General features: G+C 64.9%; 50 protein-coding genes and 2 pseudogenes (1 of these 52 cut by a window edge). 19 read left to right on the forward strand and 33 right to left on the reverse strand.

The window, feature by feature from the left end; translation table 11 throughout:
• Positions 1-1,156, reverse strand: partial view of a response regulator gene (locus tag ASF57_RS25270; RefSeq protein WP_162241332.1) — the beginning only. The gene continues 1,817 nt to the left of window position 1, outside the view; only the first 1,156 of its 2,973 coding nucleotides appear in the window; the start codon lies at positions 1,154-1,156; its stop codon lies off the left edge, out of view.
• A 373-nt stretch (positions 1,157-1,529) separates the two neighbouring features.
• On the opposite strand from ASF57_RS25270, the gene ASF57_RS23880 reads away from it, so the two are divergent.
• The 4 genes from ASF57_RS23880 to ASF57_RS23895 all read left to right on the forward strand — a co-directional run bounded on the left by ASF57_RS23880 (position 1,530) and on the right by ASF57_RS23895 (position 7,592).
• Complete coding sequence (locus ASF57_RS23880; RefSeq protein ID WP_156376323.1) at positions 1,530-2,000, forward strand: HAD domain-containing protein; 471 nt, start codon at positions 1,530-1,532, stop codon at positions 1,998-2,000.
• Between the two features lie 259 nt (positions 2,001-2,259).
• Entirely contained in the window at positions 2,260-2,997 is a 738-nt protein-coding gene (locus ASF57_RS23885) for a hypothetical protein (protein ID WP_056187228.1), read from the forward strand.
• Positions 2,998-3,672: 675 nt separating this feature from the next.
• A complete protein-coding gene (locus tag ASF57_RS23890) occupies positions 3,673-6,789 on the forward strand; it encodes an alkaline phosphatase (protein ID WP_056488523.1) in 3,117 nt (1,038 codons plus the stop codon).
• 575 nt (positions 6,790-7,364) lie between these two features.
• Positions 7,365-7,592: a hypothetical protein gene (locus ASF57_RS23895; protein WP_156376324.1), complete on the forward strand. Its 228-nt coding sequence runs from the start codon at positions 7,365-7,367 to the stop codon at positions 7,590-7,592.
• 31 nt (positions 7,593-7,623) lie between these two features.
• Here ASF57_RS23895 and ASF57_RS23900 read toward each other — a convergent pair whose 3' ends face one another.
• From ASF57_RS23900 to ASF57_RS26140, 5 genes are all read right to left on the reverse strand, one after another.
• Entirely contained in the window at positions 7,624-8,019 is a 396-nt protein-coding gene (locus tag ASF57_RS23900; RefSeq protein WP_056187238.1) for a DUF4149 domain-containing protein, read from the reverse strand.
• A 133-nt stretch (positions 8,020-8,152) separates the two neighbouring features.
• Positions 8,153-8,479 (reverse strand): hypothetical protein, encoded by a 327-nt coding sequence (locus ASF57_RS23905; protein WP_056488531.1) that lies wholly within the window; start codon positions 8,477-8,479, stop codon positions 8,153-8,155.
• A 515-nt stretch (positions 8,480-8,994) separates the two neighbouring features.
• Positions 8,995-10,431 (reverse strand): carotenoid oxygenase family protein, encoded by a 1,437-nt coding sequence (locus ASF57_RS23910; protein WP_056488534.1) that lies wholly within the window; start codon positions 10,429-10,431, stop codon positions 8,995-8,997.
• Between the two features lie 417 nt (positions 10,432-10,848).
• Positions 10,849-11,397 carry a PAS domain-containing protein gene (locus tag ASF57_RS23915; RefSeq protein ID WP_056488539.1) on the reverse strand — a complete coding sequence of 183 codons (549 nt, stop codon included), beginning with the start codon at positions 11,395-11,397 and terminating at the stop codon, positions 10,849-10,851.
• Entirely contained in the window at positions 11,394-11,663 is a 270-nt protein-coding gene (locus ASF57_RS26140; protein WP_156376325.1) for a hypothetical protein, read from the reverse strand. The genes ASF57_RS23915 and ASF57_RS26140 overlap by 4 nt, the downstream gene beginning before the upstream one ends.
• Positions 11,664-11,976: 313 nt before the next feature.
• Here ASF57_RS26140 and ASF57_RS23925 point away from each other — a divergent pair, with 313 nt between their 5' ends.
• The gene (locus ASF57_RS23925) at positions 11,977-14,574 is read left to right on the forward strand and encodes an EAL domain-containing protein (protein WP_162241598.1); all 2,598 of its coding nucleotides are present in this window, start codon (positions 11,977-11,979) and stop codon (positions 14,572-14,574) included.
• 343 nt (positions 14,575-14,917) lie between these two features.
• Here ASF57_RS23925 and ASF57_RS23930 read toward each other — a convergent pair whose 3' ends face one another.
• The 7 genes from ASF57_RS23930 to ASF57_RS23960 form a co-directional block, all read right to left on the reverse strand.
• Positions 14,918-15,388: a hypothetical protein gene (locus ASF57_RS23930; protein ID WP_056488548.1), complete on the reverse strand. Its 471-nt coding sequence runs from the start codon at positions 15,386-15,388 to the stop codon at positions 14,918-14,920.
• A gap of 262 nt (positions 15,389-15,650) precedes the next feature.
• The gene (locus ASF57_RS23935; protein WP_244477103.1) at positions 15,651-16,055 is read right to left on the reverse strand and encodes a c-type cytochrome; all 405 of its coding nucleotides are present in this window, start codon (positions 16,053-16,055) and stop codon (positions 15,651-15,653) included.
• A complete protein-coding gene (locus ASF57_RS23940) occupies positions 16,045-16,287 on the reverse strand; it encodes a biotin/lipoyl-containing protein (RefSeq protein WP_056488551.1) in 243 nt (80 codons plus the stop codon). The genes ASF57_RS23935 and ASF57_RS23940 overlap by 11 nt, the downstream gene beginning before the upstream one ends.
• Positions 16,288-16,380: 93 nt before the next feature.
• Complete coding sequence (locus tag ASF57_RS23945) at positions 16,381-17,997, reverse strand: HWE histidine kinase domain-containing protein (protein ID WP_348528161.1); 1,617 nt, start codon at positions 17,995-17,997, stop codon at positions 16,381-16,383.
• A complete protein-coding gene (locus ASF57_RS23950) occupies positions 17,994-18,182 on the reverse strand; it encodes a hypothetical protein (protein ID WP_056488558.1) in 189 nt (62 codons plus the stop codon). Before ASF57_RS23950 ends, ASF57_RS23945 begins: the two co-directional genes overlap by 4 nt.
• 47 nt (positions 18,183-18,229) lie before the next feature.
• Complete coding sequence (locus tag ASF57_RS23955) at positions 18,230-18,475, reverse strand: hypothetical protein (RefSeq protein WP_056488561.1); 246 nt, start codon at positions 18,473-18,475, stop codon at positions 18,230-18,232.
• A gap of 47 nt (positions 18,476-18,522) precedes the next feature.
• Positions 18,523-19,092, reverse strand: a complete 570-nt coding sequence (locus ASF57_RS23960) for a hypothetical protein (RefSeq protein ID WP_156376326.1) — start codon at positions 19,090-19,092, stop codon at positions 18,523-18,525.
• Between the two features lie 177 nt (positions 19,093-19,269).
• Here ASF57_RS23960 and ASF57_RS23965 point away from each other — a divergent pair, with 177 nt between their 5' ends.
• A complete protein-coding gene (locus tag ASF57_RS23965) occupies positions 19,270-20,085 on the forward strand; it encodes a universal stress protein (RefSeq protein WP_056488568.1) in 816 nt (271 codons plus the stop codon).
• Positions 20,086-20,158: 73 nt separating this feature from the next.
• On the opposite strand, the gene ASF57_RS23970 is transcribed toward ASF57_RS23965, so the two are convergent.
• Positions 20,159-21,085, reverse strand: a complete 927-nt coding sequence (locus tag ASF57_RS23970; RefSeq protein ID WP_056488571.1) for a LysR family transcriptional regulator — start codon at positions 21,083-21,085, stop codon at positions 20,159-20,161.
• 160 nt (positions 21,086-21,245) lie between these two features.
• Here ASF57_RS23970 and ASF57_RS23975 point away from each other — a divergent pair, with 160 nt between their 5' ends.
• Both ASF57_RS23975 and ASF57_RS23980 read left to right on the forward strand, forming a co-directional pair.
• On the forward strand, positions 21,246-21,809 hold the full coding sequence (locus ASF57_RS23975; protein ID WP_056488575.1) for an OsmC family protein: 564 nt from the start codon (positions 21,246-21,248) through the stop codon (positions 21,807-21,809).
• Between the two features lie 61 nt (positions 21,810-21,870).
• Positions 21,871-22,614: a cyclic nucleotide-binding domain-containing protein gene (locus tag ASF57_RS23980; RefSeq protein ID WP_082504473.1), complete on the forward strand. Its 744-nt coding sequence runs from the start codon at positions 21,871-21,873 to the stop codon at positions 22,612-22,614.
• Here the strand turns inward: ASF57_RS23980 and ASF57_RS26145 are convergent.
• Positions 22,574-22,843, reverse strand: coding sequence for a hypothetical protein (locus ASF57_RS26145; protein WP_156376327.1), 270 nt, complete (start codon positions 22,841-22,843; stop codon positions 22,574-22,576). The genes ASF57_RS23980 and ASF57_RS26145 overlap by 41 nt on opposite strands.
• A gap of 419 nt (positions 22,844-23,262) precedes the next feature.
• Between ASF57_RS26145 and ASF57_RS23985 the strand changes: the two genes are divergently transcribed.
• From ASF57_RS23985 to ASF57_RS24000, 4 genes are all read left to right on the forward strand, one after another.
• Entirely contained in the window at positions 23,263-24,114 is an 852-nt protein-coding gene (locus tag ASF57_RS23985; RefSeq protein WP_056488578.1) for a universal stress protein, read from the forward strand.
• Positions 24,115-24,169: 55 nt separating this feature from the next.
• Positions 24,170-24,544 (forward strand): hypothetical protein, encoded by a 375-nt coding sequence (locus ASF57_RS23990; protein WP_056488581.1) that lies wholly within the window; start codon positions 24,170-24,172, stop codon positions 24,542-24,544.
• Positions 24,545-24,591: 47 nt separating this feature from the next.
• Positions 24,592-24,795: a DUF2934 domain-containing protein gene (locus ASF57_RS23995; RefSeq protein ID WP_056488584.1), complete on the forward strand. Its 204-nt coding sequence runs from the start codon at positions 24,592-24,594 to the stop codon at positions 24,793-24,795.
• Positions 24,796-24,916: 121 nt separating this feature from the next.
• Positions 24,917-25,531: a DUF1003 domain-containing protein gene (locus ASF57_RS24000; protein WP_244477104.1), complete on the forward strand. Its 615-nt coding sequence runs from the start codon at positions 24,917-24,919 to the stop codon at positions 25,529-25,531.
• 33 nt (positions 25,532-25,564) lie between these two features.
• Here ASF57_RS24000 and ASF57_RS24005 read toward each other — a convergent pair whose 3' ends face one another.
• Both ASF57_RS24005 and ASF57_RS24010 read right to left on the reverse strand, forming a co-directional pair.
• Positions 25,565-25,888 (reverse strand): cytochrome c, encoded by a 324-nt coding sequence (locus ASF57_RS24005; protein ID WP_056488589.1) that lies wholly within the window; start codon positions 25,886-25,888, stop codon positions 25,565-25,567.
• A gap of 101 nt (positions 25,889-25,989) precedes the next feature.
• Positions 25,990-28,521, reverse strand: coding sequence for a phosphoketolase family protein (locus tag ASF57_RS24010; RefSeq protein ID WP_082504479.1), 2,532 nt, complete (start codon positions 28,519-28,521; stop codon positions 25,990-25,992).
• A gap of 138 nt (positions 28,522-28,659) precedes the next feature.
• Between ASF57_RS24010 and ASF57_RS24015 the strand changes: the two genes are divergently transcribed.
• On the forward strand, positions 28,660-29,823 hold the full coding sequence (locus tag ASF57_RS24015) for an acetate/propionate family kinase (RefSeq protein WP_244477105.1): 1,164 nt from the start codon (positions 28,660-28,662) through the stop codon (positions 29,821-29,823).
• Here ASF57_RS24015 and ASF57_RS25280 read toward each other — a convergent pair.
• The 3 genes and pseudogenes from ASF57_RS25280 to ASF57_RS24025 all read right to left on the reverse strand — a co-directional run.
• Positions 29,747-30,989, reverse strand: a pseudogene (locus tag ASF57_RS25280) (ATP-binding protein); the annotation flags it as partial. The gene ASF57_RS24015 and the pseudogene ASF57_RS25280 sit on opposite strands and share 77 nt — an antisense overlap.
• Before the next feature lie 134 nt (positions 30,990-31,123).
• Positions 31,124-31,570: a hypothetical protein gene (locus tag ASF57_RS25285; RefSeq protein WP_156376328.1), complete on the reverse strand. Its 447-nt coding sequence runs from the start codon at positions 31,568-31,570 to the stop codon at positions 31,124-31,126.
• Positions 31,571-32,038: 468 nt separating this feature from the next.
• Positions 32,039-33,271: an HWE histidine kinase domain-containing protein gene (locus ASF57_RS24025; protein WP_056488596.1), complete on the reverse strand. Its 1,233-nt coding sequence runs from the start codon at positions 33,269-33,271 to the stop codon at positions 32,039-32,041.
• A gap of 1,039 nt (positions 33,272-34,310) precedes the next feature.
• Here ASF57_RS24025 and ASF57_RS26295 point away from each other — a divergent pair.
• Positions 34,311-35,093, forward strand: a complete 783-nt coding sequence (locus ASF57_RS26295) for a BON domain-containing protein (protein WP_162241599.1) — start codon at positions 34,311-34,313, stop codon at positions 35,091-35,093.
• A gap of 539 nt (positions 35,094-35,632) precedes the next feature.
• Here ASF57_RS26295 and ASF57_RS25290 read toward each other — a convergent pair.
• Together ASF57_RS25290 and ASF57_RS24045 are read right to left on the reverse strand one after the other, a co-directional pair.
• A complete protein-coding gene (locus ASF57_RS25290; protein ID WP_082504486.1) occupies positions 35,633-35,872 on the reverse strand; it encodes a hypothetical protein in 240 nt (79 codons plus the stop codon).
• Between the two features lie 156 nt (positions 35,873-36,028).
• Positions 36,029-36,763: a Crp/Fnr family transcriptional regulator gene (locus ASF57_RS24045; RefSeq protein WP_056488607.1), complete on the reverse strand. Its 735-nt coding sequence runs from the start codon at positions 36,761-36,763 to the stop codon at positions 36,029-36,031.
• 946 nt (positions 36,764-37,709) lie between these two features.
• Here ASF57_RS24045 and ASF57_RS24050 point away from each other — a divergent pair.
• The gene (locus ASF57_RS24050) at positions 37,710-39,791 is read left to right on the forward strand and encodes a PAS domain-containing sensor histidine kinase (protein WP_056488611.1); all 2,082 of its coding nucleotides are present in this window, start codon (positions 37,710-37,712) and stop codon (positions 39,789-39,791) included.
• A 109-nt stretch (positions 39,792-39,900) separates the two neighbouring features.
• Here ASF57_RS24050 and ASF57_RS24055 read toward each other — a convergent pair whose 3' ends face one another.
• From ASF57_RS24055 to ASF57_RS27170, 4 genes are all read right to left on the reverse strand, one after another.
• Positions 39,901-40,707: an SDR family oxidoreductase gene (locus tag ASF57_RS24055; RefSeq protein ID WP_056488618.1), complete on the reverse strand. Its 807-nt coding sequence runs from the start codon at positions 40,705-40,707 to the stop codon at positions 39,901-39,903.
• Positions 40,708-40,793: 86 nt separating this feature from the next.
• Complete coding sequence (locus tag ASF57_RS24060; RefSeq protein WP_056488621.1) at positions 40,794-41,363, reverse strand: type 1 glutamine amidotransferase domain-containing protein; 570 nt, start codon at positions 41,361-41,363, stop codon at positions 40,794-40,796.
• 37 nt (positions 41,364-41,400) lie between these two features.
• The gene (locus ASF57_RS24065) at positions 41,401-42,483 is read right to left on the reverse strand and encodes a catalase family protein (protein WP_056488625.1); all 1,083 of its coding nucleotides are present in this window, start codon (positions 42,481-42,483) and stop codon (positions 41,401-41,403) included.
• A gap of 191 nt (positions 42,484-42,674) precedes the next feature.
• Positions 42,675-43,079, reverse strand: coding sequence for a hypothetical protein (locus ASF57_RS27170; protein WP_056488628.1), 405 nt, complete (start codon positions 43,077-43,079; stop codon positions 42,675-42,677).
• Positions 43,080-43,455: 376 nt separating this feature from the next.
• Between ASF57_RS27170 and ASF57_RS27345 the strand changes: the two genes are divergently transcribed.
• Positions 43,456-43,578 (forward strand): hypothetical protein, encoded by a 123-nt coding sequence (locus ASF57_RS27345; protein WP_280138779.1) that lies wholly within the window; start codon positions 43,456-43,458, stop codon positions 43,576-43,578.
• 336 nt (positions 43,579-43,914) lie between these two features.
• Here the strand turns inward: ASF57_RS27345 and ASF57_RS24075 are convergent, their stop codons facing one another.
• From ASF57_RS24075 to ASF57_RS25300, 4 genes are all read right to left on the reverse strand, one after another.
• Positions 43,915-44,874 (reverse strand): TIGR03885 family FMN-dependent LLM class oxidoreductase, encoded by a 960-nt coding sequence (locus ASF57_RS24075; protein WP_056488631.1) that lies wholly within the window; start codon positions 44,872-44,874, stop codon positions 43,915-43,917.
• Positions 44,875-44,915: 41 nt separating this feature from the next.
• Positions 44,916-46,745 carry a glycoside hydrolase family 15 protein gene (locus ASF57_RS24080; protein WP_056488634.1) on the reverse strand — a complete coding sequence of 610 codons (1,830 nt, stop codon included), beginning with the start codon at positions 46,743-46,745 and terminating at the stop codon, positions 44,916-44,918.
• A 77-nt stretch (positions 46,746-46,822) separates the two neighbouring features.
• A complete protein-coding gene (locus tag ASF57_RS24085; protein WP_156376329.1) occupies positions 46,823-47,713 on the reverse strand; it encodes an SMP-30/gluconolactonase/LRE family protein in 891 nt (296 codons plus the stop codon).
• Between the two features lie 542 nt (positions 47,714-48,255).
• Positions 48,256-48,888, reverse strand: coding sequence for a tyrosine-type recombinase/integrase (locus ASF57_RS25300; protein ID WP_082504488.1), 633 nt, complete (start codon positions 48,886-48,888; stop codon positions 48,256-48,258).
• Positions 48,889-49,124: 236 nt separating this feature from the next.
• On the opposite strand from ASF57_RS25300, the pseudogene ASF57_RS27175 reads away from it, so the two are divergent.
• Positions 49,125-49,258: pseudogene (locus ASF57_RS27175) on the forward strand (type 1 glutamine amidotransferase domain-containing protein); the annotation flags it as partial.
• 87 nt (positions 49,259-49,345) lie between these two features.
• Here ASF57_RS27175 and ASF57_RS24095 read toward each other — a convergent pair.
• Positions 49,346-49,909, reverse strand: a complete 564-nt coding sequence (locus tag ASF57_RS24095; RefSeq protein ID WP_056488741.1) for a TetR/AcrR family transcriptional regulator — start codon at positions 49,907-49,909, stop codon at positions 49,346-49,348.
• A gap of 110 nt (positions 49,910-50,019) precedes the next feature.
• Between ASF57_RS24095 and ASF57_RS24100 the strand changes: the two genes are divergently transcribed.
• Both ASF57_RS24100 and ASF57_RS24105 read left to right on the forward strand, forming a co-directional pair.
• Positions 50,020-51,426, forward strand: coding sequence for an amidase (locus ASF57_RS24100; protein WP_056488643.1), 1,407 nt, complete (start codon positions 50,020-50,022; stop codon positions 51,424-51,426).
• A 368-nt stretch (positions 51,427-51,794) separates the two neighbouring features.
• On the forward strand, positions 51,795-52,817 hold the full coding sequence (locus ASF57_RS24105) for a zinc-binding alcohol dehydrogenase family protein (RefSeq protein ID WP_056488646.1): 1,023 nt from the start codon (positions 51,795-51,797) through the stop codon (positions 52,815-52,817).
• Between the two features lie 259 nt (positions 52,818-53,076).
• On the opposite strand, the gene ASF57_RS24110 is transcribed toward ASF57_RS24105, so the two are convergent.
• Positions 53,077-55,143, reverse strand: coding sequence for a family 2A encapsulin nanocompartment cargo protein cysteine desulfurase (locus ASF57_RS24110; RefSeq protein ID WP_056488653.1), 2,067 nt, complete (start codon positions 55,141-55,143; stop codon positions 53,077-53,079).
• Positions 55,130-56,521 carry a family 2B encapsulin nanocompartment shell protein gene (locus ASF57_RS27350; RefSeq protein WP_056488657.1) on the reverse strand — a complete coding sequence of 464 codons (1,392 nt, stop codon included), beginning with the start codon at positions 56,519-56,521 and terminating at the stop codon, positions 55,130-55,132. Before ASF57_RS27350 ends, ASF57_RS24110 begins: the two co-directional genes overlap by 14 nt.
• Between the last annotated feature and the right edge of the window lie 422 nt (positions 56,522-56,943).

Genomic DNA, 56,943 nt, shown 5'->3' on the forward strand with positions numbered 1-56,943 from the left:
TCGCCACGGCACGGGCGTTATGTCCGACGATGCGACCAGAGGGCGCCTCGGCGATGAGGACACCGACGGGCAGCGTCTCCATCACCGTACGCAGCGTCGCCTCGCCCGCGCGCATGCCTCGGCGCGCCTCGGCTTCGCCCGCTTCGGCCAAGCCGGCCGGGATGGTGCCGGCGAACAGGGTGGCGACGTGCAAATCAAGGCCGGTGAAGGCATCGAGCTGACTCGACTGCAGCTTCAGGACGCCGACGGCCTCGCCCGCGCGCAGGACAGGCACGCAGACGGCAGACCGCGCGCCGAGCGCTCCCACGAGATCCCGCCGGACGCGCGGGTCGACGAGGAGATCGGGGCACAGCACCGCCTTAGCGGTCGTCAGGCAATGGCCGGAAAGGCTTCCATCGATCGGGACGCGCAGGCCGACGTGGGGGTGGAGTGCGCCACGCGCCGAGCGGTAGACAAGGTCGTCGCCCTCGCGCAGCTCGATCACCGCGCCCTCGGCCTGGGGGATCGCGGCCATCACGCCCTCGACGAGGGCGTCAAGGATGACGTCGCGATCCCCGGCCGCCTGCGTCACGGCGGCCTGGGCGGCGATGAGGGCGTTCTGCTGGTCGATCAGGGCAGTCTGGCCCGAGAGGATGCGCTCGCGCTCGGCTACCGAGCGGCGGAGCTCCATCTGGGACATGACCTGCCCGGCTAGCGCCCGCAGAGCCGCCGCCTGGATGTCGGTAAGCCCATTGAGTCGGGGCTCCATGTCGATGACGCAGAGGCTGCCCAGGCGCTCCCCGCCGACCGCCTCTAAGGGCGCGCCGGCGTAGAAGCGCAGGTAAGGTTCACCCGTAACTAGAGGGTTCTCCCTGGTGCGAGGGTCCTTCGTCAGGTCGGGGATGACCAGGAGGTCGGGCTCCCCCAGGACGTGTGCGCAGACCGATTGGTTGAGAGGGGTCTCGCAGGATGTGAACCCGGACTTCGCCTTGAACCATTGCCGATCGCCTGCGACCAGACTGACGAGGGCAACCGGGGCGGCACAGGTCAGGCGCGCCAGATCGACGATATCGTCGAACCCCTTTTCAGGCGGTGTGTCGAGGATATTGTACTCCCGGAGCGCGTCCAGGCGATTGGGGTCGGCGACCTCGGAAGGTAGCTTCGTCAGTTCTGTCACGCGGGGCTCTCCGCCGAGGTACCTTGGGGCTCGCATGCGCGAGGCCGCGGACCGACGCGATGCGGATGGCCGGGGGCTTCCAACAATGCTTGGGCATCGTCCTGGTTGCTCAGACCTTTGACCGAGCGGTCCTGCGCCTCGGAGGGGTCCAACGGTGGTTGAGAAGAGCTCGGGATCCGAGGGGCAAAATCACCGACCGCTCAATGTGGTGCCAAATTCGGTTGGCAGTCGTGTGCGACAGCAAGGCTTTCGAGCAGCGTCATCAGGGGAGCAGGTCAACGCTGGACCCTTGGAACGGCGAGTTGTAGGCGTCCGACACCGATACAGGATTGCTACGCGAGGCGAGGTTGGCCATTTGGACGAGCTTGGAAGGATGGAACCGCTGACAATCTACCTCGACGTAGACGGGGTCGTAACAACGGTCGGCTATCAACGTCAGGCCGGCAAGGACAGGCTCAACCCGGACCAGATTGCTCGCGTTGCTGCGCTGGTGCGCGAGTTCGACGCCAAGGTGGTCGTCTCGTCGACATGGCGCGTCGACGATTGTCGCCCGACCCTGGTCGAGGCTGGCCTACCTGAGAACTGCTTTCACCCGGACTGGAGGACGGCCATCCTGCCAACAAGCCGAGATGCCGAGACGGGGGCCATGCTTCCCGCCGAGCAGTCCGGGCGCGGCGACGAGATCACCGAACACGCGAACCGGAATCACATCACCCACTACCTCATCCTCGACGACGTTGAGGTCGGCCCTTCTCATGCAGGTCGGCATGTTCGTCCGATGGCGGAGTTCGGCCTGGGCGAAGCAGAGGGCGTGTTGGCCCGAAGCCTGTTGGCAGGGATGTAGGACGCTCGGTGCCTGACAGGACGTGTTGGCTCGCTCCAGCCATCCGTCGATTTACGCTTCTTTAGGGATTGAATTTTCCAGAGCCGCAGGTCATCCCATGACAGTGGAGTGACACACGCGTCACGCTGCCCCCGACATCGACAGGGTCACCTCGACCGTCGCCGGACATCCCCGTCCGGTCCCGCCTCGGCGCCGCAAAACTGTTGCTGCCGGGTGTGCGTCGCGTCGGATCGTTGATCGGCAGGAAGGAGTGGCTGCGATGTTCGGGTTCAAGACTCGGGAGAAGACGACCGGTCGCTCGCTTGCCGCCTTGGGCATTGTCGAACTGTCAGCGGCCAACACCTATGCCGCTCTCATCGCCACCGGTTGGGCCGAGATCGGTTTCGGCTACCATGGTACCGTCCATGCCCATTCGGATTACCCGGACGTCGTCGTGCGCTTCGCGCGCAAGGCCGACGGGTTCGGCGACTATGCAGCCCTGCTTCGCAAGGGCTTCGCAGGGTCGGACGGACCGCACGCGCCGCGCATTCACGACATGCATGTCAGCCGCTGTGGCTCGCTGATCACCGTTGGATCGCGGCTGACCGACCCCGTGCGGGATGTCTGGTGGCTGGCCTATGCCCACGCCGTCATCGCGGATCATCCAGGTGTCGAGATGGACCAAGGTGTCCGCGACCGGTTCAAGGCGGAGTGGCCAGCCCACGAGCCCAGGATCGATCATCCGAGCTTCGATGGCATCCGCGAGGCGTTCAGTGCCGCGTGGCCCAACTACGAGACATATGTCGCCGCCTTGCGAGCCGTCGCGCCACAGGGCCTCGACCCCAACGTCGGCAATGTCCTCCTTGGTGTCGACGGTAGCCCCGTGGTCAACGATCCGCTCTGCGATGACGGCTTTGGCCTGTGGCGCTCGCCTCTATCGCGCATGCTGACACGTTGTGCAGACATCCTCCGTCGGCAGACGGGCGAGCCCCTCGGCAGGACGCCCGTTCACGCCTGAGTGGAGAGTGGCAAGGGCTCCCCTGAACGTCGCTGACGAGCACGCTGCCTCGTTGCCTGCCTGGAGAACCTACAGTGCCGCCTTACTATAGCCCAACGACTTAGACCGATGGCGTCCCACAGCTTCGCGCTTCTCCACGCCATTGCCCTCCTTTAGTCAATAACAGTGCTAACGCTCAAGCTACAGCGCGTGTTGAGCGCTTCCGTACCAGAGCACGATTAGTTCATCCAGGCCATCAGCATCGGCGCTCCCGCGTCGGCTCGGGAACAGGCTTGGCGCCATCGTTTGTGCGCGGGACGAGATTCTATCGTCACTCCAGAGCTTCTGCTCTGAATCATTTACAGGCAAGATGTACAACGGCTCAGGCGTCGACTTTTGGCAATGTTGCTGATCAGCTTGTATGGCAACGTTGGGTCGGGACCCGTGCGTCCGCTCTACGACCGGCTCGGGTGGATGTTGGACGGTCCGCTTTATCCACCTTGATTTGAAAAACGACAATATTTTTCGTAATTTAGCCGAATAAATTGTACGTAATTCATCAAAGTGTCAAAGAGTCAGATATAGGTAACAAATAGATAAATCTACAACTTTGCAGCGGTCTCAGAAGAGATCGGAATGGCTCGGCGACCAAACGCCCGATTCATTTTGTGACACAATCAAGAATTGGGAAACGTCATGGCCTCGACTGCTGGTCCGATCAAGAACGTCGTTGTCATGATCGCCGATGGCGCCGGCTTCAACACCTTGGAGGCCACGCGGCTCTACCTACAGGGCCTTGCAGAGGGTGACGCACGAGCCGGTGCCGCCGGCAAGGTTTTGATCGCCGATGGTCCGACCTTCACGGCCACAGCGCAATCCGTGTTCCCGCTCGACAACCGGACAGCACCTCTCCCCGGCGAGGCAGGTTTGGCCCAGAACCCCGCCGTAGTCTACGATCCGGCTAAGATCTATGACTTCACCCCCGTTTCCGGCCTTGATCCGAACGGCCAGCCCCGCGCCTTTGCGGGCTACGAGTTCAACCGCAACACTTATCCGGACTCGGGCAACACTGCGACCTCGATCGCCACCGGTGACAAGACCTACAACAACGCTATCGACGTGGATGGCGCCGGTGAGCGCTTGTTCTCCATCGCAGAGCAGGCAAAGGAACTCGGCAAGGCCACAGGCGTCGTCACCACGGTTCAGTTCAGTGACGCGACCCCGGCAGCGACGGGCGGCGCCCACAACATCGCGCGATCGAACGCCAATCAGATCGCCCAGGAGATGTTCAGCGCCGGGACCCTCGACGTCATCGGGGGAACCGGCAACCCAGATTTTGATGACAACGGGCGCGTGCGCACGTCGCCGGACAACACGTGGATCGGTGCCGACCTCTGGAACGCCTTGAAGGCAGACAGCTTCCAGTCTCAGGACGGGCAAAGTTGGAACCTGCTGCAAGATCGCGCCTCCATCCAGGCTGCGGCGACTGGTACGCCGACCACCGAACGTCTGGCGATGATCACGCAGGCGTTCACCTCCAGCAACTTCAACCGCTCAGGCGCTGCCGCCCCCAACACGGCTGAGGTGCCGTTCAGCGTTCCCCGGCTCGAAAGCTCGCCGACCCTGTCCGAGTTGTCGCTGGCGGCTTTGAACAGGCTGAACACCGATCCCGATGGCCTCTATCTCATGATTGAGGGTGGTGCGGTCGACCGGGCCATGCACGCGAACAACCTGGGCCGTATGGTCGAGGAGTACATCGACTTCAACAACGCGGTGAAGAGTGTCGTTGACTACATCAACTCGCCCACCAGCCGTGCAACCCTTGAAGACACGCTTCTCATCGTTACGGCCGACCACGATCACTTGCTGTTCGGACCCGAGGGCGCGACCATCCCCTATCAGCCGGTGCAGCCGGACCGGAATGGCGACGGACTGCCAGAAGGCTTGTTCTTCTCCACCAACCACTCGAACCAGATCATCCCGCTCTACGCAGCAGGTGCAGGCTCGACCCTTCTTCCTCAGCTTGCCGATCAGCGCGATGTCGCTACCAACGCGGCGGGCCAGCAGATTGGCAGTGGACGTGCCTTCACGGATGAGGCCGAACTCGGCGACTTCCTGCTGGCGCAGAGCCGCCTCAACGCCACCGGAACCACCACGGGCGCCGACAACCTCGTCGGCAGCGATGTCGGTGACACACTGGATGGGCTAGCTGGCAACGACATTATCGACGGTCGTGGCGGCGACGACATCCTGGCCGGCGGTGCGGGTAACGACGCCATCAATGGCGGCCTTGGCAACGACCGGATCACGGGGGGAGCAGGCAACGACACGGTCTTTCTCAACGCATCCACGGACGAAGCCGACACCGTCGATCTTGGCGCTGGTTCGGATGTCGCTAACATTTCTCTTAGCACGCCCGGTCAGATCCGTCTGAGTTTCACCTCCGCTCAAGTTGGCAATGGCAACGCCAACGACAGCAATGACATGCTCAATCAGGACGGCGGCTTGGCCGTTCGTTTGCAAGCGGAGGGTGCAAACGACACCCTGACAGGTCTGGTGAGCCGCTTCGACGATGAGGGTACGACCTTCGCCGGCAGCACCGGCGTCACCTTCGATGTGCGGGACCTCGTTGCAGGAACCCAGCGTGGCGACTTGTTCGAGGTCGTCTCGCTCGGAACATCAGGTAACGACACCCTGACCGCCACGCAGGCAGCCCGGCCTTACTACTTCAACGCCGGCATGGGCGACGACATCATCGTCGGTGGCACCGCCAACGACTTTCTAGTCGGCGGCGCTGGCAACGACATGCTGGCTGGCAGCGGCGGTAACGACACTTTCATCGGCGGCGCTGGCAACGACGTCATCAACGGTGGCTCTGGCCTCGATCGTGTGATCTTCAACTTCGCCTCAAGCACCGCGACGGTCGGACTGTCCGCGAGCGGAGTCACGACAATCACCGGCTCCGAAGGAACCGATGCTTTCCGAGGTGTCGAGCAGTTCACCTTCAGCGACCGCACCCTTGATAATGCGGATGCCAGCCCCCTCGTCGATGATGTGTTCTATCTGCTGAGCAACAAGGACGTGCTGGCCTCCGGAAAAGACGCGGACGATCACTACGCTGAATTTGGTGCCAAGGAGGGGCGCGATCCGAACGCCTACTTCTCGACTAAGGGCTACCTCGCGGCTAACCCAGACGTTGCCACCTCTGGCGCTAATCCGCTGACCCAGTACGCTCAGGCTGGCTGGAAGGAGGGACGCGATCCGGGCGCCAACTTCGACAACGAGTTCTACCTCGCGCGTAACCCGGATGTACAAGCGGCCTGCTTCAATCCGTTGGCCCACTATCTTGAATTCGGCCAGTCGGAAGGTCGTTCGACCTTTGCGGCTGTCGGACGCGCGGTCGACATCAAGGGCGGCTTCGACGCCGAGTACTACCTTGTCGCCAACACCGACGTGGCCGTTGCGGCCTCACAGGCGGGTGGTGACACCTTCGCTTTCGCCCGTCAGCACTTCGACAGCTTGGGCTGGAAGGAGGGGCGTGATCCGAACGCGATCTTCGACACCAAGGGCTACCTCGCCGCCTACACCGACGTAGCCCAGGCTGGTGCCAACCCCCTGGCGCATTATGACGGGTTCGGTTTCAAGGAAGGCCGTGATCCGTCGACCGACTTCGATACCTCGGCTTACATCCGGGCCAACCCGGATGTGGCGCAGGCTGGTGTCAACCCAATGCAGCACTTCTTACAGTTCGGCCTCGTTGAGAACCGTGCTGTCCTAAATGATGGGACCTTCGGCTCTGGCTTGATTGGCTGAGTTTAGAAAAACATTGAGAAAGATGGCCGGGGGATAACCCCGGCTGTTTTCGTTTGAACTATCGCCTTCATGAGCCCGCCTTTGAGTGATCTTTGAAGGCGTTTACGCGACGGATGCAGCCTTAGGCCCTGCCACGCTGGTTCCGCAAGCAGCGCTTCACGCCTGCAAGGTCCGGGGCGTGTCATTGACGAACCCCGGCATTCGGGAACGTATGACGCGTGGCAAGGGCGCTGGCATATTTGCCTCATGAGCGATAAGACTAGTACCTCCCCATACACCCTTAAGGTCACGCCGAATCCGCGAGCCGAGGGAACTTGGCAGTTAGCTATCCGCAAGCATGGCAAGCTCGTCATGCGATCCGATCGTCCACGGCCATCTGAGGTAAAGGCACAAGCGCAAGGCACGGAAACGATCGAGAAGCTGCTCCATGATCGAGATGAGGGGCGCTACTGAAGTGGTCTACCTCCTGAAAGGTGGGCCTCCCTGAAGTATGATGGTGTGGAACGACCCTGCTTACGGCAGCGCTGATCTGGGTCTTGATTCTGGATCAGTTTTCTAACGCAGAAGAACCGTACATGTATCAGATCCACGTCGTCTGCATCGATTTGTCCAATCAGATATTCCAGGTGCGCGCGATCACCTCGGAAGGCAATTTTTCTATAAAACAGCAGTCACGCCGCTCGCAGGTACTGACGCTCTTCTTTAAAGTGTCATCCAGCCTCGTCGGGATGAAAGCATGCGGCGGTGCTCACTTTCGGGCGGGTGCGCGCGTCACGTCGATGCGTCTCTCCACTCCGACGTGACGCGCGTACCCTCAGACCCTGGATCGGACATCTAGGCAGAAAGTCTCAGGATCACGGCCGACGACCCGAAAATGTGGGCCAGGGTGACAAGGACGGATCCGGTATGGAGGATGCCGAAACGCGTGCGATTGCCCGTGTCGGTCGCCACATTGATAGCCGGCATGAGGATCTGGCGCGCGAGCAGTGCCGTGACGGCGATGAGTCCTAAGATGACGGTAGAGGTCACGTCGATGGCGGCTGTCAGCGCGGCGCCACAGAGAGCGCACCCAATGACGAAGATGTAGAAATGGGGGAAGGCGCGGCGCAGGAGTGGACCCGCCGCGTCGGCAGGTAGAGCGCTGAACAGGAAGGAGGCAAACCCGAATGAGTACAGAATCATGCCGCCAAACAGGAGGGCCGTCAAAAGAATAGCCGCTTGCAAGAGCATCGTGACCGAACCTTAATAGTTTTGCATAAATTCAAAGAACGCTTCCAATTTTCCTTGCTTCCACCGTTTCGGTTTCTAGCGGAGCAGGAAAGCTCCGGTATTGCGAAAGCGAGCCGCAGGGATGACTGGAGTCTTAGATCGACTTCTCCGAAGATTGCTTCGCGCAGGCCATGAACACGTCCGCGACGCGCAGATCGGCATGGGGTGCCATTCCTGCCGCGTCATCCAGGCAGGACACCACATCCTTGCGAGAAGCACCTCCATCGGCTTTCTCCAACTGCTTCAAAAGGCGGTTTCGGTCCGCGCTTGAGGCTGCATTCCAGTCACGCAATGTGTCTTGCGGGTCCAAGGCGAGGGCTGGAGTCACAAACGTCGCCAGCATCAAAATCAAGAGCGAGCGGAGCGGGACCTTCCAGGCGCTGCGACCAACGCGATCCGCATTCATTTGAGTCTGCCTCATGCGATTGCCTCGGGGGTCTGGAGGACGACCGATCGTGCAAATTGACGCCATCGGTCTTCACGAACACCCACCGTTCGCAAGGCGTGACTCGTAGTGGTGCTTTTGGTTTAGCCAGCCAGAATTCAGGGTGCGTCTGATCTATCTGTGACGCCGAACTGCTTTGACGATGCGCCTTTCTACCGCACGCCTTGGTTCTGTGATCGCCGCTGCACTGGTCAGGATTTGCGGCGCGTGGACGTCAGGGGCTCTGGTCTTGAGCATGCCAACCACATCGCGACGGGACATGATGTGTTGGCCGGCATCCTGGAGCAGGTGCGCAAAGCTTCGGTCACTGCAGGATCGACTTCGTTCGGGGTGCGCCGTTGTTCCTGCCTAGTCTTTGCGGTCCTGCGATTACCATAATATGGCACTGCCGCCATCCGTAGCCTGACGCGGACTGGAATGCGGCTGGGTCGACAATTGCTTGCTCCTCGGCACGCGAACGCCAACCGGGTGCCGAAGCACCCGAAGACAAACTAGCCAGCCCTCTGCTGAGGAAACCAGTTTCCGTGAAAGCCAGGCGGGATCCGGTGCCCGAGGTGGACCGCGGCGATAGGCGCCGCCTCGAACGCATGAGCGTCGAGGATGATGAAGTCGGTCGAGTCGCTCACCGTGTCGATGACGAGCCCGACGAGCCAGCCCTCGTCTTCGCTAGCCTCCGGCCTCGCGGGGACAAACACGAACTCTCCCGGGACGCGGTCGGGACCGAACTCGTGCACGCGCCGCTCCCCCGTCGTCAGGTCGTGCTTGTAGAGTTGCGTCGCACCAATGAGTTGGGTGTTGCCGTCTGCCGGGACTGAGCCCGTGTAGACGTAGCGGTGTAATTGCCCGAAGCGTCGCTCGTCGATCCGGGGAAACTCCTGTGCCGCGGGATCGATCACCTGCCGCTCGACCCGTTCCGTCGCCGGGTCGGCGATCCAGCGCTCCAATTGGCCCGGCGTGTCGAGACCGCCAGCGGCCGAGGCGAACACACTCTCGTAGGCTACGACGTCGAGGACCACGCGCCCATCAGCGTCGTCGTAGGCGTTGGCAACGTGGAAGGCGAAGCACGGATCGACGGCGCACCAGACTATGTCGGCGGCCGTGCCGTACCGCGGCAGCAGGCCGACGCGGGCACGGTGGGCGGGATTCCAGCGGAACGGGAAGCGGTGACCAGCCAGCACTGCCCGCATCGAAAAGGTGACGGGCAGGTCCAGCACCACGACGAAGCGCATCGTGATCGCGCAATCGTGGATGCAGGGGCCGTGCTCGACCGGAATCGCTACATCACGCACGACCCGGCCCGTGGGCGAGATGACGACGTGGCGCACGCTGTCCCAGACGCGGCCGTCATAGGCGATGGCATGTGTCTCACTGGTCGCCGGGTCGCGATGCGGATGTCCAGTGAAGGAGCCAGCGAGGGTGTCATCGAACGTGTCGTAGCGCTGCGTCTCCAAATCCTCGGACAGCGCGACGGGGAAACTGCCGGCCTCGACCACGGCCAAGGTGCGGCCGCCGATCGCGACGACGTTGGTGTTAACAGTGTCGTCGCCGCGGCGCGGCCCAGGGGCAGCGGGCCGGCCGAGCGCTGAGGACGCCGCACGCGAACCGATCCAGCGGTTGCGGTACCACAAGGCTTTTCCGTCCTCGATGCAGAGACCGTGCACCATGCCGTCGCCCAGGAACCAGTCGTGGCCGCGCGTTGTCGGGCAGGCAGGGTTGGCGCCCATCTTGAGGTAGCGGCCGTCGAGCCCCACCGGGATCGTTCCAGTCACGCGCAGATCCCGCAGGGTCAGCTCCTCGCGCATTGGCGCATGGACGCCAACCACAAAGGGGTGCTGCGTTCCTGGCAGGCGCAGCCGATTACAGGCCGCCACCAGCGCGACAATGCCCTCGGCGGTGGCATGCAGGCTGGACGCGATCAAGTTCGGCATCGGGCGCTGGCTCGGGGCGATCGGAGGGAGAGCGAGGGCCCTCGTAATCGAGGCGCCCCGATTCGCCGGGCAAGGGAGACATTTCTGTTCGCCTGAGAAGACTGGGCGATCTTATCGATAATGTATCCAATCGCGTCTGGCCACGTGACGAAATCGAATCGTTACGTCGACGGCTCGGTCAGCCAAACGCTTGGACGCCTCCTACAACCGGCTCAATGGCCGCTTTTGAGTTTGCCATCGACGAGCTTCTACGGCTTGGTTGGGTCGGGATCCGCCATTCCGCTCTACGACTGGACTGGGTGGAAAGCGGCGCAGGCCGCCCACGGGAGAACGCCTCCCCTTCGACGAAGGCATACCTCGGCTTATTTCCCTTCGGTCGATACTGACATTCCCGGCGGTCCTCCTCCAGCGGCCCGTTCAATTCAATCGGCGAGGGCTTTCCATCGTCCTTTCCGCGAGTGCCACACCAACCTTGAAAAGGGCTCGCCGAAGATCCGGCAAGGCTTCCTTTCCCCCATCCTTCTCAATCAGCGCATGGGCCATCAGGAGGTGATCCGCGACGAGGTCGAGCGCACAGCTCGGCGTGGTGCTCGCATGCGGCGAAGGGGGGACGAAGCGTTCGACGTTTCCGTAGGCAGCGATGATGTCCGTCGCACCCTCGGCGAGTGCCGTGATCGAGCCGAGGTAGCCGATGAAGCGGCCCCCCTCCATTCCGAACGAGGGCACGCCGCCGGCCCCGAACCACCTTGCCGTCCCATCCGGCTTGAGCAGGCGGCAGCGGAAGCTGAATTCGGCGGCCGCGACACGTGCGGCGTCGATCGTATCCGTCACAGTTTTGATGTCGTCCGGGTGAACGCATGCGGCCCAGCCCCGGCCGAGCGCGGCGGTTGGTTCCTGTCCGGTCAGCACCATCCATTCCCGGCTGATATGGATGCATTGCCCCTGGGCATCCGTCACGAAAATCATGCGTCATTCCCCGAAGCGGCGATCACATGATCTATCATCATAGGCAATACGAACGAGGTATCAATCGTCGTCGGTAAGACGTATACAATGTTTTTGCCGACAGAACAGGTCGGCCCTCGAAAGTTCAGATGGCCCATTTTGATGAAGGACCTCGAAGACTCTTGAGCAGGATTGCCGATGTCTTGGGGATGCCGATCGAACAATTCTACGATGATACTTTTTTCAAGGATCATGCCGACACCCGTGAGTGCCTTGAGCTTTGGCAACGAATAAGATCCGACTGCGCACGCGCGGATGTGCTGATGTACATGCGGAGCAAGGCCGAGATGGATCTTACCGAAGTCCAAACAGGGCCTTAGGCGGGCAATTGCGGATTGCTGCCAACGCGAATTCCATGGCCTGAAGAGGCACGGCTGATTTGATCGAGTGCCGGCTCAATCTTTCAGCTTAGAAATTTGGCACGTATTCGATCGGGATTAGGGATCGATTATGTCGCCGCTTGTATCTCTTCACAAATGCGTACGTTCTGGGGAAGTGGATCGTCCGATCCTGGAGTTCACGCCGAGGGACATCGCCTTGTTGCGACCTGCCAATGAGGCCGAGCGGCTTGCCGCCCTGCACGAGCTCAACATCCTTGATACTGCACCGGAGACCCAGTTCGACGCGATCTGCCGTACGGCCCGGGTTCTGTTCGGAACGCCGATCGCGCTGATCTCACTTCTCGACGAAGATCGCCAGTGGTTCAAGGCGCGCTGCGGCCTGAGCGACGACGGGACGTCCCGGGACGTCGCGTTCTGCAACCACACCATCCAGGGCGACGGGATCCTTATCGTCGAGGACGCGCGGAACGATGCCCGCTTCACTTCGAACCCCTTGGTCACCGGGGCACCGGGCATCCGCTTCTATGCCGGCGCACCGTTGATCCTGAGGTCGGGCATCCGGGTCGGATCGCTCTGCATCATCGACACGGAACCGCGGCGCTTCACCACCGAGCAGGCCGACCAGCTTCGCGACCTCGCCGAGGTCGTGACTGCGAACCTGCGGGTCTACCAGGATCGGACCGAGCATCGCCGCGTGGCTGCGACGCTGGCGGATACCGACGGTGCCTTGCGCAACGCAGAGTCGCGGTACGCCTCGCTCGCCGACGCGCTGCCGCAGATGGTCTGGACGGTCTCGCCCGCAGACCGAATTACCGCCTACAGGAACGCGAGCTTCCGTGCCTACTATGGTGAGACAGGCGAACCCGTCGGGCGGCGCCTCAGTCGCAACCATCCGGACGACGTCGACCGCATGTCGTGCGCCTGGGAGGCGGGCGTTGCGATGAGGCAGGGTTTCGAGCTCGAAGGGCGCCTCAGGCGCCATGACGGGGACTACCGCTGGCACCGGATCGTCATGAGCCCGCTCCTGCGCGGCGGGGAGGTGGTCGAATGGCTCGGGACGGCGCTCGACATCGACCACATCATCGCGGCGCAAAACCAGCTGAGGGAGACCGGCGACCTTCTACGACTGGCCCAGGAGGCGGCCGAGGCGGGCATCTGGGAGTGGGACATGCGCACCGACGTCGTACGCCTATCGCCGATGAGCGCCCGGATGCACAACCTTCCGGTACCGGACGGACAGGATGCGTTGGAAATCCCGCTGGCGGATTGGAAGGCCCAGGTCCATCCCGAAGACCTGCCCGGGGTTTGGACCGAGGTGAAGCGAGCCATTGCGGACCGCTCGACCTACAGCTGCGAGTTTCGCATCGCCAACCCGGCGGTCCCGTCCGAACCGCGATGGATGCAGTCGTTTGGACGAATGCTCGACGATGAGGCCGGCGAGCCGGCCCGCTGCGTCGGCCTCCAGATCGACATCACGGATCGTAAAGCCTCCGAGGCCCGCATCGCCTATGTGGCGAGCCACGACGACCTCACCGGCCTGCCCAATCGGGTGGTCTTCCACGCGAGCCTGGAACGTTTGCTGGGCGATCTTGGGAACCGTCATGGACGGGCCGCGCTTCTTTGCCTTGACCTCGACCGCTTCAAGACCGTCAACGACACCCTCGGACACCATGCCGGCGACGGATTGCTAAGGGTCGTTGCCGACCGGCTGAGGGGCGCAGTGGGGGTCGAAGACGTCATCGCCCGCCTGGGCGGGGACGAGTTCGCGATCATCCTGCGGGGCCCCACCGGACTTGAGTCTGCGCGGACCCTTGCGCAGGCGGTCATCGACGCCATCGGTCAACCGATCCATCTCGGCAGCCAGGTGGTGACCATCGGCGCGAGTGTCGGGATTGCGCTTGCACCGGAGCATGGGCGGGAGGTGGACATCCTGCATCGCCATGCAGACCTCGCCCTGTACCGCGCCAAGGCTGCCGGCCGGAACAGCTTCCAAGTCTACACAGCAGGAATGGACGAGGCCTTGGAGACCCGGAACAAGCTCGAATTCGATATGCATCTAGCGCATCGCAAGGAGGAGTTCCGGCTTCATTACCAACCCGTCGTCGGCATGGCGGACGGACAGGTCCGCGGCTTCGAAGCTCTGATGCGCTGGCCGCATCCGACCCGCGGGATGGTCTCGCCGGCGGAGTTCATCCCGATTGCGGAGGAGACCGGTTTGGTGGTCCCTCTAGGGGCCTGGGCCCTGGAGGAGGCATGCTGCTTCGCCGCGTCCTGGCCGATCGAAGCTCGCATCGCCGTCAACGTCTCGGCGGTCCAGTTCCAGCAGCCTGGCCTCGAAGCGGCCGTGAGGCACGCGCTCGCCCTCTCCGGGCTTGCAGCCGACAGGCTTGAGCTGGAGATCACAGAGAGCTTGATGATCCAGGACAGCGAGGCGGTCGTCGCCTGCCTTCACCGGCTTCGGACCATCGGCGTACGCATCGCGCTGGACGATTTCGGGACGGGGTACTCCAGTCTGAGTTACCTCCGGCGGTTTCCCTTCGACAAGATCAAGATCGACCGGTCGTTCGTCCGCGAGATCGACGACCCCGATGCGCAGGTGATCGTTCGTGCCGTGGTCAGCATCGGCGAGCGGCTCGGAACCGCCATCACCGCCGAGGGGGTCGAGACGGAGGATCAGCTCGCCCTCGTACGCCAGACGGGATGCACGGAGGTCCAAGGATTCCTCTTCGGCAAGCCGATGCCGCCTGAGCAAGCCCTGCAATTCATGCAGGAGCAAACGCCGCGGAAGGCGGCCTGAGGCCGTAGCGACATGGCAATGTCCTGGGTCCCTGGACGCCGGGCAAACCCTGCATGGGGCACCGCGTACCCAAATGTCGTTCCACCCGGCTTTAATGCGTCCGAGTAGGGGGTGTTCCTCGCGCTTTGGTCAGCTTGTTCGGCCGCAAGCCTGTTCCAAGCTTGGCTGGATGCATCGAGGAGCGCGGCGTAGTGGGAGACGAGGGGATGGGGAAGACATCGCTTCAAAAGCTGGGATCATAACCGCTCATCCGGCTCCAACCCGTACGACCCGGGATATTCGAAGCCCCGGGAAAGTTCGACGGACGCCGGGAATGCCACCCACATTTCCGGCGTCACGGTTATTACGCGGCCTTGGCGGTGACCTTATCGTAGGTTCCCGTCGCGATCTGGTCGTCGAGCTGCGCCTTGAAGTCCGTGATCCTGAGAACCTGGACGGGATTGCCTGCCTCGTCGAGGAACTCGTACAGCGCGTCTTCAATGTTGCGGTTGCTGAAGAAGACGATGGCGTCCTCGTCCCCGCCACCCTCAAGATGCGGCTCGCCATTCGCGGAGCCGGATACATAGCTGCCAGTCAGACGGGTCTCCTTATGGGTGCCATCCGGGCGATAGAACCGGAGCTCGCCCTGCATTACGAGCGTCACGTAGGGACTCTTGTGACGATGCAGCATCACCTTTTGGTTTGCCGCGAACTTGAAGACGACGTCGACGATGCGGTTCTCCTCGTCGACCTTGTAGACGAAGAAGGCGATGTGCGGCAGCCAGTCGAGCGTCCGCCACGTGATATTGCTCTCGTCAAACATGGGTCTGGGCATTCGGTTTCCTTCCGTCCCACCTCCGGCCGCTCACGGACAGCGCACGGCTTTCCGCCGCATCGGATGGTTTGACCCAAGAGCAACGTCCCCCACGGGGAATCGATGCGACCGTCGTTTCGGGCCGGTCTCCATGGTCCCTGAACGGGCTCTCGTATTTATTCGCCGTGGTGTGCGAACGATACTGCATCCGGCCGGCATACTCATCGCTCTCGGCGTGAAGCAGCATCCGCGAACCGACGTTACGCGTCCCACACCATCAGGATCAACGCTGTGCAGGCTCTGCAGCCTTGAGGCTGAGAATGTAGTCGATGATAGCATCCATCTCGTCCCGGTCGAGCCTCACGCTCGGCATGGTTCGATGGTGGCTTTGCAGCAGGATGTTCAGGGACATGCCGGTCGTCGAAGGCATCGCGGCCAGGGCCGAGAACGCAGGACCGATATATCCACCTTCCTGTAAACCGCCGCCGACGACGTGGCATCCACCGCAGTTCTCTGCCACCAAGGTCCAGCCCCGGATGCGGTGGTTCTTGACTGGCTCCGCCATTGCGGGCTGGGCAATGGCAAGCGACAGAACGGCGACGATACCCAAACCCCATCCCTGAACCACGGTTCCGGTCATGGCTTCCTCGCTGGAGCGCTGGAGTCGGTGGGAGACGTCATCGCGCATTGACCTCGGCGATGATGCAGCCAGGGTCGACTAGGTCGCCTGCGGGCGCCATGATCGATACGTTGCCATCTGCGCACGAAACGATGTCGTGCAGCGCCTCACCGATGCGCACGGCCGCCACGGCCTCGCCGACGCGTACCCTGGCCCCGTCCTCAACGAGCCAACGCTCCAGGATGCCCTCGGGCAGCATGCCCGTGGACCACAGATCCTCGGATACGCGAACGTCGGTCATCGTTTCCTCCCATAGTCCATCGTTCCGGCTTCCCGGCGTCGAAGAGCGGTGAAGCCATTGAGGCCATCGCCTGAATGCGTGCCTTGATCTGGATCACAGTCGGGCCTGGATCGGGCCTTGATCACGTCGGGGTATCTCGGGCAGGCGGGCCTCTGCCGTGAAGACGACGCCGTCCGGCCGATAGTCGATCTCCGCGCGACCCTGGAGTTCGTCTGCCAGGGCCCGCTCGATCATGCGCGATCCGAAGCCACGGCGTGTCGGCGCGCTGACCGGAGGACCATCGGATTCCTGCCACGTCAGACGCAGCATCGGGGGATGCGAACCGCTGAGGATATCCCAGTCGAGGAGGATGCGGCCGATCTCATTCGTCAGCGCGCCGTACTTCACTGCGTTTGTCGCAAGCTCGTGGAAGGCCATGGAGAAGGCCAGCGTTAGCCGGGGCGTCAGCATGACCTCCGGTCCCCTGATCCTGATGCGGTGTTCGCCTTCGGCTCGGAACGGGGCCAAGGCGGTCGTTGCAACCTGTGTCAGGGTCGCTCCGTCCCAGCTCTCGCGGGTGAGCACGTCGCTCGCAGTGGCAAGGGAATGGATGCGGCCTTGGATGATGTCCCGGGTCTCGTCATGGCTCAGGTTCGCCCTGAGGGTCTGGACGACGATGGCTTGGACAGTGGCCAGGGTGTTCTTGACGCGGTGATTGAGCTCGTTGGAAAGCAGCGTACGATGCGCCTCGGAGATCTTGCGTTCCGTCACGTCGAGGGCGATGCCGGCCAACCGTAGCGGAACGCCGTCGTCGTCATAGAATGGCTTGCCGCGGATCTTGAACCACCGAACCGTTCCGGCCGGGGTGTTGATACGGTACTCGATGTCGTAGTCGCCATGTCCGGCGATGCAGGCGGCGACACTGTCGTCATGCCGGGTCCGGTCATCTTCGTGGATCCGGCCCACGTATTCGGCGTGACTTATTGGGTCGTTCGGGTCTCGCCCGAGCGCGATCTTGAAGGTCTCAGATGCGACGAAGCCCATGTCGGCGAGTTCCAGGGTCCACGAACCCAACCGTCCGGCCTGAAGCACGAACCGCAGGCGTTCCTCGCTCTCGGTCAGGTCGCGGGTCCGACGCTCGACCTCACGCTCCAGCGCCTTCCTGTCGGTCACCAGAAGGTCGAGGCGGGCCTTCTCCGACGTGGCGTCGGACTGGGAGCCGACCCAGAACGCCAGGGTCTCGCCCTGGAACACCGGGGACACGAAGAGCCTGTTCCAGAACATGCTTCCGTCCTTGCGGCGATTGGCGAGCCGAGCCTCGACCGGGACGCCACCCTCGATGGCTTCGCGCACGCGAATGATCTCGGTTTGGTCCGTATCCGCCTCCTGCAGGAAGCGGCAGTTCCGACCCAAGACCTCTTCGCGGGGGAAGCCTGTCAGGACGCAGAAGGCGTCGTTGGCGAAGACGATGGGGTTATCGGCCTGGAGGGGGTCGGTGATCACCATCGCCATTTGCGAGGCGCGGACCGCGGCAGCGAACGGGTCGACGCCGTCAACCTTACGTGCCAGTTCGGCAACGATGCGGTCATGCTCGCGAAGCACACCCATGCCTGACAGGCCAAGCACACCCTCGATGGCATAGGCAGATGGCGTGCCGTACTCGTCTGTAGCGGGTGGTCCCCTCGCCAAGGAAAAGCCAGAGGGTGGGTCGACGAGCGAGCCGGGGGTCATCCGATTTCCGGCGGGGCGCCGGACGGGATGCCGAGAGGTTCGTTGGAGGGAAGCATCTCGTCCGGGCCGTAGTCAGGTACGCCGCGCGGCTCGGGCAAAGGGTTGTGGTCGGGCTGCGGCGGGTGCGCCGGCGACGGATCGGGAAACGTCGGATTGGGCTGCTCGGGAGACATCGGGTTGGCCATGGATGGGTCCGCATGGGAGGTGGAAGGGAAACCGGCATTCGGCGGCATCAGCCCACAAAGTGCCAGGCCGCCTCTGTTTGGGTCCGGATCTCCGACGCCATGCCATCTGGGCGTACGGCAAGTTCCTCGATCCGGGCTCTGTCGGAATGGTCGATGGCGAGGTCCCGCTCCTTGACGGCGGCCGCGTGCTCGCCTTTCGCAAGATGCCTGGCGGAGTGCCGGTAATGGGCCGCGGCCCGGTCGTGCTGGTGCGCGGCTTCCTCGCAAGACCGGGCCATCATGGTCGTCGTCATCGGTGTTCTCCTTCAGGGATAGAGTCGGAAGCGGCGTCCGACCGATGTCACCCGCGAAGCTGGGTCTGCGCCATGTCGCGCTCCCATGTGGTCCGGGCCGCCTCGCGCGCGGCCTTTGCGGCGTTCGATGCGGCCGTCGCGGCCCTGACAATGGCGGCCCGCGCCCCCGACGCGGCCCGCCGGACGGATGCCACGTTCGAGCTGACCGAGGCCTCGGCGGCATCCTTGGACTTCCGCATCGCCGCCTGCGTCGCCTCAACGGACTTCCGCGCCGAATCCGTCGCTCTCAGCATTGAGGCGTTGGCCGCGACCCCTGCCGCCCGGTTGGCGGCAGCGATCTTGGTCTCTGCGCGTGTAGCGGCCTCCGCGGCGTCGGTGGCGAGCTTCCCGATCATGTCGGCGGACCGCTTCGGGCCTTCCTTCACCGCCGTCTTCGACGCCTGCAGAGCAAGACGGGTTGCCTCAAACGCCGCATCCGCTGCCTGGCTTGCCTCGCGTCCCGCCTCCCGCATCGTCGCGGTCGCATCCCCGGGAGGTGGCACCGGCGACTGCGCCTGGGCGGCATTGATCATCGACAGAGTGAGGAGCGTCGCCGTCATTGCCGTCAGCGTTCTCATGGTCAAATCCATTCATGGGTTCCAGGATGCCAAGCGTCCGAAGACTGTTCGCTTGGCTAGCCCGTGGGTTTGACGGGTCCGTCACCTCGATACTTTGTCCTGGATCAAGGCCGACGGTGGGATGTCCGTGCTTGACCGAGGACCCCATTCCGAAGCCTCAAGGTACGGAGCACCACCATGAACCTGGCCAGCATCATGGTCTCCGTCGATCTCGGCGCGGCCGCAGCGGATCGGGTCCAACTCGCGACCAGCCTCGCCAAGCGGTTCGAGTCCCGGCTTATCGGCGTGGCCTCACGGCAGGCGTACCCGCCATCCGGGAGCCGCGACATCCTCTCGGCCGTCCGGGTATCGGACGTCGAGAGGGCGCAGGCTAACCGGGACCTGGAGCAAGCCAGGCTGCTCTTCGAGCGTAGCACTGAGGGCTTTGGCCGGGCCTCCTGGCGGTCCGACCTGGCGCACCCGCCACGCTACCTGATGCAACAGGCAAGGGCCGCCGACGTGGTCGTGGTAGGGAGGTGGGGGGTCGAAGATCCTGATCCTAGCTCCCTCGTCGTCCTACCCGGTCCTTTCGTCGTGGAGGCCGGCCGCCCTGTCCTCGTCGCCCCGCCCGGCATCGAGGAGCTCCGGATCGGTCGGGTCGTCATCGCCTGGAAGGATGGCCTTGAGGCCCGACGGGCCGTACTGCACAGCCTGCCGTTCCTGGAACGGGCTGACACCGTCCACGTCGTCGCCGTGAGCTCCGAGCCGGATGACGGCGGATCGCAGGATGTCGCAGAATACCTCGCGCGCCACGGGGCGGCCGTCACCACCCACCTGCTGCGCGGGGACGACCTCATTGCCGCCGAAGCGATCCTTGGGTTCGTTGACCGCGAGGGTGCGGACCTACTGGTGATGGGCGCCTACGGCCACTCCCGGCTCCAGGAGTGGGTCTTCGGCGGCGTCACCCGGGACATCCTGCGGAATACGCCAGTCTGCTGCCTGATGAGCAACTGACCGCTTCTGAACCCATGCATTGATGCTTGCGGGAGGGCGCCGCCTGCGAAAGGCGCATGAGGGATCGAGACGATCAAACCGGGACGCGGACGTCCGAGGTACTCGTCTCAATTGGTTGAAGCACCCCTGCAAGTTCGTGGATGCTTTCCGTGATGTGCGTCAGCACCACCCGGATGCGCGGGGTATCGCGGTTGTCCTTATGGACCAGGAGCAGGACGTCCGCGCACGGAGGATCGGCCGGTACCCACAGACGCGTAAGCCTCGCCTCCCCATCGGCGCGAAAGCGCGCGAGGCACGCCAATCCCCCTCCGTTCGCGGCGGCCAGCACCGCGGCCTCGTGGCTGCTCGTCTGAAGGACGACCGTCGCGCGCGAGGCCAAGTCGGTGAGCCAAGCGGACTGGGTCATCTCCTGGGTGTCGTCGAGCTGAATGATGAGGCGATGTCCAGCGCATCCGTCGTCAAAATCCAACGGGCCCTGGTCCCGGAGGTAGTCCGGCGTCGCGTAGATGCCGAAGGCGATGCCGCCGATGCGCCGCACGACGAGGTCGTGCTGCTCGGGCTGCCGCATGCGCAGGGAGATGTCAGCCTCGCGCATCGCGAGGCTCAGTTCCCGCGGGTTCGGGATGAGCTCGATCATGATGTCAGGATGGGTCGCGTGAAGCTTGGCGAAGCTTGGCGCCAGGACATGTGCGGCAAGCGTCTCGGCGCAGGTGACCCGGACAAGGCCGCGCAGTCGGGCGTCGCGGCCGGTGACGTCTCGTTCCAGCGACAGTGCCTCCGCCTCCAGCCGTTCGGCCTTCCGGCGTACCTCCTCGCCGGCCAAGGTCGGAACGTAGCCCTCCGGTGTGCGGTTCAGGAGCCGCACCGCGAGCGTCGCCTCCAGCGAGTTCAGGCGCCGCCCAACCGTCGATTGCGAGACATGCAGCACCTTGGCGGCAGCCGAGAGCGTGCCATGCCGCGCCAGGGCGAGGAAAAACCTGAGGTCATCCCAGTCAAGCATCCGTCACCTGCCATCCAATTCTGCATCTCCCATCGTCGACTTTGGACGCCGACTTTTGTTTCTCTGCAACTTATACTCAGGCAAGCAAAATAAACATGGTCGAAATATTCTCATGATTTGGGATGCTTCGTGCCGGCTATACGTACGAAAGGAAAGTAGCATGGCACGGCTACCAGCGGGTTCCGACGGAGGGGTTCCGGCGCCCATCGGGAGGCGTCGACTGGAAGCAGTCATCGCAGAGGGCAAGGCCAACCCGGCGGCCGTTCGCACCCTGCGGTGCCGGACTGTGGCACAGGGGCGGCTCAGCCAGTTGAACTACATCCGGGACCTGCCGCCGCAGCCGGTGATGGAGGACGAGCCCGAGGGCCGGTTGGACGACAGCACCGCGCCGAACGCCTCGGAGGCCTTGCTCGCCGCCCTGGGGTCTTGCCTCTCCATCGGCATCCACGCCAACGCCCTGGCACAAGGCATCCAGATCCGGTCGCTGGAGCTCAGCGTCGAGGCCGACATCAACATGACTTCCGTCTGGGGCAGCGACGACCTCCAGCCGAAGACTATCGGGTTCGAGAGCATCCGGGTCTCGGTGGCGATGGATACGGACGCCTCGCGCAAGGCCCTGGCGGCGCTCATCAGGCACACGCTGCTGTGGTCGCCAGTGGCGAACACCTTGCACAACCCGGTCCACCTCGACGTGGCCCTCGCGAGATCCTCCGTCGCGGCCTGACCAGCCACGGCCCTGCATCTGCCGTTTCGATGAGACCGTTCCAACAGGAAGGACGAGCCCTATGTCGCTCCATTCGTTGCAGGTCCGCCCGACGACCTATCTGAGCCTCACCGCCGTGCCGGCGCATCGAGGCGATGGGCTCGGCAAGGTCCGCCTCGTCAGCCTGTCCACGGACCTGCCACTGGCGGAACGCGACACGCTGGAGCCATTGAGCCGGCGCGTGTCACTCGACCAGAAGCAGACCCTTTACGTGCAGGACGAGCCTGCCGACTCAGTGTTCAACGTCATTTCCGGTGCGCTCAGGCTGTATCGCATCCTACCGGACGGACGCCGGCAGGTCACAGGCTTCGCTTTCCCGGGCGACTTCCTCGGGTTGTCGATGCTCGACCGCTACATGGTGTCGGCGGACGCGCTTGCGCCGGTAATCGCATGCAGGTTCGAGCGGCTGGCTTTTCGGAACCTGGTCTGCCGGCAGCCGGGCCTGATGATGCACCTGCACGAGATCACCGGACAGGAACTGTCCCGGGCCAAGGACATGATGATGCTTCTTGGCCGGCGGACCGCAGAGGAGAAGATCGCGACCTTCCTGGTGGGGCTGCAGGCGCGCTACGCCCGAATCGGGCTGTCCTCGGTCACCCTCGAACTTCCAATGGGACGCCTCGACATCGCCGACCATCTCGGCCTGACTATCGAGACGGTGAGCCGAACCCTGTCGCGCCTGGACCGGGACGGCTGCATCCTTATCGTGCCAGGCGGCGTGCGCCTCATTGACCAGATACGCCTCGACCGGATGTCGGCCCACTGACGGTCCGGACCGCCGGGTATCGGTAGACTTCGCGGCCACGTTCCATGAGGGCGACCGCCGTGGGGATGGCACCCCCCGTCGCCAGGGCGATCGTCCTTGCTGCGTCGAACCAGGCCCGCGCCTCCTGCAGCGCCGGTCGCAGTTCAGAGGAGTCGAGGAAGTAGGCAGGCTCGCCGATGCGCCGCGTAGGGGCCTTGCCGCCGTACAGAAGCTCTGTCGAGAACGTCATCAAGCGCTCCTCTCACAACGACGGGGGGCGGACCGGCGGGCGCTTCATGTCCTGCCAGCGTAACCGGTTACCGGACGATGCGCGCATTGGCATGCTGCCTGTCGCGGCGGGCTCCTGAGGCCTGATCTCGCTCGGCACGACGTCCCGGGAGCGCGGCATGTTCGGTCCGTGGGAACGGGCCTGGCGGCCGTCATTAGAAGCAGCCTGGGCAGTGGCCGCGGCCGCGAGCACTCCGAGCACCGCAAGCGTCATCATCAATCGAGCCATGCGTACTTAGCCCTTCGCGGTGGACCCCGATACGTGTGGGGCAGGTTCGAACGGCATCATGCTCTCGGCCTTCGCGACCGGCTTTGCGCTGGATCAAGGATTACCGCGGGGCCGGGACTAGGGTTCGTCCAACCGAAACGAGGGACGTATCCATGCCGGCACTCAAGGACATCAAGAACGTGCTCGTGGGGCTGACCGAGGAGGGCCAGCAGGGCGAGACGAGCGATGCGATCGGCTACGGCCTGTCGCTATCGGTCACCGCTGGGGCGCACCTCACCGTCCAGGCGGCCTCGCGGCGGCTCGTCATGAACAGCGCCCTTGCAGGCAGTTTCGGACGAGCGCTCGTGACCGAGGAAAACGGGCGGACCGCCGGCCTCAGCCAGGCGGTGGCCGAAAAGGTTCGGGGCGACGCCGCCAGTGCCGGCGTCGGATGCACGGTGGAGAGCCCGCAACTGACGCATCCGGACATCCTTGCCACGTTCGCGGCCAAGGCCCGGCTGCACGACCTCATCATCCTGGATGCCGAGGAGCGCACCATCGACCTCGACCGCGAGCTGATCGAGGTGGCGCTGTTCGGAAGCGGTCGCCCCGTCATCGTCGTCCCTGCAGGCCACAACGCCTTCGCCGGCCGGCGCATCGTCATCGCCTGGGACGGGGGCACGCATGCGGCCCGGGCCGTGAACGACGCACTGCCGTTCCTGAGGGCAGCCGAGGCCGTCGAGATCATCTCGGTGGTCGGCGAGAAGGATCTGTCGAGCTCGGTCGCGGGGGCCGAGCTTGCTCCGCATCTGGCCCGCCATGGCATCGCCGTGACGGTGGACGACCTGCCGCTGCGTCCGGACGGCGACATTGCCGAGACCTTGCGCGATGCGGCCAGTCGCTACCGCGCGGAAATGCTGGTCATGGGTGCTTACCGCCACGGCCCCATCCGGCAGTGGATCTTCGGCGGGCTTACCCAGTCGTTGATGACGGCGTGCCCGATCCCCCTCTTGCTCGCGCACTGATTGCGGACGAACCCGGTCGACCAAAGGGTCGATCACCAGGACAGGAAAACCAATCATGACCAAGCCCGATCACGAGCACAGCCATTCCATAGCAAGTCCGGAAGCCGATGCCGAAAGCCATCGCATCGGGGGATCGACCGAGAAGGTATTTTCGCAGGCCCAGGAAGCTGTCCGCGCCGTCGCCGACCAAGCCACGCATTTGGCGCAGGACACCCTGGAACGCGGGCACGCGGCCATCCGGCAAGCGGACCAGACAATCCGGAGTGGGAATTCGGATGGAGATCGTCGACGCGGGACGTCAGCGTTGGCCACCGCTCTTGCCGTCGGTGCAATGGGCTATGCCATCGCCACCCTGATCCGAGGAGCCACGCGGAAGCGCGCTCCCGCTTCAAAGAACGCGTTGCAGGACAAGGTCCTGCCTGCGTCGTAGCCGCAGCGACGCATCCTCTTCGCCTTTGCACATCAAGGACACGATCCATGCGACCCGAGACGATGCCGACAGAAGCCGAGATCCGCGGCCGCGCCCTCGAACTCTGGGAGACTCGGGGTCGGCCGGAGGGCTACGAGGAAGAATTCTGGCTCCAGGCCGAACGGCAACTCCGCGGCGAGACGACTGGCCAGCCGGTCCTTCCGGACGGGGACTTCGTCACTAGCGGAACGGGGTCCGATTGCTGCCGCTGATCCGCGGACGTGACTGCAGTCATGAGCGCTTACGCGAGGACGTCCGCGGCGGCGTCAGCCGTGATATCCTGCGGTACTCCCCGATCTGCAGCTTTCTGAGCCGCTGATGGGCGAGCACGTTTTGTCGGGCCGCGCGACCCCCATCATCGACCGTACCGAGGCGGACGAAGCCGGAAGGCCGCTCGTCGACGCCGCGGTCACCCAGCTCGCCCACCAGTTGATGGAGGCGGGACTTGAGGGGCTTTCCGAACGCGAGCGGCGGGTGATCCTCCACATCGCCAAGCGGCGACACGTGTCCCAGGATGTGAACCGCGTCCTGGTGGAGCACCAAGCGTTCGGCGAGCGCCTCGCGGATCGCGTCGCCCAGTTGGGTGGCTCGTGGGGCTTCATCCTGGTCTTCACGGGAATGCTCGTCGCATGGGTCCTCGTGAACACCGTCGTCTTGGCGCGCTCCAGTGCTTTCGACCCCTACCCGTACATTTTCCTGAACCTCATCCTGTCGATGGTCGCCGCCCTGCAGGCGCCAGTGATCCTTATGTCTCAGAACCGCCAGGCGGCGCGGGATCGGACGGCGGCCGGCCTCGACTATGAGATCAACTTGAAGGCCGAGGTCGAGATCATGGCCCTGCACGACAAGCTCGACCACATCCGGATGGAGCGTCTCGAAGGCATGCTGGCCGCGCAGTCGACGCAGATCGAGGCCATCGCCAAGGCTGTCGGCATCGGCCCAGCATAGTCTTGACGGAGCAGTCTCGAACTTCCGCTGCGGTCAGCGCTCTAGGGACTTCAAGTAGGCCACCACGTCGGTGATCTGGTCGGGTTCGAGCTGGAACTCCGGCATGGTCGGATGCCCGGTGGTGATGCCTTCCGCCAAGGCCTCACCAAGGTTCTCGACCGGATAATTCATATGGAGGTCCCGAAATGCAGGCGCGATGGCCAGCGGGCTTGCCCCGATCCGTCCGACGGCGTGGCAAGTGGCGCAGTTCGCGCCAACGAAGATCTTGCCACGCTGGATTTGTCCGTCCGTGGCAGCCTCGGCGGTCTGCAGGAGGCTTGTCTGGATAAGCAGCCAGAAGGCGAGACGCTTGGACATAGGCCGGATCCGATCCAGGGGGTAAGCGGTGCCCGCGAAGGGCGAAGGGATGCGGCCGGCGGGGGCAACGGTTACCGAGCCAGCAAACGGGGCTGCGACGCTTAGAGCGTCTGGCCGTCAGGCCCGGTTTCGTCTTCCACGACGTCCCTCACCATTTGCAGGTCGAACCCAGCTTTGGCGGTCCGCGTACCACCAAGGGCGGACGCATCCGCCCAGGCCCAGTCACGGACATGTGGGAGGTCTTCCCCAGTGCGGCAGACGTGCTCGCGGTGGAAAGCAAGCAGGTCGCGTAGCTCCTCCTCAGCATGCTGCACGGCTGCCCCGAGCCCCGATGACCACCTCAGAGCCGCCAGCGCGAGATGGTAGCGGTCGAGGCCGTTCAGTACCGCCATGTCGAAGGGGGTGGTGGTTGTCCCCTCCTCGACGAAGCCGTGGACATGGATGTGGGTGTGGTTGGTGCGCTGGTAGGTCAGGCGATGGATCAGCCACGGATAGCCGTGGTAGGCGAACACCACCGGCCGGTCGCGCGTGAACAGGCTGTCGAAGGTGGCGTGGTCGAGCCCGTGCGGGTGCATGTCGGGCGAGGGCAGCGTCATCAGGTCGACGACGTTCACCACCCTGATCCGGATCTCCGGAATGCGGGTGCGGAGCCACTCGACGGCCGCCAGGGTCTCCATGGTCGGCACGTCCCCAGCGCAGGCCATGACCACGTCCGGCTCGGCTCCGCCGTCGTTCGAGGCCCATTCCCACACGCCGATGCCAGCCGAGCAGTGCCGCGCCGCCTCGTCGACGCCCAGCCACTGCAGGGCGGGCTGCTTGCCGGCGACGACGACGTTGATGCGGTCGTGTGTGCGCAGGCAATGGTCCATCACCCAGAGCAGGCAGTTCGCGTCCGGCGGTAGGTAAACCCGCGCCGTGTCGCCCTTCTTGTTGGCGACGAAGTCGATGAAGCCCGGGTCCTGGTGGCTGAACCCGTTCTGGTCCTGGCGCCAGACATGCGAGGTCAGCAAGATGTTGAGCGAGGGCACCGGCTTGCGCCACGCCAGCGCCCGGGAGGCCTTCAGCCACTTGGCGTGCTGGTTCACCATCGAATCGACGATGTGGATGAAGGCCTCGTAGCAGGCGAAGACGCCGTGCCGGCCGGTGAGAAGGTAGCCTTCGAGCCAGCCCTCGCAGAGGTGCTCCGACAGCACCTCCATCACCCGGCCCTGGCGCGCGAGGTGCTCGTCGGTGGGCAGGATGGCGTCGCGCCAGACCCGGTTGGTGACGTCGAACACGGCGTCGAGGCGATTGGACAGGGTCTCGTCCGGCCCCATCACCCGGAAGTTGCGGGCCTCCGTGTTGAGGGCGAGCACGTCGCGAAGGTAGCGGCCAAGGACGCGGGTGGCCTCGGCGACCGCCGTGCCGTGGGACGGCATCGCGACGGCGTAGGCGGCGAGGTCGGGCAGGCGCAGCGGCCTCGAATCGGGTCCGCCGTTGGCATGCGGGTTGGCGCTCAGCCGCCGGTCGCCGCGCGGGTGCAGCGCTGCCAGGGCCGGCGCGAGGCGGCCGGCATCATCGAAGAGCTCGTCGGGCCGGTAGGACCGCATCCAGGTCTCCAGGATCGCGAGGTGCTCCGGGTTTTCGCGGAGCGCCGCCACCGGGACCTGATGCGACCGCCAGGTCCCCTCCACCGGCTTGCCGTCGACGACCTTCGGGCCGGTCCAGCCTTTCGGGCTGCGCAGGACGATCATCGGCCAGCTCGGCCGGCCAACATCGCGGTTTGGTGCGAGTTCGCGGATCTCGGCGATCCGATCGAGGGCGTAGTCGAGCGCAGTTGCCATTGCCTGGTGCATCGGGCCAGGCTCGTCGCCCTCGACGAAGAGCGGCTCGTAGCCGTAGCCGACGAGGAGGCTGCGCAGTTCCGCCGCCGGCATCCGGGCGAGCAGGGTCGGGTTGGCGATCTTGTAGCCGTTGAGGTGGAGGATCGGCAGGACCGTGCCGTCGCCGACCGGGTCGAGGAACTTCGAGGCGTGCCATGAGGCTGCCAGCGGTCCGGTCTCGGCCTCGCCGTCGCCGATCACGCAGGCGACGATCAGACCTGGGTTGTCCAGCGCCGCCCCGAAGGCGTGGATTAGAGAGTAGCCGAGCTCGCCGCCCTCGTGGATCGAGCCGGGTAGTTCCGGCGAAGCATGGCTCGGGATGCCACCGGGGAACGAGAACTGCCGGAACAGGCGTCGCATCCCGTCCGTGTCGGACCCGACATCCGGGTAGACCTCGCCGTAGGTTCCTTCAAGCCAGGCGTTGGCCACGAGCCCGGGTGCGCCGTGGCCCGGTCCCCAGACGGCCATCATGTCGAGGTCGCGCAGGACGATGGTCCGGTTAAGGTGCGCGTAGATGAAGTTGAGGCCGGGCGTCGTGCCCCAGTGGCCGAGCAGGCGCGGCTTCACCTGTCCGAGGGACAGGGGCTCACGCAGCAGCGGGTTGTCGAGCAGGTAGATCTGGCCGACCGAGAGGTAGTTCGCCGCCCGCCAGTAGGCGTCGATGGCGTCAAGGCCCGTCGGTCCCAGGGGCCCGGGCACGAAGTCGAGGGATACAGGTTCCCCTGCGAACTTCCGGACGACGGCAGGCTTCGGATCGCTCGCGACAGGCATTCGGGATTCCCGGGCATTGCGGGACGACCCAGCGCCCCATGAAGCCCGTCGTGGCATTCCCCGGTTGGCGGTTCTTTGATCTGGATCACGTCGCGCCCGGCCGGGCCGTGCCACTCGGGGGCCTGCCCGGAGATGCGTGTGATCCTCGTCCTCAATGCCGGTTCGTCCAGCCTGCGCTGCGCCCTGTTCGAGGGTGGCGAGGACTCCGCCATCTGGCGCGTTCACGTCGCCGGGATCGGCGGGTCCCCGCACCTGATGGTCACGGGCGACCTCGACCTCAAAGAGGATGTGCCGCCGGCGGGCGATCTCGCCCTCTTGGTGAAGTGGCTCCTCACTTGCCTTCGTCGACTGCCGGATCTGCACCTACGGGCGGTCGGGCACCGCATCGTCCATGGAGGTGCCCGCCATGCCGGCCCGGCCCGCATCGACGGACCCCTGATCGCCGAGTTGAAGACCCTGGTGCCACTCGCCCCCGGTCACCAACTGCAGGGGCTCGCCTGCATCGCGGCCGTCGAGGAGGCGTGGCCCGGCCTGCCGCAGATCGCCTGCTTCGACACCGCCTTCCATCGGACCCAGGACCGGTTGGCCCAGATCGAGGCGATCCCGCGCGTGCTGACCGGGGACGGCCTTCTGCGCTTCGGCTTCCATGGCCTGTCCTACGCCCACATCGCAGGAGTGCTGCCCAAACTCATCGGCGAGAGGGCAAAGGGCCGTATCGTCGTCGCTCATCTTGGCCACGGCGCGAGCCTATGTGCCTTGGCGGGGGGACGCAGCGCGGCGACCACGATGGGGCTCACGACACTCGGGGGCCTGATGATGGGCACCCGTTCCGGCACCGTCGATCCCGGGCTCGTCCTACACCTGATCCAAGCGCGGGGCATGGCACCGTCCGAGGTAGCCGACCTGCTCAGCCTGCGCTCCGGCCTGCTCGGGGTGTCCGGCGTCAGCGACGACGTACGGGTCCTTGAGGCGAGCGCGGCGCCCGAGGCCCACGAGGCGCTCGACCTCTTCGCCTACCGCGTCGCTCGCGAGACAGGCTCCCTCGTCGCCGCCCTCGGAGGCCTCGATGCCTTCGTCTTCACCGGTGGCATCGGCGAGAACGCGGCAGCCATCCGGGCATCCGTCTGCGCAAGGCTCTCCTTCCTCGGCCTGCACCTCGATCCGCGACTCAACGCTGAAGGCGGCCCGCGCATCGACAGCGAGGGTTCGCCAATCCCGCTTCTGGTCATTCCGGCCGGCGAGGAACGGGAGATCGCGGAGGAGGTATCGCACTTGATCGATGAGGGACCTCGACCTCGATAGGGGAAAGGCTCTCGGGCTCATGCCAGGGCTTGGATCGCCGCCCGGCCGCCTGGGACAGCGCCTTGCCGACCTCCGCGGCGGAGTAGGGCTTCCGCACCAGGTCAAACCCGTGCGCCCCGTCCTGCGCCAGCACGTGGCTGTAGCCGGACATGAGGATGACCGGAAGGTCGGGATGTAGCTCTCGGAGCCGGCCGCCGAGCCCGATCCCGCCGATGCTCGGCATCACCACGTCCGAGAACGCGGCGTCGAAGCGTGAAGGGCACCGCCTCGATCTCCGCAAGCGCCGCCTCCGCCGAATGGGCCAGGACCGTGACGTAGCCAAGGTCGTGAAGGATCTGCGCGCAAAACTGTCCGACCTCGACGTTGTCCTCGACGATCAGCGCGCATCGGTCAGGCTGACCGCTGGGAACGCTCTCAAGCACCGGGGCGACAGCGGTCGCATCGGCCTCGTCGTTCGCCTGGGGCAAGTAGAGAGTGAAGGTGGTGCCATGGCCGACGACGCTGGCCATGTCGACGTCGCCTCCGGATTGCTTGGTGAAGCCGATAACCTGGCTTAGCCCCAACCCGGTGCCCTTGCCGACGTCCTTGGTGGTGAAAAACGGCTCGAAGATGGGCCCAAGGTTATCCGCCGGAATGCTTGAACCAGTATCCAAGACCTCCACGGAGACGAACGGGCCGGACGAACCGGCATGCCCGCGGATGGGCGGCATCGGCTTGTCGCAGGTCAGACGGATAGAGAGCGTGCCCTCGCCACCCATGGCGTCGCGGGCATTCACCGCCAGGTTCACCAACGCCGTCTCGAACTGGCTGACGTCGGCGCGGACGTGGCAGGCGATGACGGGCAGATGCGTCACGATGCGGATGCGGGCCCCAGTGAGGGAATCGAGCATGTCCGCGACGGATCGCATCCGGGCGCCGGCGTCGAACACCTCGGGCGTGAGGGGCTGGCGCCGGGCGAAAGCCAACAGTTGCGCGGTCAGCTTCGCGGCCCGATCTACGGTGTCGGAAACGGCATCCATGTAGCGGCGCCGGCGCTCCTCGTTGAGGTCGGGCCGTCGAAGGAACTCGCCGGATGAGCGGATGATGGTCAGCAGGTTGTTGAAGTCGTGCGCCACGCCGCCGGTCAACTGGCCGACGGCTTCCATCTTCTGGGATTGCAGCAGCGCGGCCTGGGTTTCGGACAGCTCGCCTGTGCGCTCGGCGATCCGTCGTCGAAGAGTGTCGTTCATGCCCTGCAGCGTCTCTCGCAGCCTCAGCTTGGACGCGACGCGGCTGTCGACGTTTCGGGCAAGGCGCATGATCAGTCCGGCCAGCCCCCCATGAGGACGATGACCAGGAGGACCGTTCCCGTCTCGGCCTCCATCACGCCGTTGTGCACCGCATGGAGTTGAAGCCGTCCGAGCACCAGCGGGACCACGACGACGGTCGGGAGCAGGTGTCGCGTGACCGCCCCGGCCTCGCCGCCGCCGAACGCCGTCCTGACCCAAGGTCCGTCCGGACGGCTCAACAGTACCGACGCGGAAAGGAAGCCGAGGGTCACGGTGGTTACCAGGGCCATGCGGGAGTACGGACCGCCTTGGTGGAAGGCGCCGAGGCCGTAGGCGTAGCCGATCCCGCAGGCCGCGGCGATGACGAACCCACACAGGGCGGACAGGCCGGCGCGGTGGCGCAGTTGTCGGTTTCCGGTCCCCTGCAGGACGAGGCCGGCAACGGTCGTTAGGATGCAGATGACCGTGATGAGCGCCATGTCGCTGCCGGGCTTCAAGGGAGCGAACAGGAGGCGCTGGACCTAGTCGTCCAGGCGGAAGCTTCCAGGGACCACGTACTGAAGCCCGCCCCCGAGCGCGAGGATGCCGGCGGCCCCGGCAAGAGACCGCTGGGCCGAACGGTTCAGCGAACCCGTATCCCTGCGCGAAGCTAGCAGCAGCGATGCCCCAACAGGATGCAGGCGAGCGCCGTCAGGGCGACCATTGGCGGCTCGCCCGGGAAGATGCTCCGCATCTCGGTACGTCGAGCTACCAGCCGGCCAGCACTATCGCGGACGCATCGGTTCCGATGACGGCGAACGCCGCGGAGACCCATTGCGGCTGGACGTTGGGCCCATTGGGTCCGGGCGATTATTTATGGGACGGAGCCATCCCATCCGTCTTCGGCATTCCGCCCCAATCTGCCAGAACCGGTTCCATCCATTCCGAGCGCCCACCGAACGACCGGATCAAGCCTGTTCGAGGGGTATGTCCAGGGTGCACACGACGCCGGCGGGCTCGTAACGGATGCGTACCTTGCCTCCGAGTTCGTTAGCGAGGCCCCGCTCGATCATGCGGCTGCCGAAGCCCCTCCGGGTCGGCGGCAGGACCGGCGGCCCGCCTCCTTCCTGCCAGCGCAGCCTGAGGCGCCGAGCGGCCTCGGGCGAGGCGGCCTCGTCCACGTCGACGGCCGCCCAGGACACCATCACGGTGCCTGCCTCGTTCGACAGGGCCCCGTACTTGGTCGCGTTTGTCGCGAGCTCGTGCACCATCATGGACAGGGCGAGCGCTGCGCGGGGCACGAGCCTGACAGGATCACCCTCCCAGACGCAGCGTTGCGCAAGCGTGTTGTGGAGGCTCAGGGCGTCCTTCACCAGCCGGCCGAGATCCGCACCGTCCCACTTCTCGACGGTGAGCACGTCGTGCGCCCGGGAAAGGGCAATGAGGCGAGCGGTTATGGCTTCCCGGGCCTCTTGCATGGAGGTCGCGGTGCGGAGCGATTGGTTCGTAAATGCCTGCACGGTGGCGAGGGTGTTCTTCACGCGGTGATTGAGCTCGTGGATGAGGGTCTGCTGGTGCTGGCTCGCGAGCTGCGCCTCAGTGAGATCCCTGAGGATCTTCAGGAAGCCCGTCAGGCCGCCTGCGTCGTCACGCATCGGCATCATCAGGCCGTTGGCCCAGAACCGCCCACCGTCCTTGCGCAGGTGCCAGCGGTTGTCGTCGGCCCGCCCATCGGTCACCGCGAGCCTCATCTCTTCCTCGGCGATGGCCTCGTCATTGTCCTCGGGCGTGAAGATGACGTTCACCGCACGGCCGAGCGCCTCCGCCTCGTCCCATCCGAGCAGGTTCTCGGCGCCGGTGTTCCATCCGGTGATGCGCCCGGAGAGATCCAGGGTGAAGATCGCATAGTCCCGGGCACTCTCCACGGCGAGCCGATACCGGGCTTCGCTGTGCCCAAGCGCGGCGAGGCGGGCTGTCAGATGGGCGATGGTCCGCTCTAATTCGGCGGCACGGGTATCGGCGAGGGCCAGGGCGGCCCGACCCTTCGCGATCTCCCGCTCGTGCTCGATGGCGACCGCGGGGGAACCCTCGGCCACGCGCCGCACCGCCTCGTCGAGTGAACGCCTCAGGAGCGCGATCTCGGCTTCCAGCGATACTTCCCGGTCGTGATGGAACGGGTCTGAAGGATCACGGTCGTTCAAGCCAGATTTCCGGTCGCCCACACATCGGCGCGCGAAATCCGGTTATTTCCTTCAAAATGAAATCGAGACATTTGACTTCCCGCTATCGAAAGGCGGGAGCACATCGAACTCTCAGGCGCCGACGCCCTTTGGTATTGGCCAGCGATGAATTTATTCTACAATGATATCCGCGATAGATCAAGCCATGGATGAGTTGCATGACGGCCATCGACAGACAACAATAACTTGAAAAAAGCGCAAATCCGACAAGATAACATGGCATTTACGTCGAATACATTTGGTCGATCCATCTGGATACCCCTGCGACAGGTTCGGGCTGGAACGGAAAGTTGGTCCTCGCTTGTCCGGCGTCGGAGGTGTCACCTCGGCCAGGATAGTTACCAGGAACGTCCGGGTTCCGCCCCCGATTTCGACCTTTCGGCTCAGACAAGCGGTTAGGGACCTTGCGCAGGGTCGCTTTCTCGCACTCGGCGCCATTAATCGAGCTGGTGCGTGGCAGATGCGAACCACTTGGAGATGGAGCACCTCTCGCCAGGGGCGTTATTAAGGCGGGCGCGCTGGACCCCGTCGACTTCGAGGATCCAAGCGGCGAGCCCGTCTCGTCGATATGGCGACGGCCGAGCCAACTCTCAGAAGACCAGCCACATCAGGTATACGACGGCCGCCGATCCGATGGCGGCGAGCCCAATCATGCGGAGGCTCTCCGCCAAATGGGTCGAGCGACGCCGATGCGGGCGTCACTTGTTCGTCGGAGGCATCGGTCCAAGATGCGACGTGCGTGTTCATGACCGGATGGATCCTTGATTGCCGGGCGTGCCTGGTTCGACCGATCCCGCCGCGAGGATGGCCGCATCGTCCCGCTCGATCCTTACGCTGGATCAAGGATCGGGGCCGCCGCACTGCCTACGTTGGCCGGATGCCGGGACACGCCTTGTCTTGGAAACCGGACAGCCTGGCCCGGAGCGAACCCGCCGAGCCTCATCCACGCATCCTGGACCTTCCCCGCATCATTGATGCGGGCATGCCCAAGGAGACCCTCATGTCCCATGACACCAGCCTGCAGCATCGCGTCACGGCCGAACTCATCTTGGACCCGGCGGTAACCTCGTCGGAGATCGGTGTCACGGCCAAGAACGGCGTGGTCGCCCTGTCCGGTAAGGTGGGGACCTACGACGAGAAGATCGCCGCAGAGGCCGCCGCCTGCCGTGTCTGGGGCGTGGGGGCCCTCGTCCAGGAGATCGAGGTCGTGGTCCCATATGCCCGCAAGCGGTCCGACGAGGACATCGCCGCGACCGCCGTCGCCCGTCTCGCCTGGAACGTCGCCGTCCCTCCGGATTGCGTCATGGTGAAGGTTTCGAAGGGTACGGTCACCCTGACCGGCCACGTGGACCATCGCTTCCAGTCCGAAGTCGCCGAGCGCGAACTCAGCCAGTTGTCCGGCGTCGTCGCGGTGGACAACCGGATCGTGGTCAAGCCCCAGGTCGACGTCGCGGCCGTCGGCGACAGGATCAGCGAGGCGCTGGAGCGCTCGTGGCTGTTCGACCTGAAGACCTTGACCGTCATCGCGGATGGCGGGATCATCTATCTCGGCGGCACCCTCCGCTCGATGCAGGAGCGTCCACGAGGCGGTAGGCGCGGCCTGGGCCTCCCCGGGGCACTACGGCGGTCGAGAACCGCATCAGCGTCGTCTGAGCGCAGCGACACGCCCCTGCCGGGCATCGTGTACACGGCGGAGGCGTGTCGTTCCCGGAAAGGTAATCCGACCATGACCAAGCCGCATCAATGTCATGGCCGCCGCTGCAGGTCCGCTTTCTACTGCTGAGCAGATACCTTAACGGGCAAGGCGGAAGGTCCGGACCAGGTCCTTCTCTGCCGTTTAGCAGAACCCGGGCTTATGTCCGCTTTCGGGCGGCGCCTGCGGTAACTTGTACGACTACGTTGGGTCGAGTCCGGCTGGACTGCTCTACGACCAAGTCGGGTGGTTTTCCGTCAATCTGCTTCCGGGCAGCAATCGATAGAAGCGGACATCGCCTCCGTGCCCGCTCACGACCCTACTCGGACCTTCAAGCCGCACGCTTTGAACGTCCGGAGTTGACGCTAAGCGGACAATCAATCGTGACCTTCAGGATGCCGCGATGGTCTCAGTTCGCGGAAGAGGATGAGGCGGTTCGAACCGGTCGATGAACCGCATGCCATCCCAGAGGTCGACGGCATGCTGATCAACAAGGGCTCGTGCCTTGTCCGTAGCTTCGCTGTCGTCCGAGGCTGAAATCGGCGTGTTCAGAACCCCGCCTCCGCCAGCGTTGAGCATCACGGCTCGGTAGCACGGTGCCCCATCCGGCTCAGCAGATGGAGGCCCAATCACCGGATCAGCCACGTGCCCGTATAGGTCACAGCGGCCGAGTAGATGGGATGGCCATCCTCGTCCGTCACCAGAACCGAGAAGGCTTGGTGTTCGCCGTCCTTGGGCACCTCGTGCGCTGCGATCTGAGGCAGGACCGACTTTGCTTGACGAGCAGCTTCTTCAGGACCGGCGAGGTCCATGCCCTCGTCGTCGCGAAGCGTTTGGCCGTCATGGATATCGAAGAAGTAGCGAGGCATAGGGCTCTCCGCGCGCAGCAGGCGGGAGCACACGAGGTCTCACAGGCGCGGAAAGCCGAGAGTATGGCCGCGATAACTTTTGATATAGGCGTTGTGTCGACCTAAAAACTAATAAATGGGTGTTTTCCCCTTGGTTCCAAAGAACGGTCGGGTACCTCACATAGCGGGGTATGGGGGAGCCTTAGGATGCAGGTGGAGGTAGTTCGGATTGAACCCCGCATAGGCCTTGATGGCAGCGACATCGGGTAAGGTGACACGCCTTTCCTTGAACACCACCAGCCCCAAACGTCGTAACTCCTGGAGCACCCGGTTGATGTGGACGTTCGACAGCCCGGTTGCATCACCGAGATCGAGTTGGATGAGGGGAAACTGGTAGCTGTTCTCTGTCGCAAGCCCCACCACCTGGAGGCGGATCAGGAACTCACAGAACAGGTGTGCGACCTGCTCGTCGGCCGAACGACGGCCCATGCACACCAGCCATTCCCGAAGGATCGCTTCATCGACGAGGCCAGCCCACTGCAAGGCACGGTTCAGGCCCGGATGTTTCCCGCTGAGGTCATTCATCACCGAACGCGGGATACGCACCACGTCGCAGGAGCTGATTGTTCCGATGCTGTGATCCATCTCGCCGAGGATCGACACGTTCAGGTCGCAGAAGTCTCCCGGGATAAGGAAGGCGACAATCGACCGTCCACCGCCTGGAAGCACCTTATAGCGGCAGGCAAACCCTTTCTGGATCAGGTGGACGTGATCGGGCACGTCTCCTTCCGAGATGAGTGCGGTTCGGGATGGGACATCGCGAACGCGCGCACTCGCATCCGTGAGAGCCTTCTCTTCGGACCCAGACAGGACGAAACGGCGTCCAAGCTTCTGGATGAACGGATTGAGCATCTGCCCTCCCGGGCCATGCCCTATGGCCACTATGCCGAGCTAAGCGGCAGTGCACCAGAAAGTTGCGCCGAAATCTGGAATATAATTCCAAGCTTGTACAGCCTGACGACTACGCAAATCCGCAGAGCGATTTTACGGATAGCGAGGCTCGTGCCGTCCGCCTGAAACTGTCACTTCTGCGCTGTAGACGATGTCTCCGGAGGCATTACGGGCTGAAATCTTGAACGCCTGTTGATCGCTTCTCGGCAGAACGTTTTTGGCGATATCTGCGAGCGCCCTAAGGACCTCTGTCCGGGCAGTCTCTACGTCGGGAAGGTCCATCCCTTCCTCATCCCTGAACGGGGCGCGACTATCATCGAAGTCGAAATAAATTTTCAACAGCGCTACCTTCGATAAAGTTCTATTTCCTAGCGAAGACGACAGCGTATTAAACCGTACTGCGCTTGTCATTGGCTCTTGTTAATCGGCGTTCTGTCGGTCGGGTATCTCACATTAACCTGAGCGCGCCAGGTCAGGTCACGTCCGCTTCAGACGTGATGCGGACGTTCGGTAGGCCATCGACGAACGTCTGCATTCCACCCGACCCGGACGTAGACCGGACCGTCAGGTACCGACCCAACGCGGCCGTTCATATTACCATCGGCGCTGCCCGAAAGCTGCAGTTCGTCGCTCTGATGGCGACTTCGGTTCGAAGGGAAAAGCAGGCACCCTAGCCCGGCGGAGGAGCAATCCCTCGGCGACCCCCGAAGGCGCGTGTGCCATAAGGGGGCATGGCCCCTGAAATGTCCTCCGATAAGCCGAAGCGCGCGATCACTTCGTTCGGCGACTGCAAAAATTACGACTGCACGGTCTTCGACACACTCGATGAGAGGTCTCACCGACCTAGCGAGAAGACGTCCGGGCGCAGCCATTGCCGCTTCGTACGACGTCCGCTGGGCATGACACGGTGAGCGACGCGACAGCGTTCCTGGCCGGGGGCGGTGAGGCCGCGCGCCTCATACGCGCGCGCGACTGGTCTGCCCATTCCCTTGGGCAGCCCGAGACGTGGCCGCAAGCATTCAAGACCGCGCTCTCGCTGGTCCTGAACTCGCCCGAGAGCATGATCCTGGCCTGGGGACCGGGCCTGCACTTCTTCTTCAACGACACCTATTCCCGCCTGCTCGGCCCCCGGGTGGCCTGGGCCATGGGCGAGCGTTTCGACAGAGTCTGGGCGGATGCCTGGGAACAGGCTAAGCCCATCATCGAAGACGCCTTCGCCGGGCGCAGCCGCCGCTTCGAGGACCTTCCGTGGACGCTCGATACCGACCGGGGGGCGGCGCAGACCTGGTTCTCCTTCTCGTATTCAAGGGTGCTCGACGCCGACGGCAGGATCGCGGGCCTGTTCATCTTCACCAACGAGACCACGCAGCGGGTGCTGGCCGACGCTGCTCTGAAGGACAGCCAGGAGAAGCTCGAGCGGGCACTCGGCGAGGTGCGCAGCCTGAACACGACCTTGGAGCGGCGCGTCGAGGAGCGCACGAACGAGCGGGACCTGATGTGGGACACCGCGCCCGACCTGATGCTCATCATCGACTTCGCGGGCGTCTTCCGGCGGGTCAACCCGGCATGGACCCGCCTTCTCGGCTACGAGCCGCACGAACTGGTCGGTCACCACGTCAACGAGTTCGTCCTGGCGGAGGACCACGTCGAGACGGTCGACGCCTATACCGAGGCGTCCGAGGGCGGGATGCCCCATATCGTCAACCGCTACCGGCACAAGGATGGCTCGACGCGCTGGATCTCATGGACCGCCGCCCCGGCCGGAACGCTGACCTACGCGACCGGACGCGACATCACCGAGGCCCGGGAAAGGCAGGCCGAGCTGGAGCAGGCCCAGGAGGCTCTGCGCCAATCCCAGAAGCTGGAAGCCGTCGGCCAGCTCACCGGCGGCGTCGCCCACGATTTTAACAACCTGCTGACGATCATCCGCTCTTCCGTGGATTTCCTTCGCCGACCGGACCTGCCGGAGGCGCGCAAGGATCGCTACCTCAACGCCGTGTCCGATACGGTTGAGCGCGCCGCCAAGCTAACCGGCCAGTTGCTCGCCTTCGCACGCCGCCAGGCCCTCAAGCCGGAGGTGTTCGACGTCGGCGAGAGGATGCGTGGGATCGCGGAGATGCTCGATACCGTGACGGGCGCACGCGTCCGCGTGGTCGCGGAGGTACCCGATGCGCCCTGCTTCGTCCGGGCGGACCTAAGCCAGTTCGAAACCGCGCTCATCAACATGTCCGTCAACGCACGAGATGCCATGGACGGGGGAGGAACCCTCACCCTGCGCCTCGGATGCCGGACGACCCTTCCCGTCATCCGCGGCCATGCCGGCTCGCGCAAGGCCTTCGCTGCAGTCTCCCTCGTCGACACGGGTTCAGGCATTCCGCCGGACCTGCTTAGCCGGATCTTCGAGCCGTTCTTCACCACCAAGGAGGTCGGTAAGGGCACGGGGCTTGGCCTGTCGCAGGTATTCGGCTTCGCGAAGCAATCCGGCGGCGACATCGACGTGGCCAGCACAATCGGCCAGGGCACCACCTTCACCCTCTACCTGCCGGAAGTCGAGCAAGCGGAGGTCGAGGCCCGGGTCCGCGGGCCCGAAGGGGGCCTGACGCCTCTCGGCACGGGGCAGCGCATCCTCGTCGTGGAGGACAACATCGGCGTCGGTCAGTTCGCGACCCAGATCCTTGAGGACCTGGGTTATCGACCGACCTGGGCGGCCAACGCCGAGGAAGCGTTGGACCTGTTGGGCGGCGACGGGGCAGGCTTCGACCTGGTGTTCACCGACGTGGTAATGCCAGGCATGGGTGGCGTAGAGCTCGCCAAGGGCCTGCAGCGTCGGTTGCCGGACCTGCCGGTGGTCCTGGCATCCGGCTACAGCCACGTGCTGGCGCAGGAGGGCACGCACGGGTTCGAGCTACTGCAGAAGCCGTACTCGGCAGTGCAACTGGGCGACATCCTGCACCGGCTTCTCGGCCTTCATGCGAGGGGTTCGATCTGATCAGGCCCGGCTTCGACCCCGCAGTCACTGCTGTGAGAGCGCGGGCGTCCAGAAAGCAGCCGTTCCCATGTGCATCAACACAGAACGGCTGCTGGTCCGCAACGAAGCCTTAGGCCCCCATAGTCATAACGGAGCCGCCGTCGACCCGGAGGAACTCGCCGGTGATGAAGCTGGCGTGTTCCGAGCAAAGGAACGCCACTGCCGCCGCAACCTCCTCAGCTCGGCCGCGGCGCTTTGCGACGATGCCAGGGCGCTCCTCATCCAACGTTTGTTGAACCGCCTCGTCGAAGGAAATGCCCTTCTCTTTTGACTTCTTCTCCATTTGAGCGTCGGTCATCGGCGTCGCGATGAAGGCCGGTCCGACCGCATTCACGAGTACGCCGTCCGAGCCGTAGGCCTTCGACAGTCCCTTCGCGAGGTTCAGAACACCGGCCTTGGCGGCGGCATACGGCAGTTCCTCGATATAGGGCTGCACCGCGTCCTCCGAGGAGAACAGCACGATGCGGCCCCAGCCCGCCTTGCGCATGTGCGGGATGAAGGCTCTGGTCGCGCGCACTCCGGCCATGAGATCGGTCTGCAACGCCTCAATCCAGTCCTCGTCCGTGAGTTCGAGGAAGTCGCCAGACGCTCCCGTGATGCCGGCGGCGCAGACGAGGATGGTGGGCTTGTCATCGAAGGCCATGTTGGCAAAGGCGGCGAGCACCTCTATCCCCTTGGCCCCGCTAAGGTCGGCTTCCACGGCGCGGATTTGACCCAGCGCCGACAGCTCCGCGGCGGTGGCTTGCAGCTCCGGGCCTTCCTTATCAGTCAGGACGACGTGGACGCCCTCGCGCAACAGTTGCTCGGCGGTCGAGCGACCCATGCCCGACTTCCCACCTGTCACGACGGCGATTCGTCCCTTGATGCCGAGATCCATGGCTGTCTCCTTGGGAAAGCGGTGGTTGGGTCGACCAGCGTTGAATACCCGAGGCTAGGCTGAGCCGCAGCGGGCGTGAGACGGCTTCAGGCGCTGCGGGCCTGCTCCGGATGGCGCCCTTCCGCGAACTCCTCGACGATCTTGGCGCAGAACGCCGGTAGGTCCTTCGGGTTACGGCTGGTGACGAGGCCCTTGTCGACCACCACCTCCGCGTCGACCCATTCACCGCCCGCGTTACGAATGTCGGTCTTCACCGTCGGGAAGGAGGTAAGCTTGCGCCCCTTCACGACGTCGGCCTCCACAAGCGTCCAGGGCCCGTGGCAGATGACACCGACCGGCTTGGCCTGCTGAAAGAAGTCCCGGACGAAGCCGACCACGGCCTCGCTGCCGCGGAGCTTGTCGGCCCCCACACTGCCGCCGGGGATGACGAGCCCGTCGAAGTCTGAGGCGGACACGCCGTCTATGACCTTGTCGACCAGATACTTCCCAGCCGGGTCGAGGTCGTTGTTGACCGTCTCGGCCTCGCCTGCCTCAAGCCCGACCACCGTGACGGTCGCGCCGGCTGCGAGCAGCGCCTCGCGGGGCTTGGTGAACTCCGGCTCCTCCGTCCCCCGAGGGGCGATCATAATGGCGATGGTCTTGCCCTGAAGGGTCATGGTTGGCTCCTCTGTGCGTGGTGGAAAGGGGTCGGCGTCAGGCCGGAATGCTCTCCGGCAAGGCGATGTTCTCGGCGGTCACACCGTTCTCCCGGTGGCGGAAGTCGCTCAGCGCTCGGTAGACCTGAAGCCGCGCCCGCATCACCGAACCGAGCGGCTGGTGCGCCGCGAGGCTGTGCGCGGGGCGGAAGGTCATCACCTCGTCGAAGTAGCGAACCCGCTCACGGGAATAGGCGTCCTGCCGGGGCAGGCGGAGCGTCGCCACCGTGCGGTACGGGCTGATCGCAACCGGCCAGTCGACAGAGGCATCCTCGATGGGCTGGCGCTCGGCATCGGCCCAGAGCTGCGCCTTCAGCTCGTAGACCACGTCGGACTCGCGGAAGAACGCCGCCGCCGCGTGACGAAAACCGTCCTCGTCTCCATGTGGGTCGAGGCGCCATTCGCCCAGATCCAACTGTGCCTTGGAAGCCGGGACTGCGCCAAGCTTGGCGACGTAATCGCCGAACCGCATCGGGGCCTGACTAAAGTAGCTGTCGGCGAGCGGGTGGCTGTAGGGATGGCCGAGGAAATCGGCCATGGCGCTCTCAGTCCCGAAGGCGTGCAATACGCGGTTGAGGTTGCGCGCCGTGGTGGCGACCGCGCTCTTCACGCCCTCTGGCAGGCCCGTCGATTTCCCGATAACCGTCCCGTCCCGCAGGAACCCCGCCGCCGTGCCCGACGGGAAGGTCGTGCCCGTGGCAAGCACAAAGTCCTGGGTGTCGACGTCGTGGCCGGGCAGCTTCTCGCCGGGTACCCCGAACACCTTGATCGACATGCCGCGATGGGTGGACACTCGGTCGCCCAGGGTCTCGCCCGGCCCCTGGGCGAAGCGCACGGCGACCTTATGCGCCCCTTGCTTGGCGAACAGACCCTGCGCGAGTTCGGGCGGTAGGTTCTCCGTGACGATCAACTCCCCGACGACACAGGCCGAACTCTTGGCGTGGCTCGCACGCACGGCGTGGTGCTCTCGCTTCTCGACGACCTGCGACTGCTGGATCATCCCTCGGATGATCCCATCGATGGACTTCTGCTCGTCCGGTGCGGGCGTCTCGATGCCTGGCGCGTAGCGAAGGTAGGCCATGCTTGTTCCTCCGGAGCTGGTCGGTAGGGGTAGACGGTACAAGTCGGAGGTCGGGCGTCGCCGCCAGGCTTGGAGAAACGCTCCACGCCTTCCTGGCGTCGGAGCGGACAGCCAGGGAGCATCGACAGCCGACTGACGCGGCGGCGTCTGCTTGCGTGACGCGACAATCCTGAGTTGGCGCGCAGCCGGGGCTACCGGGTGTACGCTGCCCAGGCCTTCACATCTCGGCTTCGGGTGGCCACCGTCCCTGTCGCGGGCTCACGGGCCGACATCATCATCAAGGCGCCGGCTGACACCAAGCCTGCCATGGCCCTTAGTTCGTCTAGCTGCCTAGGGTCGTGGGAGATGGCATCCGCCTCTGTCTGAAGGCGCAGGTTGCAGGCCTTCGTGGCCAACCCGCCATCGGGGGTGCATGCATCGTGTCGGGCGCATGCCGCATCAAGCGCGTCAACCGGGGCCGCGGGAGCGTTGTTGCCTGGGCCGCAGTAGTTGCCGTGTATCAACGCCGCCCCTGACGGGCGGCCCGCGGCCTGGGCCGAAACGGGCGCAGCCAGGACGGCGAGGAGTGGAAGACTGAAGGCGAGCTTATAGTTCATCGTGGGGTCTGACCCTCCGACCTCTAGCCACAGTATGCTTGCGCTCACGTGGCTTCCATTGCGGTTGTTGCGGGAGAAGCACTTCTACCGGGCTCTGGTTCCGCACCGGTCGCGATGTCGCAACCTGTCGCGTCACCCCGGTTCGGCGGATGCGGCCGGTATCGATCTAGGGTGAACACCTCTTGGTCTTCACTCGAATGCAGCGCCACCTCGTAGGGGTGCTTGCTCACGTCGAACAGGCCGGCCCCGACGATGAGGCGACAATCGATAAGTTGAACAAGACGTTCGACAGGATCCTCCAAATGGTCACCGATTATTCGGGGCATGCCGTCAAATAGGTACATGCCAGGTCACTCGGCATCCGTGAGGGGAAACGGTGTACGCTGGACTGCCCCCCGAACTGGTCCAGGGTCCGTTCGCCAAGCCGAGCGAGCACAAGGTCTACATGCGGCTCTCGACCAATGCCGGCAACATCCTGCCCGACGTGGTCTCGCCCTGAAGATTCTCGATGCCGAAGGCGAGCTCCTGCCCGGCACGAAGGGGACGACGCACCACTTCATCATGGTGATCTGCAAGGTGTTCCAGGCGCCGAATGCCGAGAAGTTTCTAGACAGCCTCAAGCTCCTCGCGGACCCCCACCGACCGTGTCGAGGGACTCAAGGTCGCCGCCTGTACCATTCTGCGAAGGGTCAACAAGGCGCTGCACGCGGTCGGTATCGACAGCCCGACCATCGGCTCCCTCGGCGGCGCGCCCAACGTCAATCTCCTCGGTGATACCTGCTATAGCCTCGCCCTTGCTGCGAATTCGAGGTACTTACCCGTGTAGGGGACGCTTCTATGCGAATTTCGGCAGCACGTACCGGCCGAATGCCTCGGAAAACCGACTTTGATCGCAGGCGACCTGGTGGATGATGATCTCCGCCGGTCCCAGCTCGGCCAGTTCGGCGAGCCAAGCGGCGTGTTGGCCAAGATCAGTAGAGATCCGCACATAACCGGGCACGTCTTCGGGCCGAACGAAGCGCGACGCAGTTTCGAACTCCTCGGGCGTGCGGAGCTCCCAGTTCACGTTGCCCTCCAGCATGTTGCTAGCCCATTGTGTATGAGCCTCGGCCAGCGCTTTGGCCGGATCGGGATCCCAGCACACCTTGGTCTGGAGGAAGATCGGCTTGCCCGCACCCCCGCTCTCCCGGAACGCCTCGAACACGGGGCGCAGCTTGGCCGGATCGATCCCCACGGTCACGAGACCATCGGCCCATTGGCCGACGCAGCGCGCCGTCTCCGGCGTCACCGCCCCTGCCAGCAGCCGCGGTGCTCGCTCGGGGCGGGAGTACAGCTTGGCGTCGACAACAGTGATCCGTCCGCGATGGGTCACAGTTTCGCCCGCCAGGAGCGCACGGATCACTGCCGCGCACTCGCAGAGCCGGGCAGTTCGCTCTGCCTTTTCGGGCCAGGGCAGCCCGGTCACGTCTTCGTTCAGGCGCTGTCCGGACCCCAGCGCCAGCCATAGCCGCTCCGGAAACATTTCGCTCAAGGTCGCAGCGGATTGTGCAAGCACCGCGGGGTGGTGCCGGTAGCCCGGCGCGGTGATGATCCCGAAGGGCAGTTGCGTGCCTGCCAACGCGGCGCCGAGCCAGGACCAGGCATGGCCCGAATGCCCTTGTGCGTTGCTCCAGGGCTTGAAGTGCTCGGAAGACATGGCGCAAGCGAAGCCTGCCGCCTCCGCCTCCCGGACGTAGCGCAGCAGAGCCGACGGGGCGTGCTGCTCATGGGAAGCGTGGTAACCGATACGGACCATGGTCGAACGTTTCCTGCTGGGTTTATGCGGTTTGCAGCCGGTCAGGCAGCATTTTTGATGTCGGGGGCACGACGGGTCTCTGTCTCGCGCAACGTCCGATCGGCGTAGGTGCCCTGTACGGCGTCTCGCCCGCCGTGCTCGTACAGGTCGAGCATCAGAGCCGAGTGGATGAGGCCGAGATGGCTAAAGGCCTGCGGGAAGTTGCCGAGGAATGCGCCGTCCTCGGCGGTCTGCTCGGCAATGAGCCCCACATCGTTCTGCAACACCCGCAGGGCGGCGAAGCGCGTCCGGGCGTCCGCCTCCCGCCCGAGCCACAGCAGTGCGTCCACCATCCAGAAGGCGCAAAGCAAGAAGGTACCCTCGTGGCCGGGCAGGCCGTCATCGTTTTTGTACCGGTAGACGAGGTGTCCGTACCCCAGCCGCTCGTCGATGACGTCGACGGTCCGTGCAAAAACCGCCTCGTCTACGGGAAAGCCGACCATCGGTGCGATCAGTAGAGCGGCGTCGACGTCGTCGCTGCCTAGATACTGCGGGTAGTAGCCGTCCGCGTGTACGCCCTCGCCGTTGACGAAGGCCACGATGCTGTCGCGCTCGGTACACCAGTCCTCCCGGGGGCCGAACAGTCGGATAGCGCGGTCGAGCGCGACCCAGTTCATGATGGCAGCGTGAAGGTAGCGCCGCTCGGGCTTCCGTGGCTCCCATAGGCCGGCGTCCGGCTCGGACCAATGTGCGGCTGAGATGTCAGCAAGCCGTGCTCCGTGTCGCTTGAGCTCCTCCGATAGGGTGCCGCCGAGGCGCTCGTAGAGGTAGAACAGGTCGAGCACTTGGCCGTAGGCATCTGCCTGGTGCTGATCGGCGGCCCCGTTGCCGCGATGCACCGGGCCCGAGCTGCGCCAACCCTCGAAATGGGCGATCTCGGTTTCCTCGAGATCGGCCTCGCCCGAGATGCTGTAGAGCGGCTTCAGTTGTCCCTTCTCACGCTCGCACAGGGCGCCGACAAACGCGAAAAAGCCTTCGGCCTCGCGGGACATGCCGAACTTCTTGAGCACATAGAACGACAGGCAGGCGTCGCGAATCCAGCAGAAGCGGTAGTCCCAGTTACGGATGCCGCCAACCTCCTCGGGCAGCGACGTCGTGGCCGCCGCGACGATCGCCCCAGTGGGCTCGTAGGTCAGCATCTTCAGTACGAGGGCCGAGCGCATCAACTCGTCGGCAAGTGGCCCGACATAGGCCGAGTCCTGTGTCCACAGCACCCAGGCCCGACGTACCTCCTCCATAAGCGCAAACGCATCCGGCGGCGCTTCTGGTGGTTCATCGAGATAAAGGGCGAAGGCGCGGCTTTCGCCACGCCCCAGCGTGAAGCGAGCCGCGGCGACCTCCTCCTCCAGCGCGAAGTCGGCATCGGAGACGAGCCCGGGGCAGCCCTCGGCGGTGATGCGCCCCGCATCGACCCGCAGCGGCGCAAAGCTCTCGGCGAACCCGGCCAGGGGGCGGTACACAGCGACCATCGGAACATGCCCGGACAAGCCAGACACGAGGCGCACGAGACGCGGCCGGTCCTCGTCGCCTTCGGGGCCGACCATGAAGTCGTAGAGGTGAACGAAGCCGTCGACGGTGGTGAACGTGGTCTGCAGGATGTTGGTACGGCTGAGATACTGCCGCGTCGTCTCGTAGGTGCCCTCCGGGCGGATGACAAAGTAGCCGCCACGCCGCCGGTCGAGGAGGCGCGAAAAGCTGGGATCGGCGTCGAAGCGCTCGAGGCAGGCCCAGTCCAACGAGCCGTCACGAGCCACGAGGGCGCAGCCCTCGCAATTGCCCAGCAGGGCATAAGCTTCGATCGGCTGGTAGTCGCGCTCATCGGTGGTCGACATAAGGACTCCTCGCGGGTGCCGCGCTGCGGCCACCCAACGGTGCTGGCGGAACGAGAACGAGAGGGAGGTCGGAGCGGTCAGCCGGCGAGACGGAAAGCCGGTTCGATCAGGCCGCGAACGCCGACATTGACGAGGAGCGTACGCCCGTGTTCCGGATCGCGGGCCTTCGCATCGTCGTCCATGCCCTCGTAGGCCGTCGTCACGAGCAGCCGGTCGAGGTCGCGCCCGACGAAGGTTGGACAGGTCGGCTGCTGGGCTGGGACCGGGACGGTGCGGACGCGCTCGCCCGCGGGGCTGTAGGCGTCGAGGCAGCCCGCGCCGAAGCGAGCGGTCCAGATCAGCCCTTCGGCGTCCACGGCGGCACCGTCGACGCCGCCTTTCCCGCCCCTGTGGTCATAGTGCGTCTCGGGCTCGGCCACGGGCAGGCCCGTGGCGGAGTTCAGGGCGACGCGCCTCAGCAAGCCCTCCTCAGTATCGACGAAGTAGCCGGTCGACCCGTCCGGAGAGAAGGCAATCCCGTTCGGCGTGGTCAACCCGCCGTAGAGCTGTGTGATGTGTGTCCCCGCCACATGATAGATCGCACCGCGCCCGGACTCAGCGTCCAACCCCATGGTTCCGATCCAGAGAGCGCCGCTCGGATGTACGCGTCCGTCATTGGACCGCGTGCCGGGATCGTCCGCCTCCAGGGGGGCGTATAGGGTCAGCCGTCCGTCCGCGACGGTTCGGACGTAGAGACCGTTCTCGGCTGAGAGCAGTTGACGGTCGGCATCGATCGCCGCGACGTCACTCGCCATGAGGGGAAGTGCGTGAACTTGGGCGGGCTGAGCCTCCGCGGCCAACGATCGCTCGAACAGCCGCCGTTCGAGGATGTCGACCCACCATATGGTATCGGTCTCCGGCTCGTAGCTCGGCCCCTCACCGAGATGGCACCGAGACAAGTCCAAGATAATTGATGATACAGGCAGCAAAACGTTGATCCCAACACGCCGACGCTGGGAGACGCACCGCTTCGGACGATGTTCCCAATCTGCGACCGTAAGTCCAAGGATGATTCTGCACGAACATCAGCATATTTTAATCCGCCCGGCGAATACGATGAGTGATATAGTTTCACGATCGGCTGTTTATTGATGTCAAAATCAGATTCACTTATAACTTTTGTTTATGGTGAAAAACACACCCAATAAATAAGTATACGTAAAAACTCAATAAACCTGATGCAGGTGTTGGTCTGTTCTGGTTAAATGCTTCTGCCTTGCCGACCAGCCTCCAAGCGGACGTTGCCGGCTTTTCAGAGGGTCGGAAGCGGTCTCCGCGGCTATGTCCGCTTCCTTGCATACGCCCTCCACAAGCGGAACGGCAGAAATCCACCCAGGGCGGAAGGGCTGGGTTCGTTCGAGAACGCCTATTTCCGGAACGGTATTATGTCGGGGTAACCGACTGCATCAAACGCGCTGCATTCCCGAAGCATGCATGGCCTCCTCAACTTTGCCGCCGAGGAGGCCGGGCTTCAGATTTCGGTCCCTTCGGCCAGAGCGAGCGCGTCTTCAACGTCCACGCCAAGGTAGCGTACCGTACTCTCGATTTTCGTATGCCCGAGCAGAATTTGCACAGCGCGCAAGTTGCCTGTTCGCTTATAGATCAACGCCGCCTTTGTTCGACGTAGGGAATGTGTTCCGTAGTCTTCGCGCCGGAGGCCTATACCTGTCACCCATTCATCTACCAGACGGGCGTACTGTCGGGTGCTTATGTGCGCTTTATGGTCGATCCGGCTGGGAAAAGCGTAATCATTAAGCCCGCCCCCTCGACACCCAAGCCAAGTCAGAATGCTGGTACGTGCTGGTTCAAGCAGTTCGAACTGTACAGGCCGTCCAGTCTTTCGCTGAACGACGATGACCCGCGCCCGCACCCGCTCGCCGCTGACAAGCTCACCGATCTTCAATTTGACGATGTCACAACCGCGCAGCTTGCTGTCGATGGCGAGGTCAAACATGGCACGGTCGCGTACACGCCGCTTTCCGTCGAGCCAGAAACGGATGGCCCAAACCTGCTGAGGCTTGAGAGCGCGCTTGGCGCCGAGCTTCCGTCCTGCGTTCCACGGACGGCGGTTCTTGAAGGCTGGGTCGTGCTGTGAATGTCCCATTTCTTATCTCCCAACCGGCAGATGCCGGCAGGGAGAGAAAGGGCGCTGCGAACGTAGTCTGCGCACCACCGGTTCGACGTTCGGGATCTGTGCCACTCAGCGGCCAAGCCTAGAATGCAGCCCAACTGTGTCTAATCCAACCCGGTCATATAAGCAGGTACGAGGGCCGCCCGAAAGCGGACAGGGGTTAGGGTAAAGTTTAACGACGCATTTGACCGGCTGCGAACTTCCGCCCCGCCTCGATCAAGCTCATCGCGACTACGCTCCCGGCTGTCAAACCTATTATCCTCGTCTGTCATACCCTGGGCGTACTGCGCCACACAAAGGTCCCGATGGCGCACCGCCGGTCGAGGGCAGTGCCGTCACTGGTCTCGGTCACCTGCCCCGCGGCGTCCGCCTCCCGACGCAAGCTACAAAGGCTGCGGGGATGGCAGGTCGGCGCCCGCGATTCTCGGCCCTAAGCCGGCAGGAGCCCCGAGGTGCGGTAGCTTTCGATCAGGGCGTCGAATTGCGAGACGTCCGAACGGCTCCGGGCGTAGAGCTGGGCGCCGGACACTGCGGCGAAGATGGCCCGCGCCCGCGCCTCACTCTCCTTCGGCTTCACCGCCCCGGCCATCACCAGCACCTTGGCGAGCCAGGCGATGTTGACGTCGGCGAAGCCCTGCGTCTCCCGCTGCATGGCCTCCGGCAGGTTGGCGTACTCGGCCGACATGAAGCTGCACAGGCATAGCCTGTTTCCGTCCTCAAGCGACCGGCGGAAGGTGCCTGGATAGAGCCGCAGGCATTCGAGCGGGTCGCCGGTCTTCTCCAGCATGGCGTCGAGCTCGACCGCGATGTCCTCCCAGTAGCGTCGCGCCACGGCGGCGCCGAGGTCAGCCTTGCTGGCGAAGTGGTGATAGATGCTCGCCGCCTTGATGCCGACATCTGCGGCTAGGTCGCGATAGCTCAACCCGCCGTAGCCGTGCGCCTGCGCGGTCTTCCGTGCGGCGGCCAGGATCGTCTCCCTCGCGTTCGTGCTCAACTCTGCCTCCATGTCGAAATCAAAATACCTACCAATCGTTAGTTAGGGATTGACGGCCAGAAAATCAACCCTAGGTCCAACCTACCGAACGTTAGGCAGGAAAACCAGCCATGACCCAGGACATCATATTCTCCGACGCCACCCGGCTCGCCGAGCTGGTCCGAACCAAGCAGCTCTCGCCCGTCGAGGTCGTGCAGGCGCATCTCGACCGCATCCAGGCCGTCGACTCGAAGGTCAACGCCATCGTCACCGTCGCCGAAGGGGCACTCGCCGCCGCGAAGGAGGCTGAGGGGGCGGTCATGGCGGGTGGCGATCTCGGCCCGCTCCACGGTATGCCCTTTACCGTGAAGGACTCCATCGACACCGCCGGGGTGATGACCCAGCGCGGCTCGCCGATCTTCAAGGGTCGCACCCCCGACGCCGATGCGACCAGCGTCGCCCGCCTGAAAAAGGCCGGCGGCATCCTGCTCGCCAAGACCAACCTGCCCGAGTTCTCCTACTGGATCGAGAGCGACAACCTGCTCTCCGGCCGGTCGAACAACCCGTGGGCCCTCGACCGCACGCCCGGCGGCTCCAGCGGCGGCGAGTCGGCGGCCATCGCAGCGGGCATGTCGCCGCTTGGGCTCGGCACCGACCTCGCCATCTCGGTCCGCGGCCCGGCCGCCCAGACCGGCATCGTCTCTCTGAAGGCGACCCACGGACGCGTGCCGATGACAGGCATCTGGCCGCGGGCGCCCCGCCGCTTCTGGCACGTCGGCCCGATGGCCCGCTCAATCCGTGACCTCGCGCTCGCCTTCTCGCAACTCGCCGGCCCCGACGGGCAGGACGCGTTCGCGAGCAGCACCGTCCCGTTCGACGCCGGCCTCGGTGCCGCGTCCGACCGGAAGCTGCGCGTCGGCTGGATGATCGGACCGGGCTTCGGGCCCATCGACACGCAGGTCGCGGCGACCGTCAAGGCGGCGGCCGAGGCTCTAAGGGGGGAGGGTCATCACGTCGAGGAGGTGCGCATCCCGGCGCTGGAGCGCGACTTCGCCCTCGACGTGTTCAACAAGCTCCACGTCATGGAGATGAAGCCGGCCTTCCGCGAGGCCACCACCGGCCACGAGGACCAGATGTACAGGATGGCCAAGACGATGCTGTCGCTGCCCGACACGTCGGTGGAAGACTACATCGCGGCCGAGCAGGCGGCAGAGCGGCTCCGAGACGGCTACGCGGCCTATTTCCGGGACTTCGACGTGCTCCTGACCCCGGTGCTGCCCGTCCCCGCGCACAAGCACGGCATCCAGGACCTCGTCGTCAACGGCGAGACGGTTGACCTGACCTACCTGCAGGGCGCGACCGTGCCCCTGAACGTGACGGGTTTGCCGGGGCTGTCGATGCGCTTCGGGACGAGCCGCGAGGGGCTTCCGATCAACGTGCAGCTGGTGGGAAGCTGGCAGGCGGAGACGACCCTCCTACGCGCCGCCTCGGTGCTGGAGGCGGTGAGCCCGGTCCGTGGGCTGCATCCGAGCCTCTGACGGGTGCGACCGGGGCCGAAGATCTGTCCGGCCCCGGACCACTGGGAGGGCGGGATCGTACGGCGGCGGTCGATGACGGGACAGGCGGGCTTCGACTGAAAGACGCTGGGGCCGCGGGACCGACCAGTCCCTCTCGAGGGCAGCTGTCGACCCGACCCGTCGTCCCAACCGCCTCCGGGACAACCGCTGGGTCGCTGAATCGCCGATCTCGACATTCGTTCGGGTCGACAATCCGCGACGGCCTCATGATCCCAGCAGCACGGGCGTGATGTGCGCGTCATGCCGCTGCGCCGAAGGAAGCAGCACGCTATGAGACGGCCTAGCACGGCGGCGCGGGGCCGCCCATCGCGACATCCCGGGAGACACCCATGCGTGCCGTTACCTACACCGAAGGCGCCCGGATCGATGCGCCGGACGCCCTCCTCGACACCACCTTTCCCGATCCTGTTCCGACCGGACGCGACCTTCTCGTGCAGGTGGAGGCGGTCTCGGTGAACCCGATCGACACCAAGGTGCGCCAGGGCGCCTACAAGCAGGGCTGCGAGCCGAAGGTCCTCGGCTGGGATGCGGCCGGAACCGTGGTCTCGGTCGGACCGGAGGCGCGCCTGTTCAAGCCCGGCGACGCGGTGTTCTACGCCGGTGCGCTCGACCGGCCGGGCAGCAACGCCGCGTTCCAGTGCGTGGACGAGCGCCTCGTCGGTACCAAGCCGGCCACCCTCGATTTCGCCGCCGCAGCAGCGCTACCGCTCACCGCGCTGACCGCCTGGGAGATGCTGTTCGACCGACTCGACGTCGCCAGGCCCGTGCCGGGTGCCGCCCCCGCGATCCTGATCGTCGGCGGCGCCGGCGGTGTCGGCTCGATCGCGATCCAGCTCGCCCGGCAGCTCACGGACCTCACCGTGATCGCCACGGCCTCGCGCCCCGAGACGGCGCAATGGTGCCGCGACCTCGGCGCCCACCACGTGATCGACCATGCCAAGCCCCTCGCCGCCGAGATGGCGGCGCTCGGTCTTCCCGGGGCGCCCGGGTTCGTGTTCGCGACGACGCAGACTGGTACGCATCTCCCGCAGATCATCGAGCTTCTCGCGCCGCAGGGACGCCTCGGCCCGATCGACGATCCCGAGACCCTGGACGTGATGCCGCTCAAGCCCAAGAGCCTGTCGCTGCACTGGGAGCTGATGTTCACCCGCTCGCTGTTCCAGACCGCCGACATGGAACGGCAGCACGCGATCCTGACCGAGATCGCCCGCCTGATCGATGCGGGACGGCTGCGCACGACGTTGAGCGAGACCTTCGGTCCGATCGACGCCGCCAACCTAGCACGCGCCCACGCGCTCATCGAGAGCGGGAAGGCGAAGGGCAAGGTCGTCCTCGCCGGGTTCAGCGACTAAGCCGACAGGTGAAGCGTCCCGGTTTTGGAGCTGGGACGCATCCTGCCCCACAGGCCTTCGCGTCGCGGCCGGGACCAAAGCTCTTTCGACATCTGCCCTGAGGCCGCAGCTACGCGAAAGCGGACCTGCGGGGATACACCCCAAGCCGACGTTCCGCTGGCGACCCAACCCGGTTGTAGATGCGGCCGCAATGGCCGTCGGATTGCAGACCACAACGACCGGTCTTCTCGGAACCCGGACGAGGCGAGATCTCCTCGTCCTATCGCCGTGGAAGACTGTGCAGCGCCTTCAGGAAGGCGTCCACGTCCGCCCGGGTATTGTAGAAGGCCAGCGAGGCCCGCACCGACTGGTCGACGCCGAAACGGCGCAGGGCGGGCAGGGCGCAATGGTGGCCCGATCGCACCGCGATGCCGCGTGCGTCGAGATGGTGGGCCACCGCCTCGTTCTCGTGCCCGTCGATGACGAAGGACATCACGCTCGCCTTCTGGCGGGCGGTGCCGATCAGGCGCAGACCCTTCACGTCGGCGAGGCCGGCCTGCGCGTAGTCCAGCAGATCGTGCTCGTAGGCGGCGATGCCGGGCAGGCCGACCCCTTCCAGGTAGTCGAGGGCGGCGCCGAGGCCGACCGCGCCGGCAATGTCGGGCGTGCCGGCCTCGAACTTCTCCGGCGCGCCCTTGTAGACGGTCTTCGCGAAGGTGACGTCCTCGATCATGTGGCCGCCGCCCTGCCAGGGCGGCATCGCCTCCAGGAGGTGCTTCTTGCCGTAGAGGGCGCCGATTCCCGTCGGCCCGAACACCTTGTGGCCGGAGAAGACAAGGAAGTCGGCATCGAGCGCCTGCACGTCGAGGGGGATGTGGGGCGAGGACTGCGCCGCATCCACCAGCACCGGCACGCCGTAGGCGTGGGACAGTGCGATGATCTCACGGACCGGGTTGATGGTGCCGAGGGCGTTCGCGACGTGGGTCACCGAGACGATCTTGGTGCGGCCCGAGAGCAGGGCGGCGAACTGCTCGAAGATGATCTCACCGCGGTCGTCCACCGGGATCACCCGCAGGGTCGCGCCCGTGGCCTGGGTCAGGAGCTGCCAGGGCACGATGTTGGCGTGGTGCTCGATCTGAGAGACGATGATCTCGTCGCCTGGACCGATGTTGGCGCGGCCATACGCGTTGGCCACGAGGTTGATCGCCTCCGTGGTGCCACGCAGGAAGACGATGTCGTCCTTGGAGGGGGCGTTGAGGAAGCGCCGGACCTTCTCGCGCCCGCCCTCGAACAGGTCGGTGGAGCGCGCCGCCAGTGTGTGGGCGGCCCGGTGGATGTTCGAGTTGTGGCGCGCGTAGAACTCGGACGTGGCGTCGATGACGCTCTGCGGCTTATGGGTGGTGGCCGCATTGTCGAGCCAGACCAGGGGGTGCCCGTTGACCCTCTGGTGAAGGGCCGGGAAATCCTTGCGGACGCGCTCGACATCGAAGGGCGCCGCCACTGGGCTCGATCCGTGGGCGGTAACGCGCGGGGCCGGCCCACCGTGCCGCGAGGGCTCGGCGCGCGGGGAGGCGTGGGGCCGCGAGACGCGCCGGGACTGCGTCGGGGAAGAATCGGACAGGAAATAATAGTCGCCCGACGCGGACGCCGCGTTACCGCCCGGCTGCGCCGAGTGGACGGGCTCGCCCGGGAGGCGCCCTGTGCGCTGGAAGTTTGCCTGGGCGACGTCCCCGCCTCGCTTCGAGGGATCGGCCGGCACGAGGCTCGGTGCGATCGCGTGCGCGAAGGCGTTTGCGCGCGGATGGTCTCTCGCGATCGTCCGGTGCAAGTCCTGGCCGCCGGGCAGGAAGGCAGCCACTTCCGGCACGGTGGGGACGAAGAACTCCGGCAGGCTGCGTCTCGCCGACAGGGAGTCGGCGAGGGGATGGACCGAGGGGATCGTCGCCGTGTCGAGGAAACCGGCGCCCGCCGGCGCTGGTGTGGCGCCGAACGGGTTGGCGGCCGACGGCCCGGTCAGGCCCGGTAGCCCGATGCTCGGGCCACCGACGTTGCGCGCCCCGAGGCCCGACGGCAGGGCGCCCGAGGGCACCAAGGGCGTACCAATGATGGTACCCGGAAGCAATGGCTGCCCGGGGGCCTGGGGAAGGCTCTCCAGACCCTGGGGACCCTGCGGCGCGGGCAGCTCGGGGGCCAGCGGCGCGGACGCCGCCTGGCCCTGGCGGTAGATCTCGCGGGCGAGGCGCCCGACGAGGTCGGCATGCGCCAAGGAACCGGCGGAGTCGCCGGCCGCGCCCGTGGGCAGGCCGAAGCCCGACGAGCCCAAGACACCGGCCTCAGGCGTAGTCATGGTAGTTGCCCAGCAGAACGTTATCGAGGCGTGCGATGGCGTCCTCCACCAGCACGGCGGCGGAGAAGTAGCGGGTCACCAGGTGCGAGGCGATGGAATGGTCGTTGGTGCCCATGTAGCGCACCGACAGGCCCGGCTCGATCTCACCGGTGACGCCGGACTTCTGCAGGCCGACCACGCCCTGCTCGCCCTCGCCGACGCGCAGCAGCAGGATCGAGGTGGTCTGGGCACCGCTGACCGGATCGATGTCGATCGGCAGCTTGTCGCTCGGCACCAGCGGCACGCCGCGCCAGGTGATGAACGGCGCACCGAACAGGTGGATCACCACCGGGGGCACGCCGCGGCGGGTGGCTTCCCGGCCGAAGGCCGCGATGGCGCGGGGATGCGCCACGAAGAACGCGGGCTTCTTCCATACCAGCGTCAGCAGCTCGTCGAGGTCGTCCGGGGTCGGCGGGCCGCCGCGGGTGGGGATGCGCTGGCGTCCGCCGACCTCGTTCAGCAGGCCGAACTCGGAATTGTTGAGCAGCTCCCACTCCTCCCGCTCCTTCACGGCATCGACCGTGAGGCGAATCTGCTCGCGCAGCTGATCGATCTCGTTGGAGTAGAGGTCGGTGACGCGGGTGTGGGTGTTGAGGATCGTCTGGATCGTGGAGAGGTGGTACTCGCGCGGGTCGATCTCGTAATCCACGAAGGTGGTGGGCAGGCGCGGCGCGCCGGTCTGCACGGCGAGGAGCTCGATGCCCTGCTCGCCGTGGCTGTTGGTGTGACCCTTCAGGCGATCACGCTCCTCGACATACTGCGCGATGCGATTCTTGACGGCGTCGTCGTCCAGGGCCGCCCGGTCGAGGGTCAGCAGCGTGACGGCCGAGAGCGCCTTGACGGCGGGCGCGGGCTGGCCGTCGCCCGTGAGGGTGTCGTCGCCGAAGAAGTCGCCGCGTGTGGCGAGCCCCGAGCGCAGGCGGTTCTGGTAGGGGCCGGACAGGGACAGCTCGACGGTGCCGTCGACGACGATGGTCAGGCGGCGATCGCCCGCGCCACCGTCCGAGATCGTCTCGCCGGCGCTGTGCTTGCTCTCGGTGAACCGATCGGCGAGGGCCGCGAGTTCGGCATCGCCCAGCCGGCTGAACGGCGGCACGGCGCGTAAGGAAGCGGGGCTGATCGCGCGCCCCTTGTCGGCGTCGGCGAACGCGATGCGGCCGGGCTTGGCCAGCACGACGGCGCGCCGGTTCACGCGGTAGACGCCGCCATCCACGTTGACGAAGGGCAGGAGCCGCAGGAGCCAGCGCGGGGTGTTGGCGAGGTTCTGGACCGACGTGACGGTCGCCGTCGATAGATTGCGTGCTGCGGATGCGCCCACGCTCTGCCCCTGTCCGCTCATGGTTGGTCGTCTCCGTCTGGATTGTCGGGTGATGGCGTGCGAATCCGGCCATGGATCGGCGCGGCCACAGTCGAGCGACTGCGCGCTCAAGAATAACGCTGCAGCGACCACATCTAATTATTGTCATATCCGGCGCGATTATTTGCACTGCGCTGGATGTAATGCGGTACTAATCGTGTTGGCGACCCAGCGTCAATGGAATAATATTCTAAAATATAGCCTGTATTAGACGAATATAACTATGATTCGCTCGTATGCAGAATAGGTTGCTTATGCGATGGATAAATAGAGAATACCATTCTCCAAAGAGGGTGATCTGGAGAAACGGTTGGAACAATCTGGTCCGTGAGCCATCCGCCTAGCAGGGGTGACCCGTGCACGCGGCAGGTCGCTGCGTTTGCCCTAGGATGGAAAGTCGGCTC

Origin of the sequence: Methylobacterium sp. Leaf117, from assembly GCF_001422985.1 — a bacterium.
Lineage (GTDB): Bacteria > Pseudomonadota > Alphaproteobacteria > Rhizobiales > Beijerinckiaceae > Methylobacterium.

What these genes read in the sequence shown, in the direction of transcription:
- ASF57_RS23880 (WP_156376323.1), top strand. Translation starts at nt 1,530, where the DNA reads ATGGAACCGCTGACAATCTACCTCGACGTAGACGGGGTCGTAACAACG.
- ASF57_RS23885 (WP_056187228.1), top strand. Translation starts at nt 2,260, where the DNA reads ATGTTCGGGTTCAAGACTCGGGAGAAGACGACCGGTCGCTCGCTTGCC.
- ASF57_RS23890 (WP_056488523.1), top strand. Translation starts at nt 3,673, where the DNA reads ATGGCCTCGACTGCTGGTCCGATCAAGAACGTCGTTGTCATGATCGCC.
- ASF57_RS23895 (WP_156376324.1), top strand. Translation starts at nt 7,365, where the DNA reads ATGTATCAGATCCACGTCGTCTGCATCGATTTGTCCAATCAGATATTC.
- ASF57_RS23900 (WP_056187238.1), bottom strand. Translation starts at nt 8,019, where the DNA reads ATGCTCTTGCAAGCGGCTATTCTTTTGACGGCCCTCCTGTTTGGCGGC.
- ASF57_RS23905 (WP_056488531.1), bottom strand. Translation starts at nt 8,479, where the DNA reads ATGAGGCAGACTCAAATGAATGCGGATCGCGTTGGTCGCAGCGCCTGG.
- ASF57_RS23910 (WP_056488534.1), bottom strand. Translation starts at nt 10,431, where the DNA reads ATGCCGAACTTGATCGCGTCCAGCCTGCATGCCACCGCCGAGGGCATT.
- ASF57_RS23915 (WP_056488539.1), bottom strand. Translation starts at nt 11,397, where the DNA reads ATGATTTTCGTGACGGATGCCCAGGGGCAATGCATCCATATCAGCCGG.
- ASF57_RS23930 (WP_056488548.1), bottom strand. Translation starts at nt 15,388, where the DNA reads ATGCCCAGACCCATGTTTGACGAGAGCAATATCACGTGGCGGACGCTC.
- ASF57_RS23935 (WP_244477103.1), bottom strand. Translation starts at nt 16,055, where the DNA reads ATGCGCGATGACGTCTCCCACCGACTCCAGCGCTCCAGCGAGGAAGCC.
- ASF57_RS23940 (WP_056488551.1), bottom strand. Translation starts at nt 16,287, where the DNA reads ATGACCGACGTTCGCGTATCCGAGGATCTGTGGTCCACGGGCATGCTG.
- ASF57_RS23945 (WP_348528161.1), bottom strand. Translation starts at nt 17,997, where the DNA reads ATGACCCCCGGCTCGCTCGTCGACCCACCCTCTGGCTTTTCCTTGGCG.
- ASF57_RS23950 (WP_056488558.1), bottom strand. Translation starts at nt 18,182, where the DNA reads ATGGCCAACCCGATGTCTCCCGAGCAGCCCAATCCGACGTTTCCCGAT.
- ASF57_RS23955 (WP_056488561.1), bottom strand. Translation starts at nt 18,475, where the DNA reads ATGACGACGACCATGATGGCCCGGTCTTGCGAGGAAGCCGCGCACCAG.
- ASF57_RS23960 (WP_156376326.1), bottom strand. Translation starts at nt 19,092, where the DNA reads ATGAGAACGCTGACGGCAATGACGGCGACGCTCCTCACTCTGTCGATG.
- ASF57_RS23965 (WP_056488568.1), top strand. Translation starts at nt 19,270, where the DNA reads ATGAACCTGGCCAGCATCATGGTCTCCGTCGATCTCGGCGCGGCCGCA.
- ASF57_RS23970 (WP_056488571.1), bottom strand. Translation starts at nt 21,085, where the DNA reads ATGCTTGACTGGGATGACCTCAGGTTTTTCCTCGCCCTGGCGCGGCAT.
- ASF57_RS23975 (WP_056488575.1), top strand. Translation starts at nt 21,246, where the DNA reads ATGGCACGGCTACCAGCGGGTTCCGACGGAGGGGTTCCGGCGCCCATC.
- ASF57_RS23980 (WP_082504473.1), top strand. Translation starts at nt 21,871, where the DNA reads ATGTCGCTCCATTCGTTGCAGGTCCGCCCGACGACCTATCTGAGCCTC.
- ASF57_RS26145 (WP_156376327.1), bottom strand. Translation starts at nt 22,843, where the DNA reads ATGACGTTCTCGACAGAGCTTCTGTACGGCGGCAAGGCCCCTACGCGG.
- ASF57_RS23985 (WP_056488578.1), top strand. Translation starts at nt 23,263, where the DNA reads ATGCCGGCACTCAAGGACATCAAGAACGTGCTCGTGGGGCTGACCGAG.
- ASF57_RS23990 (WP_056488581.1), top strand. Translation starts at nt 24,170, where the DNA reads ATGACCAAGCCCGATCACGAGCACAGCCATTCCATAGCAAGTCCGGAA.
- ASF57_RS23995 (WP_056488584.1), top strand. Translation starts at nt 24,592, where the DNA reads ATGCGACCCGAGACGATGCCGACAGAAGCCGAGATCCGCGGCCGCGCC.
- ASF57_RS24005 (WP_056488589.1), bottom strand. Translation starts at nt 25,888, where the DNA reads ATGTCCAAGCGTCTCGCCTTCTGGCTGCTTATCCAGACAAGCCTCCTG.
- ASF57_RS24010 (WP_082504479.1), bottom strand. Translation starts at nt 28,521, where the DNA reads ATGCCTGTCGCGAGCGATCCGAAGCCTGCCGTCGTCCGGAAGTTCGCA.
- ASF57_RS25285 (WP_156376328.1), bottom strand. Translation starts at nt 31,570, where the DNA reads ATGGCGCTCATCACGGTCATCTGCATCCTAACGACCGTTGCCGGCCTC.
- ASF57_RS26295 (WP_162241599.1), top strand. Translation starts at nt 34,311, where the DNA reads ATGTCCCATGACACCAGCCTGCAGCATCGCGTCACGGCCGAACTCATC.
- ASF57_RS25290 (WP_082504486.1), bottom strand. Translation starts at nt 35,872, where the DNA reads ATGCCTCGCTACTTCTTCGATATCCATGACGGCCAAACGCTTCGCGAC.
- ASF57_RS24045 (WP_056488607.1), bottom strand. Translation starts at nt 36,763, where the DNA reads ATGCTCAATCCGTTCATCCAGAAGCTTGGACGCCGTTTCGTCCTGTCT.
- ASF57_RS24055 (WP_056488618.1), bottom strand. Translation starts at nt 40,707, where the DNA reads ATGGATCTCGGCATCAAGGGACGAATCGCCGTCGTGACAGGTGGGAAG.
- ASF57_RS24060 (WP_056488621.1), bottom strand. Translation starts at nt 41,363, where the DNA reads ATGACCCTTCAGGGCAAGACCATCGCCATTATGATCGCCCCTCGGGGG.
- ASF57_RS24065 (WP_056488625.1), bottom strand. Translation starts at nt 42,483, where the DNA reads ATGGCCTACCTTCGCTACGCGCCAGGCATCGAGACGCCCGCACCGGAC.
- ASF57_RS27170 (WP_056488628.1), bottom strand. Translation starts at nt 43,079, where the DNA reads ATGAACTATAAGCTCGCCTTCAGTCTTCCACTCCTCGCCGTCCTGGCT.
- ASF57_RS24075 (WP_056488631.1), bottom strand. Translation starts at nt 44,874, where the DNA reads ATGGTCCGTATCGGTTACCACGCTTCCCATGAGCAGCACGCCCCGTCG.
- ASF57_RS24080 (WP_056488634.1), bottom strand. Translation starts at nt 46,745, where the DNA reads ATGTCGACCACCGATGAGCGCGACTACCAGCCGATCGAAGCTTATGCC.
- ASF57_RS25300 (WP_082504488.1), bottom strand. Translation starts at nt 48,888, where the DNA reads ATGGGACATTCACAGCACGACCCAGCCTTCAAGAACCGCCGTCCGTGG.
- ASF57_RS24100 (WP_056488643.1), top strand. Translation starts at nt 50,020, where the DNA reads ATGACCCAGGACATCATATTCTCCGACGCCACCCGGCTCGCCGAGCTG.
- ASF57_RS24105 (WP_056488646.1), top strand. Translation starts at nt 51,795, where the DNA reads ATGCGTGCCGTTACCTACACCGAAGGCGCCCGGATCGATGCGCCGGAC.
- ASF57_RS24110 (WP_056488653.1), bottom strand. Translation starts at nt 55,143, where the DNA reads ATGACTACGCCTGAGGCCGGTGTCTTGGGCTCGTCGGGCTTCGGCCTG.
- ASF57_RS27350 (WP_056488657.1), bottom strand. Translation starts at nt 56,521, where the DNA reads ATGAGCGGACAGGGGCAGAGCGTGGGCGCATCCGCAGCACGCAATCTA.